The sequence below is a fragment of the Prauserella shujinwangii genome, assembly GCF_003001955.1.
In the GTDB taxonomy this organism is placed as follows: Bacteria; Actinomycetota; Actinomycetes; order Mycobacteriales; family Pseudonocardiaceae; genus Qaidamihabitans; species Qaidamihabitans shujinwangii.
On sequence record NZ_PVNH01000010.1, the window covers coordinates 110,867 to 166,027 of the forward strand.

The following is a 55,161-nucleotide window of genomic DNA, read 5'->3' on the forward strand; positions in this document are numbered from 1 at the left end:
CCAGCTGACTTCAAAGTGCGTAGGGACGAGCCGGACTAAATCGGCCGGACACACGATTCTTACTGATCGTAACTGACGGGCGGCCGCCCACTGGCGGTCGTGACAGCGGGAGGACGGCATGGTCCGGCACGACACGTTCACGATCGCGCGGCACTTCGAGGTGCCGCGGGAGGAGGTCCACGCGGCGTTCGCCGACACCGGGGTCAGGCGGCGATGGTTCCGGCTTCCCGGAAACGGAACCTCGTACGAGCACGACTTCCAGGTGGGCGGTGGTGAGACGGCACGCAGCACCTTCACCGGGCTGAACACGGCGCCCGAACAGTTGGAGTACCGGTCCTGGTACATCGACATCGCCGGTGTCCACCGGATCGTCTACGGCTACGAGGCCGTCGTGGACGGCGACCTGCGATGGACCTCGCTGGTCACCGTCCGGCTCGACGCCGAGGGGGACGGAACCCGCCTCGGCTGGACCGAACAGGTGACCTTCGTCAGGTACAGCGGGGACGGCAGTACGGACCTGGCGCACCTGCGCGGCGCGAGCGTACTGCGGCTGAACGCCCTCGACGCGGCCCTGCGGCCCGGACATCGGCATCAGCGTGCGCGGTGAAGGTGTGTTCCGGGGGCAACGCCTCCGCCACGGAGATCGCCGAATTGCCTGCCCCCCACTCAGCTCGCCGGGCAGGACCCCGCGACCGGGTCCGCGTCGCGGTCGGCGTCCTCCTCCCAGTCCTCGTCCCCGCCCGTCCGGTACTCCTCGGCGAACACCCGCTCGCCCAGCGCCGCCCGCGCCGTCGCCGCGATGCGGTCCACGTCGCCGCGCTCCGCCGGGGGCAGGGGAGCGCCCACCCGCTCGCGGATCCGCCCGGCCGTACCGAGCAGCCGGGCCGCCGCACGGTGCTCGCCCGCCAGCGCCGCCACGCCCGCCATGCCCTCCAGCCCCAGCGCGACGGCACGCGGATCACCACCGGCCCGCGCCACCCGCAGCCCTTCCCGGTGCAGGCGGCAGGCCCGCTCGGGGTCGCCCCGCAGCTCCGCCACGAACCCCAGCTCGGCGAGGATCAGCGCGACCCCGGACGCTCCCTCTTGCAGCCGATGCCATTCGAGCAGCACGGTCAGCTCCCGCTCGGCCGTGTCGAGGTCGCCCGCGCGCCGCGCGCCCAGCGCGAGCCCGGTGCGCGCGTACATCTCACCCGGGGCGAACCCCTGCCCGGCGGCCAGCCGCAGCGCCCGCTCGTGCAGCTCCCGCGCGCGGTCCGCATCGCCGGTCAGCAGCGCGACCCGGCCCAGCCACGACAGCTGGTACGACACCTCCGGCCACAGGCCGAGCTCCCGCGCCAGGCGCAACCCCTCCTCGTGCTCCCGCCTGGCGGCCCGGTAGTCGCCGCCGATCTGCGCGAGCACACCCAGCGCGAACGACGCCTGCAACTGCCCCCACCGGTCGCCGAGCTCCCGGAACCGGCGCGCGCTCTCCTCGGCGCGGTCCCGCGCACCGGCGAGATCGCCCCGCGCCATCGCCTGGCTGGCCCCGTCGGCGAGCGCCGCCGCGACACCCCACCCGTCGTCCAGCGCCCGGAACGACTCCAGGGCGAGGGCGGTCAGCTCCTCGGCTCTGGCCAGGTCGCCGACCGTGCCCAGCACGTAGCCCAGGAACCACAGCGCCCGCGCCCGAGGTCCCGCGTCGGGGATCTCCCGCGCCGTGGCCACCGCCGCCAGGTCCGCGCGCCCGCCCGCGAGCACGTCGAGCCCCGCGAGCCAGGCCAGGGCCGCACCCCGCGCCGACGTCCCTTCCGCCCCGGGGACGGCGAGCGACGCCCGCAGCGACCGCCTGGCCTCGCCCAGCCGCCCGCGCAGGAACCAGTACCACGTGAGGGCGCACGCCAGCCGCAACGCCTCCTCGGCGAGCCCCTGCCGGACGGTCGTGTCCAGCGCTGACCGCATGTTCGCGGCCTCGGCGTCCAGTCGCTCCAACCAGTCCCGCTGGGCCGGGCCGCGCAGCCGCGGCTCGAGGTCGCGGGCGAGCGCGGCGTACCAGGCGGCGTGCCGCGCCCGCACGGCACCGGCCTCACCGGCCTCGGCGAGCCGCTCCAGGCAGTAGGCGGCCACCGACTCCAGCAGGCGGTACCTCCGGCCGCCCCGGCCGTCGTCGTCGCCGACCACGAGCGACCGGTCCACCAGCCTGGCCAGCAGCTCGACGACCTCGCCGGAGCCGACCGGTCCGCCCGCGCACACCGCCTCCGCCGCATCCAGCGCGCAACTCTCGGCGTGCACGGCGAGCCGCCGCAGCACCACGCGTTCGGGCTCGTCGAGCAGCTCCCAGCTCCAGTCGATCACCGCCCGCAGCGTCCGCTGGCGGGGCGGAGCGTCCCGGTAACCCGCCGCCAGCACGGCGAACCGGTCATCGAGCCGGGCCAGCAGCTCGTGTGCGCCGAGTGCTCGCAGCCGTGTCGCGGCCAGCTCCAGGGCGAGCGGAAGGCCGTCGAGACGGCGGCAGATCGCGGCGACCGCGTGAACGTTCTCCTCGCCCAGCCGGAACCCGGGTGCGGCCGCGGCCGCTCTCGCCGCGAACAGGCGCACGGCGCTGAACTCGCGCACCGACCGCAGCACCTCCGCGGCAGGGCGGGCCGGGCCGGCGTGCCCCGCCCCGGGAATGCCCAGCGGCGGCACCGTCCACAGCACCTCGCCGGACAGCCCGAGCGGTTGCCGGCTTGTCACGAGCACCCGCAATTCCGGAGCCGCCCTCAGCAACCGGGCCACCAGTGCGGCGACCGGCTCCACCAGCTGCTCGCAGTTGTCCAGCACGAGCAGCCCGTCGCGGTCCCGCACGGCGTCGGCGAGCCGGTCGGGCAGCGGAGCCCGCGCGCCCGCCGCGGTGGAGTCCCGCACGCCGAGCACGGCGGCGACGGCCTCCGCGACGCGAGCGGCGACCTCCCGGTCCGGCGCCCGCCGGTCGAGTCCGGCCAGCTCGGCCAGCCACACGCCGTCCGGGACGTGGTCCGCAAGCCGCCTCGCCGTCTCCAGCGCCAGCCGGGTCTTGCCGACCCCGCCCGGGCCGGTGAGCGTCACCAGCCGCGTGGAGCCGAGGAGGGAACGGATCTCGCGCACCGCCTCCTCCCGGCCCACCAGCTCGGTCAGCGGAACGGGCAGGGTCGCCCGCACCCGCCGTGGCGACGGCGGCGCCAGCCCGGGCTCCTGACGCAGGATCGCCTGGTGCAGCTCGGTCACCTCGGAACCGGGTTCGAGGCCGAGCTCGTCGGCCAGCCGCTGCCGCAGCTCCCGGTACGCGGCCAGGGCCTCGGACTGCCGCCCGGCACGGTAGAGCGCCCGCATGTGCAGCGCCCGCAGCCGTTCGCGCAGCGGATACCGCGTGACGAGATCGGCCAGGTCGGCGAGCACGCGGTCGACCTCGCCGAGCGCGAGCCTGACCTCCGCCAGTTCCTCCAGCGCGGCCAGCCGTTCCTCGTCGAGCCGGTGCGCGAGCGGCGCCGCGAACGGCTCACCCGCGAAGTCGGCCAGCGCGGGACCCCGCCACAGTGCGGCGGCCTCGGCCAGCAACGCGGCTTTCGCACCGGGCTCGGCCGTTCCCGCCGCCCGGCCGGTGAGCTCGCGGAACCGCCACGCGTCCACCGCCTCGTCCGGCACCTCCAGCGCATACCCGGCGGAGCGGTGGACGACGAGTGCCCGCCCGCCCGGCTCGGCGCGCTCCAGCACCCGCCGCAACTGCGAGACCTTGGTCTGCAGGGTGTTGGCCGGGTTGCCGGGCAGCCGCTCGCCCCACAGATCGGCGGCCAGGCGCTCCACGGGCACCGGGCGGCCCTGGTGCAGCATCAGGTCGGCCAGCAGAGCGCGCACCTTGGCCTCCGGCACCCTGACCTCGGTGCCCTCCGCCGTCCACACCGCGAGCGGCCCCAGTACCCCGAATCGCACGAGCCGACGTTACCGGCGGCCACCGACGAAACCGTGCGCGAACCCGCAGCGATCCGTGCGAGCGCACCGCCACGGTGAACCCCATGACCGAACAGCACAAACCAGCGGTGAGCGTGCTCGGCCTCGGCGCGATGGGCACCGCCCTCGCCGAGGCCCTGCTCGCGGCGGGACATCCGACCACGGTCTGGAACCGCACCCCGGCCAGGACCGATCCACTGGTGGCCAAGGGCGCCGCCAGGGCCGCCGACGTGGGGGAGGCGGTGTCGGCGAGCAGGCTCGTCCTCGTGTGCCTGCTCGACCACCCCTCCGTCCACAGCGCACTCGACCCCGCCGCCGACCGGCTGCGTGGCCGGGCTCTGGTGAACCTGACCAGCGGCACACCGGCGCAGGCGGAGGAGCTGGCGACGTGGGCGTCGTGCCACGGCGCCGACTTCCTCGACGGCGGGATCATGGCCGTCCCGCCGATGATCGGCAAGCCCGGCGCGTTCGTCCTCTACAGCGGTTCGCGGGACGCGTTCGACGCCTACCGCGGCACTCTCGACGTCCTGGCGGACAGCCGTTACCTCGGCACGGAGCCCGGCCGCGCGGCGTTGTACGACACCGCGCTGCTCAGCGGCATGTACGGCATGTTCATGGGCATCCTGCACGCGCTCGCCCTCGTCACGGCGGACGGCACGGCGGCGGGGGAGTTCGCGCCGATGCTGCGGGAATGGCTCGACGCCATGTCGGGCTTCGCCACCAGCGCCGCCGAGCAGATCGACCGCGCCGACTACGCGCTCGGCGTCGTCTCCAGCCTCGCCATGCAGGCCACCGGCTTCGACGAGTTCCTCGACGTCGCCCGCGAGCGCGGCGTCAGCCCGGAACTGCTCGCCCCGCTCGGGCCGCTGCTGCGGCGGCGCGTCGCCGACGGGCACGGGCACGAGGACATCACCGGAGTCATCGAACTACTCAGGACAGGGAGCGCCGGATGAACGACAGCACGAGGGAGCCCGTCACCGTGATCGGCCTCGGCCCCATGGGCCAGGCGATGGTGCGCGTCCTGCTGGGCCGCGGCCACCGGGTGACCGTGTGGAACCGGACGGCGGCGCGAGCCGACGCGGTGGTGGCGGAGGGCGCCGTCCGCGCGGGCACCCCGGCCGAGGCCCTCGCCGCGAGCGAACTGGTGCTGCTCAGCCTCACCGACTACCAGGCCATGTACGACATCCTCGGCGCAGCCGAGGGCGCGCTCGGCGGCAGGGTGGTGGTGAACCTCAGCTCGGACACCCCGCAACGCACCAGGGATGCCGCGGGCTGGCTCGCCGAGCGCGGCGCACGGCTGCTGGTGGGCGGCATCATGGTGCCGGCCGAACTGGTGGGCAGCGACCAGGCGTACGTCTTCTACAGCGGGCCGAAAGCGGTGTTCGACGCGCACGAGGAGACTTTGCGGCCGATCGGGAGGCCCGATCACCGGGGCGAGGACCCCGCACTGGCCCAGCTGTACTACCAGGCGCAGCTGGACATCTTCCTCACCTCGCTGTCGGCGTACCTGCACGCGACCGCGCTGCTGCGCGCGGCGGGCGTCGAGGCCACCACGTTCCTGCCGTACGCGACGGAGACGTTCGACACGATGTCCTACTACCTCGGCGACGCCGCGCGGGAGATCGAGGCCGGCACGTACCCCGGCGACCTGGCGTCGGTGACGATGATGGGCGCGACCGCCGACCACATCGTCGGGGCGAGCGCCGCGGCCGGGATCGACCTCGACCTGCCGAGGGCGGTGCGGAGCCACTACGCCCGCGCGATCGCCGCCGGGCACGGCAAGGACAGCTGGACCAGCCTGTTCGAAGTGATCAGCAGGCGCGACGACGGCTGACCGGGCGGGTGGGCTGACCCCCAGTCGTCAGCCCACCCGCTCCTCGAGCCGGACCGTCACGTCATCGCCGGGGCCCTTGCCGATCGCGGCACGGAGCTTGGCGGTCACCGGAAGCTTGTGGGTTCCGTCGCCCAGCGCCATGAAGGAACTGCGGAACGGGTGCCCCTCGATGGTGCCGCGCACCTTGACCAGCCCTCGCGTGCCGAAGAACTCGGCCGAGCCGGGCATGACCACGTACGTCCAGCCGCCCTTGGCGGGGCTGCGCTGCAGGGGCGCGGTGAACTCCTTGTCCAGGCGCGTGCCGTTGTCCTCGGTCATGCCGGTGTCTCCTCGATCATCTGGAAGGTGTTTCCGTCCGGGTCCCGGAACGTGAACATCGGCGGCACGCCCTCCCAGACGAGCAGCGGGTCCACCGCGACGCCTCTCGCCGCGAGCTCAGTGTGCGCCGCGGCGGCGTCGCTCGTGGTCAACCGGATACCGGTGTCGGCGGCCGGCGTGCCCTGCTTCGCCGCGACCAGCGCGACCGACGTGACCGCCCCCGCGGGAGCGACCTCGATCCACCGGGCGCCGAGCTGGGGGAGCGGGGCGTCCAGCCGCTTCTCGAAGCCGAGGACGCCGACGAAGAACCCGATCGCGCGGTCCTGGTCGGTGACGGGAACGCTGACGGTGCGCACGCCGAGCACCGCGGTCTCGAGGGGACCCTTCATCCAAACCTCCGTGGGTTGCTTTAAGCAAGCACAGTACTCCTAAGCAACCAGCGTCACCAGCCTCAGTGGAGCTTTTCCCGGCAGCGCGCCATCGGCACCGGCCGGGGTTTCCGTTTTGTCCAAGCGGCCGGTGGCCGGGGCTGCCAAGGTGTGGGGATGATCAGGAGAATCTTTCCCTACGCCGACGGAGGGGACCTCGCCGCTTCCCGGGCCTTCTACGTCGAGGTGTTCGGGCTCGACGTCGCGATGGAGGATCCGGTCCTGTGCGTGCAGTCTCCGGCCAACCCCGCGGCGCAGGTGATCGTCCCTCCAGCCGGGATGGACGAGACCCCGCCACGTCTCGGGATCGACGTGGGTGAACCGGCAGCCGTCGACGCGGCGCACGCCGAGGCCGTGCGCCGTGGGCTCCGTATCGTCTACCCGCTCACCGACGAGCCGTGGGGCGTGCGCCGGTTCTTCGTGGAGGATCCGGGCGGCACGGTGGTCAACGTGCTCGCGCACCTGCCCTGATCCGGAGGCAGCGGCAGGCGACCACCTGCCCACCGCCGGAGTCCTACGTGCGGTCCGCGTCGGCGAGGGCGTCGATGAGCGCGCCCACCGTGTGGTCGGCCTCCAGCGGGTGCCGCAGCCTGCCCTGCGCGTTGACCGTGTAGGAGTTGCGCCTGCCGACCTTCGCGCGGGTGAGGTAGCCGCCCTCGACGAGGTCGGCGACGATGCCCTGCACGGCCCGTTCCGTGATACCGACCTTCAGGGCCAGCTCACGCATCGTCAGCCGCGAGTCCGAGGCCAGGCAGAGCAGGACGTGACCGTGGTTGGTCAGGAACGTCCAGCCGGGCGACGTGGCCCTGGCCTTCGTCCTCGTGCTGGTCTCCGTGGCTTCGGACATGGTCACGGCCGACATGGTATCCCGCCGGGGACACTCCGATCAGCCGTTCGCCGGCGAACCGGCGCCGCGGGCGCGCGGTCAGCCGCTGCTCACCGCGCACTGACCACGATCGACCCGTTCGGGCGGCCCCGCGGACGGCGTCGGGTCGAAGTCGAAGATCGCCGTGGGGATGTACAGCGTCGCGCAGGCGTTCGGGATGTCCACGACGCCGGAGAACCTGCCCTCGATCGGCGCGGCGCCGAGGATCAGGTAGGCCTGTTCCGGCGTGTAACCGAACTTGGTCAGGTACTCGATCGCGTGCAGGCACGCCTGCCGGTAGGCCAGGGTGGCGTCCAGGTAGCGCTGCTCACCGGAATCGGTCACCGACAGCCCCGCGAACGTCAGGTACTCGGAGTAGCGCGGCTCGACCCGGCCGGGGATGAACGCGGGCGACTCGAGACCGTACGTCCGCATCCCGCCCTTGATGACGTCGACGTGCAGGTCGATGAAGCCGCCCATCTCGATGGCGCCGCAGAAGGTGATCTCGCCGTCACCCTGGCTGAAGTGCAGGTCGCCCAGCGACAGCTTCGCGCCGGGGACGAACACGGGGTAGAAGACCCGGGTGCCCCGGGACAGGTTCTTGATGTCCTGGTTGCCGCCGTTCTCGCGGGGCGGGGCAGTGCGGGCCGCCTCGCCCGCGACCCGGTCGAACTCGTCACCGGACAGCGACCCGAGCAGCGCGTTCTCCGGCAGCGGCGGCAGGGCGAGCGGCGGCACCCGGTCCGGGTCCGTCGCGATCAGGTCTCCCTCCCGCTGGTTCCAGCGCGACAGGAGTTCGGGGGAGGGCGCCGTGCCCATGAGCCCGGGATGCGCGATGCCGGTGAAGGAGACGCCCGGCAGATGCCGGGAGGTCGCGGTCTGTCCGTGGAAGTCCCACACGGCCTTGTAGGCGTTCGGGAACCTGTCGGTCAGGAAGCCACCACCGTTGTCGCGCGCGAAGACACCGGTGTAGCCCCAGCCCTGGCCCGCGACCGGACCGTGCTCCTGGGGGACCGGCCCGAGGTCGAGGATGTCGACCATCAGCAGGTCTCCCGGTTCGGCGCCCTCCACGGCGATCGGGCCGGACAGCTGGTGGACCATCGACAGGTCGGCGTCCCGGACGTCGTCGGCGGAGTCGTCATTGTGAATGGTGCCGTCGAACCATTCCCGGCACTCGACGCGGAACTCCTCGCCGGGCCGCACCGTCACCGCCGGGGGAACGTCCGGATGCCACCGGTTGTGCCCGGGCACATCCTGGTCGGCGAACCGGCGGGCCTGATCGACCGCGAACCTGACCTGTGGCATGTGCTGCTCCCTTCTCGATGCGTCAGGGGCGGGGGAGACGGGCGTGCCGGGGATCGCGGCTGACCCGCACCCCGCCGCTCGCCCCACGTGGTGGAGGCGCCGACACCACCTCCGGGCTCTCCGCGCTACGCTGGGCGTACTCGCGTGCGCGCGACCACGACGACGGCGTGGTGTGCCGTACCGCGGGGGCCGTGTACCGGCGCGCGGCGGGCTCGCCGCAGTCCGGGCACGGCCGCGTCGCCGCCGCCTCGCCCATGGGGTGTTGCCGCTCGAAGTCGCCGCACCGCGCGCAGCGGTACACATACGTCGCCATCGCCCGCCGTCCCTCGGGGTCGGAAACCGGTTCTGGGGGGCCTTCCCGGCGGATCCGGCGGGCAAACCGCGTCGTCGCGACGAAACGGGGCGCTCGCGGGAGGCTGGCCGCCGGCGTGGGACGTCGAAAACCGGGTGGGGAGCGGACGGTGGCGCGCGTAGTGTCGGCGACCGTGATCGGCGAGGTGAACAGGGGAGACGACCCGGCGGACGGCTGGTTCCCCGAGAGCGTGGCGGCGGACTACGACACCCCGGGCGGCGCGAACGCGCCCGAGGTGGTGACGCCCGCGGTGGACGTCCTCGAGGACCTGGCCGCAGGCCCGGTGCTGGAGTTCGCGGTCGGTACCGGGCGGATCGCCGCGCCGCTGGCCGCCCGCGGCGTGCCGGTCAGCGGGATCGAGCTCAGCCGGGCGATGGCGGCGCGTGTCGCGACCAAGCCGGGCGGTGACGCGGTGGGGGTGACGATCGGCGACATGACGACGACACGCGTCGCCGGCCGGTTCTCGCTGGTCTACCTGGTGTTCAACACGATCAGCAACGTGACCACTCAGGACGGGCAGGTCGACGTCTTCCGCAACGCGGCCGCACACCTAAGCCAGGGTGGGTTGTTCCTCGTCGAGGTGGGCCTGCCGGACCTGCGTCGCCTGCCACCCGGGCAGGACGCCGTCCCGTTCGCGGTGGCGCCCGGCGCCGACGGCGGCGGCTATGTCGGGTTCGACCAGTACGACGTCGTCACGCAGGAGTTCACGTCGAACCACGTCACCGTCACTCCGGGCGGCGCGGGGCGGTTCCGCCGCATTCCGTTCCGGTTCGCCTGGCCTGCCGAGCTGGACCTCATGGCGCGCATCGCCGGGATGCGCCTGAAGCACCGGTGGGCGGATTGGGACCGTTCGGAGCTCACGGCGGAGAGCACCAAGCACGTGTCGGTCTGGGAGGCGGGCCCGCAACACCAGGAGTTCGGCTGAGCCTCCGGATGTGCGCCCGGTATCGGAGGCGCGGGGAGGACGCACTGGGGAGCGCTTCCCCGCTACTTAACATAATGTAGCTTATCGGCACTCTGGAAGGCTCCGGAGAGGTGCTGGTCGCACCGGTTCGGATGCGGCCGGCACCTCCCACGCGAGTACTCCCGCTCAGCCCTCGACGTAGGCGGCGAGGTGTTCGCCGGTGAGCGTGGACCGGTCGGCGACGAGGTCCGCGGGCGTGCCCTCGAAGACGATCCGGCCGCCGTCGTGGCCCGCGCCGGGACCGACATCGATGATCCAGTCGGCGTGCGCCATGACCGCCTGGTGGTGCTCGATGACGATGACCGACTTGCCCGAGTCGACCAGGTGGTCGAGCAGGCCGAGCAACTGCTCGACGTCGGCGAGGTGGAGCCCGGTGGTCGGCTCGTCGAGAACGTAGACGCCGCCCTCCTCGGCCATGTGGATGGCCAGCTTGAGCCGCTGCCGCTCGCCACCGGACAGCGTGGTCAGCGGCTGGCCGAGCCTGAGGTAGCCCAGTCCCACGTCGGCCAGCCGCCGCAGGATCTTGTGGGCCGCCGGTGTGCGTGCCGCGCCCTCCGCGAAGAACTCCTCGGCCTCGGCCACCGACATGGCGAGCACCTCGCTGATGTCGCGCCCGCCCAACTTGTACTCGAGCACGGACGCCTGGAACCGCCTGCCCTCGCATTCCTCACAGGTGGTGGCGACCCCGGCCATCATCGCCAGGTCCGTGTAGACGACCCCGGCGCCGTTGCAGTTGGGGCACGCGCCCTCGGAGTTGGCACTGAACAGCGCCGGCTTCACGTTGTTGGCCTTGGCGAACGCCTTGCGGATCGGGTCGAGCAGCCCGGTGTAGGTCGCCGGGTTGCTCCGCCGCGAGCCGCGGATCGGGGTCTGGTCGACCGCCACCACGCCTTCGCGCCCGGCCACCGAGCCGTGCAGCAGCGAGCTCTTGCCCGAACCCGCCACACCGGTGACGACCACGAGCACGCCGAGCGGGATGTCGACGTCGACGTGGCGCAGGTTGTGGGCGCTGGCGCCCCGCACCTCCAGCGCCCCCGACGGGGTCCGCACCGAGGGCTTCAGCCGGGCCCGGTCGTCCAGGTGCCGCCCGGTCAGCGTGCCGCTCGCCCGCAGCCCCTCGACGGTGCCCTCGAACACCACCTCGCCACCCTCGGTGCCCGCGAGCGGGCCCAGATCGACGACGTGGTCGGCGATCGCGATCGTCTCCGGCTCGTGTTCCACGACGAGCACCGTGTTGCCCTTGTCCCGCAGCCGCAGCAGCAGGTTGTTCATCCGCTGGATGTCGTGAGGGTGCATGCCCGTGGTGGGCTCGTCGAAGACATAGGTGACGTCGGTGAGCGACGAGCCGAGGTGCCGGATCATCTTGGTGCGCTGGGCCTCGCCGCCGGACAGAGTCCCCGACGACCGGTCCAGCGAGAGGTAGCCCAGGCCGATCTCCACAAAGGAGTCGAGCGTGTGCTGCAGCTTCCCGAGCAGCGGCGCCACGCTGGGCTCGTCGAGTCCGCGGACCCAGTCGGCCAGGTCGCTGATCTGCATCGCGCACGCGTCGGCGATGTTGACACCCTTGATCTTCGACGACCTGGCCTCCTCGGACAGCCGGGTGCCGTCGCAGTCGGGGCACGTGGTGAACGTGACCGCCCTTTCCACGAACGCCCGGATGTGCGACTGCAGCGAGTCGACGTCCTTGGACAGCATCGACTTCTGGATCCTCGGGATCAGGCCCTCGTAGGTCAGGTTGATGCCGTCGACCTTGATCTTGGTCGGTTCCTTGTAGAGCAGGTCGTGCAGCTGCCGCTTGGTGAACTTGCGGATCGGCTTGTCCGGGTCGAAGAAGCCGCAGCCGCGGAAGATGCGACCGTACCAGCCGTCCATGGTGTAGCCGGGGATCGTGATCGCGCCCTCGTTGAGCGACTTGGACTCGTCGTAGACCTGGGTGAGGTCGATGTCGTTGACCGAGCCCCTGCCCTCGCACCGGGGGCACATGCCGCCGGTGATGCTGAAGCTGCGGCGTTCCTTCACCTTCTGCCCGCCGCGTTCCACGGTGACCGCGCCCGCTCCGCTGATCGAGGCGACGTTGAAGGAGAACGCCTGCGGGGAACCGATGTGGGGCTTGCCGAGCCGGCTGAACAGGATGCGCAGCATGGCGTTCGCGTCGGTGGCGGTGCCGACCGTGGAACGCGGATCCGCCCCCATCCGCTCCTGGTCGACGATGATCGCGGTCGTCAGTCCTTCGAGGACGTCGACGTCGGGCCGAGCCATCGTCGGCATGAAGCCCTGCACGAAGGCGCTGTAGGTCTCGTTGATCAGCCGCTGCGACTCGGCCGCGATCGTGCCGAACACCAGGGAGCTCTTGCCCGATCCGGAGACGCCGGTGAACACGGTGAGCCGGCGCTTCGGCAGCTCGACGCTGACATCGGAGAGGTTGTTCTCGCGTGCGCCGTGCACGCGGATCACATCGTGGCTGTCGGCAACGTGCGACGCGGGCGTCCGCGTGTCCGTCGTCGTGGCCGTGCTCATCGTGTCTCCCTCTGTTGGGTGGGTCGCCCGGCTCCCGTGGCAGGGGCACGGGAGCCGGAGTGCCTGCACTCAGTTCAGCTGGTTGATCCGGATCAGGTTGCCCGACGGATCGCGGAAGGCGCAGTCGCGTACCCCGTACGGCTGGTCGGTCGGTTCCTGCACGACCTCGGCGCCGCTGGCCTGGAGCCGGTCGAAGACGCCGTCGAGGTCCTTGGTCGCGAGGGTGAGGGCGCCGAAGGTGCCCTTGGCCATCATCTCGGCGATGACCTTGCGTTCGTCGTCGGTGATCCCGGGATCGGCGGCGGGCGGGTGCAGGACGACGGACGTGGGCTGCCCGGGCGGGCCGACCGTGATCCAGCGCATCCCGTTGTACCCGACGTCGTTGCGGACCTCGAAGCCGAGCGTGTCGCGGTAGAAGGCCAGTGCCGCGTCCGGGTCGGTGTGCGGCAGGAACGCGTAGTGAATGTTGATGTCCATGCCGGTCACACTATGTGCGCGCCGATGACCGCGCTTCTCGATTCCTGATCGGTCGGGTCACCTGTTTCGTCACGCACGGCGGCACGCCCGCCATCTGCGTCGCGCCCTCGCGCCGGTAGGTGCTGGGCGGCACCCCGACCAGCTCGGTGAAGCGGGTGCTGAAGGTGCCCAGCGACGAACAGCCGACCGCGAAGCACACCTCGGTCACGCTGAGGTCGCCACGGCGCAGCAGCGCCATCGCGCGTTCCACGCGGCGCGTCATCAGGTAGCTGTACGGCGACTCGCCGTAGGCACGCCGGAACTCGCGGCTGAGGTGGCCCGCCGACATGTGCACGCTGCGAGCGAGCGCCTCGACGTCCAGCGGCTGCGCGTACTCCCGGTCGATCCGGTCGCGGACGCGACGGAGCCGCGCGAGGTCGTGCAGACGCTGTTCGTGCGCGCCGGCGGATTTGCTGGTCACGTGCCCGAAGCTACCCCACTCCCCTCGCCCGGTGCGCGACAACTGGCTCATTCGGCGCGGTGAACACGGGTGCTGTGCCAGCCACCGCTCCACGGAACGCCCGGCGACCTCCGAATTCGTCACCGTGACGTTTCGGGTGGGGGTGGGTTGGATTGCCGGTCAGCGGAGTTGTTCGAGGTCCTGGGCGGTACGCGCGAGCTCGCGCGCCAGGCGGCGCAGCTCCTCGGCGTCGGCGCCGTCCTCCGCCGCCGTCCCCACGTCCTCCGCGGCGCACCGGAGCTGGAACAGCCGGTCCTGCAGCGTGGCCAGCTCCGCCCCGGAGAGCACGACGGCGTCCTCGGGCAGACCGCCGCGCTGCACGGCGATCCGCCGCTCGTAGGCCCGCTGCCGGCACGACTGCCCGCAGTAGCGGCGTCGGCGCCCGACGGTCCCGTTCTGCTCGACCCGCTTGCCGCACCAGCCGCAGTAGTGGACCACACGCCTGCGGAGCGCGACCCCGTGTCCCGCCGGGTCGCCTGCCCCGCGCTCCTCCCCTGCGTCGTTCACGATCGAGACCCTAACCGGTCGCCCCGGGCCGCCCCGCGCGCCGCGCCGACCCGGCCCCCGGCCCGGCGAACGGTCACCCGGCGGCAACCGCCAGCACATGCCGCGGCCACGCCGGGCAGGCAGACTGGACACGTGCCGACCTCACACCCCTATCTCGCCACCCCGCTCCCCAGGGCCTTCGCCCACCGGGGCTGGCACCTGGGCGACCTCGACGGCATGGAGAACTCCCTGCCCGCGTTCCAGCGCGCCGTGGCCGAGGGGTTCGACTACGTCGAGACGGACGTGCACGCCACATCGGACGGCGTGGTCGTCGTGCACCACGACGCGCTGCTGGACCGCACGACCGACGGCACCGGTCCCATCGCGCGGCAGCGGTGGGAGACCGTGCGCAGGGCCAAGGTCGGCGGCAGGGCCGGGATCTCCCGGCTCGAGGATGTCCTGGAGGAGCTGCCCGGAGCCCGGTTCAACGTGGACGTCAAGGCGGACTCCGCCGTGGAGCCCTTCGTCCGCGTCGTCGAGCGCCTCGGCGCGTTCGACCGGGTGGCGGCCGCGGCGTTCTCCGACGCGCGGCTCGCGCGGCTGCGGAAGCTGGCCGGACCCAAGCTGATGACCTCGCTCGGGCCGCGTTCGGCGGCCGTGCTGTGGGCCAACGGCTGGCTGCCGTTCCTGCGGCTCGGGTTCCTCAGCCGGGGCGCCATGGCACAGGTCCCGGTCCGGCAGGGGCCGATGACCGTGGTCGACCGGGCGTTCCTCCGCTCTGCCCGCCGCGCGGGCGTCGAGGTGCACACGTGGACGATCGACGACAAGGCCCAGATGTGCGCACTGCTCGACCTCGGGGTCGACGGCATCGTCACCGACCGCCCCGACCTGCTCCGCGAGGTGCTCACCGAACGCGGCTGCTGGCCGACGGCGCGGTGAGTGCCGACCGAGCCGGTCACCGCTCGTGAGTGGGAAACGTCGTTAGAACCACGTTTCCCGCTCACGAGCGGGGCGGCCGGGTGGGCACGGTTCGGCCACGATCGCCCTGCCCGCCCACGCCGCGCGCGCACGCGAGCAGTAGTCTCCGCTCAGCTCGACGATCTTCTGGCAGGGAGCCCGGCATGACCACTGTTCCCGAAGGCCCGGCTCCGGTCGCCGACGTCCGCGACCGCAAGCGGGAGCAACGCGGCTGGTACTTCTACGACTGGGCGAACTCGGCGTTCTACACGTCGGTGATCACCGTGTTCGGCGCCCTGTACACCGGCTCGGTCGCCGCGCAGGACGCCCGCGCCGACATCGCCCGCAACGGCCCCACCCCGTGCGTGGACGCCCAGGGCGCCGAGAACACGCTGCAGAACTGCGACATCACGCTGTTCGGCCTGGCGTTCCCGGCGGGTTCGCTGTGGGGCTACCTGCTGTCGGCCGCGACGGTCATCCAGGTGCTGATCCTGCCGATCACGGGCGCCATCGCCGACCGCAGCCAGTACAAGAAGCGCATCCTCGGGGCGTTCGCGTTCGTCGGCGCCACCGCGTCGGCGCTGCTGTTCTTCCTCGCCGACGGGCGCTGGGAGCTCGGCGTCGTGCTCTACGTCATCGCCAACGTCGGCTACGGGGCTTCGATCGTCGTCTACTACTCGTTCCTGCCCGACATCGCGACCCCCGACGAGCGGGACAGGGTGTCGGCGCGCGGCTGGGCGTTCGGCTACCTCGGGGGCGGGCTCGCCCTGGCGTTGCAGCTCGCGTTCTACCTCAGCCGTGACGCGTTCGGGGTGAGCGAGTCGCTCGCCGTGCGGATCTGTTTCCTCAGCGCGGGCCTGTGGTGGGGACTGTTCACGCTCATCCCGCTGCGCAGGCTGCACGAGCACCAGCCGCCGCACGGCCGGGAGCGCGGCGCGTCGATCGTGCGGGCCGGTTTCTCCGAGCTGTGGCAGACGCTGCGCGCGGCGCGGGCGTTCCCGTTGACGCTGGCGTTCCTCGGCGCCTACCTCGTGTTCACCGACGGCATCTCGACGGTGGTGGCGGTGTCCGCGCAGTACGGCAAGGACGAGCTGAAGTTCGCCAACGAGGTGCTGATCACCACGATCCTCGTCATCCAGTTCGTCGCCTACCTCGGCGGGATGCTGCACGGGTTCGTCGCCCAGCGGATCGGGGCGAAGAAGACCATCCTCGGCAGCCTGCTCGTGTGGATCGTGGTGATCTGCGCCGCGTACTTCATCCAGCCGGGCAAGGAGCTGCAGTTCTACGCCGTCGCCGGCGGCATCGGCCTGGTGCTCGGCGGCACCAACGCGCTGTCGCGGTCGCTGTACAGCCAGATGATCCCCGCGGGCAAGGAGGCACAGTACTACTCCCTGTACGAGATCGGTGAACGGGGGACGTCGTGGCTGGGCCCGTTGCTGTTCGCGGGCGTCGGCCACGCCACCGGGTCGTTCCGGTACGCGATCGTCGCGCTGGCCGTGTTCTTCGTGGCGGGTTTCGTGCTGGTGGCGCTGGTGCCTGTGAGAAGGGCCATCGCGGCGGCGGGTAACCGCGAGCCCGCGGTCCTGTAGCGGCGGCGGCCGCTAGGGTGCTCGCTCGTGACCGCACTGGATGACGAGCTGGACCCCACCGATGCGCTGTCGGCGGTGCCCGCGGCGGGCGACCGTCGCGGGATGCCCGTGGCCGGGAGGCTGAAGTTCTGCTACGGGCCGATGGACTGTGGCAAGTCGACGCTGGCGCTGCAGATCGACCACAACCACGCCAGGCAGGGCAGGTGTGGCGTGCTGCTGGTGCGGCACGACCGGTCTGGTTCGGCGCGGATCACCAGCCGCATCGGCATCACCAGGGACGCGTTCGAGGTCGAGGCGGGCACCGACGTGCGGCACCTGGTGCGGCAGCTGTGGGCGCGGGGCCGCCATGTGGACTACCTCATCGTCGACGAGGCGCAGTTCCTCTCCCCCGCCCAGGTCGAGCAGCTGGCCGAGCTGGCCGACGACGCAGGGATCGACGTGTACTGCTTCGGCATCGCCACCGACTTCCGCAGCGAGCTCTTCCCGGGGGCGCGGCGGCTGTTCGAGCTGGCCGACGAGCTGCAGCCGGTGCAGGTGGAGGTGCTGTGCTGGTGTGGCCTGCCCGGGCGGTTCAACGCGCGGGTGCGGGACGGCGAGGTGCTGCGGACGGGTGAGACGGTGTTCGTGGCGGACACCGGGCAAGCCACTGGAGTGAATTCCGCTCCGACACACGAACCGATCGATTCGGCTACCGTCCGTTACCAGGTACTTTGTCGGCGCCACTTTCGTCTCGGCGATGTCGGGCCCTCGATGGCCCGGCAGGGCCAGTTGCGACTGACCTGAGTGGCGACGCTTCATAGCCCAAGTGGGGGATTATTCCCAGATAACAGGGCATGGCGCGTCACGACGAGACTGAAAACGTCTCCCATCAGAGAAAGCTGTTCCGACGGGTGACGCAGCCCATCGTGAGTAAGGACATGCTGTACCGGGAATTCCTGACCCGGTCAGTGTCGTTGCACAGGGTGAGCATCGCCCTGGCTCCCGCCTGGGAGCCGACTGAAAGGACCCATCATGGCCGACCGTGTTCTTCGTGGAAGCCGGTTGGGAGCGGTCAGTTACGAAACCGACCGCAATCACGACCTCGCCCCCCGGCGGACCGTACGCTACTCGTGCCCGAAGAACCACGAGTTCGAGGTGCCGTTCTCGGACGACGCCGAGATCCCGACCGTGTGGGAGTGCCGGCTGCACGGCACCGAGTCGGAGATCGTCGAGGGTGGCCAGGCCGAGCCCAAGGAGGTCAAGCCTCCTCGGACGCACTGGGACATGCTTCTCGAGCGGCGTTCGATTCCGGAGCTCGAGGAACTGCTGAACGAGCGGCTCGCCGAGCTCAAGGGCCGGCGCAGCCGCAGCGCGTAGCCAGGCCACCGCTCCCACCACAGGGCAGCGCCCCCGCGTCCTCTCGCCGCGGGGGCGCTGCTGTGTGCGTCCGGGCTTCCGGCTGGGCCGGTCAGGACTCCGCTGTCCGCAGCAGTGCCCGCACCGCGGGGCGGAACTCGAAGATGTACGGGAGCGCCTTGAGCTCCTCCGGCGTCACCGTGACACCACGGGCCGCGGCGAGCTCCGCCAGCCGGCTCCACGGACGGGATTCTCCGGCGTCCTCCTCGTCTCCCTCGTCCGGCAGCAGGCCTCCGACGAGAAGTTCCCGGAGCTCCTCTTCCGTGAAGCCCCGGAAGTCCGACGGGGAACCGCCGCGCTCGCCGATGGTCACACCACGCTGGTTGCCGAGGACGACGCGCTTGCCGGATTCGAGGTCGACGTACTCGTTCAGGGCGAAACTGACCTGACGGGTCGACTGGTCCCACGGAACGCGGAGACCGCACACGACCCCGAGGGCGACGACGGCTCCGTCACCGGCGGACGCGTCCGGGCCGAGCGGCAGCTCGCCCCAGCCGTCCCACGGCTGTCGGGGTGCGGGTGACCATCCACCTGCCGCGGCATCCATGGCGGAACCCCCGGTGACCGGCTCGGCTCGCCGGGCCTCAGCGGAGCCTGCGCAGCAGGGCGCGCAGCTGCTCGGCGCGGCGCCGCAGCCCCCAGGCGGCGACGAGGACGAACGCCTCGCGGACGATCGAGGAGCTCATCTTCGACTCACCGATCTCCCGGTCGGTGAAGGTGATGGGTACCTCCACGATCGTGAAGCCCTCGCGGTCGGTGCGCAGGGTCAGGTCGATCTGGAAGCAGTAGCCATGGGAGGCGACCTCGCCGAGCGCGAGCTTGCCGAGCACCTCGCGGCGGTAGGCGCGGAAGCCCGCGGTCATGTCGTTGACGGGCACGCCGAGCGCCAGGCGCGAGTAGATGTTGGCACCCCGGGACAGCAGCTCCCTGCGGAGCGGCCAGTTGACCACGCTGCCGCCGGGCACGTAGCGGGAGCCGATGACCAGGTCGGCGTCGCCGAGCGCGGCCAGGATGCGCGGCAGGTCCTCCGGCGCGTGCGAGCCGTCGGCGTCCATCTCGACGAGCGTGCGATAGTCGCGGTCCAGTCCCCAGTGGAACCCGGCGATGTAGGCGGCGCCGAGACCGGCCTTCTCCGTGCGGTGCAGGACGTGCACGCGGTCGTCGGCGGCCGCGAGCTCGTCGGCGAGCTCACCGGTGCCGTCCGGGCTCCCGTCGTCGACGACCAGCACGTCCACCTGCGGCAGCGTCGCGTGCAGGCGCTGGACGAGGGGCGTGAGGTTTTCCCGCTCGTTGTAGGTCGGGATGATCACCAGCACCGGGTCGGTCTCGTCCCTGCGCTGTGTCCCCTCCGCCATGCTGCTCCCCTTCTTCTCGCGTGTCACCGAGCGCGCCGGCCGCGCAGCCGGAGCACGGACCCGGCGGCGGCCGCGGCGAGTGCGGCTCCGGCCAGCACGTACTCGGTCCACGGGCCGAGTCGATCCGCCAGCGTAGTCTCCTGCCGCAGCGGGACGTCGGCCACCAGTGACGCCGCGGTGAACAGGCCGGTCTCCTGTTCGATACTGCCATCGGGCCGCACGATCGCGCTCACCCCACTGGTGGCCGCCACGACCACCGCCCTGCCGTGTTCGACCGCACGCAGGCGGGACATGGCGAGCTGCTGGTAGCTCATCTCCCCCGGCCCGTACCAGGCGTTGTTGGTCGGCACGACGAGCAGCCGTGCCCCGGCCCGCGTGGCGCCGCGCGCGACGTAGTCGTAGGCGGCCTCGTAGCAGATGGCCGCGCCGATGCGAGTGCCCGCGATGTCGAACACGCCGGGCTCGGTGCCCCAGCGCATGTCGCCCGTGCTGTCGACGAACGGGGTGAACCAGCGGGCGATCGTGCGCATCGGCACGTACTCGGCGAACGGGACGAGTTCCTGCTTGGCGTACCGCTCCCCCTGCCCCTGACCGGGCCACCAGGCGGCGACGGCGTTCTCCACCGCACCGTCCGGGTACTCGTAGCGGACGCCGAGCAGCGCGGGCGCGTCGAACCGGTCGACCATCGCGTCGAGGGCCGCGTCGTCGCCGACGGCGGCCGTGGCCGTCTCCGGCCACACGACCAGATCGGGCCGGGGCACCTCGCCCGCCTCGACGCGGGCGGCCAGCCGGTCGCTCTCGGCGAGGTGGTTGGCGCGGATGACGTCCCGCGCGCCGAGCAGCCCGAGGCCCAGATCGGGGGCGTTGCCCTGGACCACGGCCACGGTGCGGGTTCCGGTCTGCGCCCCGGTGCCGACGGTCGGCCACACGGCCAGCGCGGCGCACACGGGCAGCAGCGTGGTCAGCGCTGGGGCGAGCCAGGACCGGGCGGGGCGGGGTCCGTCGCGGCGGACGCGGACGAGCAGCCAGGCCAGGCCGAAGCCGGTGAGCACCACGGCGAAACCGACCAGCGGAGCGCCGCCGACCGAGGCGAGGGCGAGGAAGGCGCCCTCGGGCTGGCTGAACGCGGCCCGGCCCCACGGGAAGCCGTTGGCGGGCCAGCGGGACCGGGCGAACTCCTGCAGGAGGAACAGGAGTGCCATCCACACCGGTGGGGCGGGCAGCCTGCTGACCAGCGGCATCAGGGCGCAGGCCGCGCCGATGTACGCGGCGAGCACGGCGGAGAGCCCCAGCCACGGGCTCGGCCCGAAGTCCTCGCCGAGGAAGTCCTGGATCCACCGCAGGTGCAGGAGGTTGAACGTGAGGCCGAACGCGAAGCCGTACCCGGCGCTGCCCCACGCGCGGCGCCCGTGCAGTGCCAGTCCCAGGCCGGTGAACGCCAGCGGGGCGAGCCACCACAGCTCGCGCGGGGCGAAGCTGAGGTAGAAGACGACGCCGGAGGCGACGGCGAGCGCGAGCCTGCCCAGTACGTGCCGGGTACGACGCGTCCGTGACCCGGCAGGCGCCGGCGCGGTGCGAGCCTCCTCGGGGGCCGTGGCGATCACCCGTCCAGCCTAGGCGGGCTCGGTGAACGGACTGTCATGAGTGACCCGTTGCTGGCGAGAAATGTCCGTAACGGGTCACTCATGACAGTGCGTCGTGGACGGTCTCGCCCGCGCGGACGGTGCGCAGGCAGCGTGGCAGCGGGGCTCCGGGGTCGAGCGGCGGCAGCCCGGGCACGCGGGCGCGCGGGTCGGTGGACCAGCGCTGCACGCGGGAGTCCGGCGTCGCGACGACCAGTTCGGCCGCGTCCCACACGGCGTAGTGCGCGGGTGCGCCCGGAACGAGGCTGCCGGTGACGCCGTCGTGGACACCCGCCGCGCGGTGCCCGCCGCGGGTGTGCGCGTTGAAGGCCGCGCGGGCGGAAAGGCCGGCCCCGGGGGTGCGGTGGTGGACGGCGGCCCGCACGCTCGCCCACGGGTCGAGCGGGGTCACCGGGGCGTCGGAGCCAAAGGCGAGCACGACCCCCTCCGCGGCGAGTGCCGAGAAGGGATTGAGCCCGGCGGCCCGTTCGGCGCCCAGCCGCGTGGCGTACATGCCGCCGGAGCCGCCCCAGGCGGCGTCGAACTGCGGTTGCACGGAGGCGGCCACCCCCCACCCCGCCAGCGCGCGGGCCTGCTCGGTGTCGACCATCTCGACGTGTTCCAGCCGGTGCCTCGCCGCGGCGAGTGCCCTGCGGCCCAGCTTCTCCTCCGCCCGGCGCAGCCCTTCGACCACCTCGGCCACGGCGGCGTCCCCGATCACGTGAAAACCGGCCTGCAGGCCGGCCTCGGTGCAGGCCACGACGTGCTCGGCGATCGCGCCCGCGTCGAGGTAGCGGGCGCCCGTGGTGCCGGGCCGGTCGGCGTAGGGCTCGTGCAGCGCCGCGGTGTGCGAGCCGAGGGCGCCGTCCACGAACAGGTCTCCCGCCAGCCCGGACGCGCCGAGCCGGCGCGCGGTGTCGATCGCGCCGTGCTCGCCCCAATAGGCCACGACCTCCGGCATCCCGGGTTCGGCGGCCAGCGCCAGCAGGTCGACCAGGTCCTCCTCGCCGGAGACGTCCGGACCGGCGCACTCGTGCACGGCGACGATCCCGGCAGCGGCCGCGGCCCGCAGGAAGGCGCGCTGGGCCCGCTGCCGCTGGGCGGGGGTGACGGCGGCCCGCGCGGCGGCGCGGACCAGGTGGTGCGCCTGGCGGGTGAGCGGGCCTTCGGCCGACCAGCCGGCGGTGTCGCGGGCGCCGGGGGCGAGCTCCACGAGGGCGGTGGACACCAGCGCGGAGTGGACGTCGACCCGGCTCAGGTAGACGGGGACCTCGCCCGCGGCGGCGTCGAGCTCCGCCCGGCTCGGCAGCCGCCGGTCCCGCCAGCCGGACTCGTCCCATCCGTGCGCGAGCAGCACCTCGCCGGGCACGGTGGAGACCGCCGCCTCGCGCACGGCGGCGAGCAGGCCTGCGGCGTCGCGCACGCCGGTGAGGTCGAGCCCGGACAGGTGCAGTCCCGTCGCCGTGGCGTGCACGTGCGCGTCGACGAAGGCGGGTGCGACGAACGCGCCGTCCAGCTCGACCACCTCGGCGTCGGGGTGCAGCGCCCGGCCCGGGCCGTCCTGGCCCACCCAGACGACGGTGCCGCCGGTCACGGCCATGGCCGTGGCGTCGGGCGAGTCCGGGGTGTGGATCCGGCCGCCGACGAGCAGGGTCGTGTTGTCGTTCACGCCCCGAGTCTGCCTGGCCGCTCCCCGCTGGGCACGAGGCGGTCCCCTTGCCTGTGACCTCGTCACATAACACGACCGTAACGGCAATATTTGCTCTCAGAGGGTCCTGTGACAGGATATTTTCACGCGATCCCGACAGCTAGGAGCAGAAGTGACTGCGACCCAGACACCTGCCTCGCCCACGGCCGACACCCACGAGCAACAGCCGTACACCTACCGCCGGACCGAGCTGGTCGAACCCGACTGGCGCCGGTTCCCGGGCTGGCGGGACGTGACCGAGGCCGAATGGCGCGACGCCCAGTGGCAGCGGGTCCACTGCGTCCGCAACCTCAAGCAGCTGCGGGCGCTCATGGGCGACCTGCTGGAGGAACGGTTCTACGAGGACCTCGCGGCCGACCAGCACGACATGGCCACGATGTCGATGCTGCTGCCCCCGCAGATGCTCAACACGATGGCACCGCACGCGGGTTCCGACCCGCAGAAGGTCACCGAAGCCTTCTACGCCGACCCGATCCGCCGGTACATGCTTCCGGTGCGCAGTGACCGCGACCCGGTGTGGCCCAGCCACCCGCACTCGGAACGCGACTCGCTGCACGAGGCCGAGATGTGGGTGGTCGAGGGCCTGACCCACCGCTACCCCACCAAGGTGCTCGCCGAGCTGCTGTCCACGTGCCCGCAGTACTGCGGCCACTGCACGCGGATGGACCTGGTCGGCAACTCCACCGAACAGATCGACAAGCACAAGCTCGAACTGAAACCGGTCGACCGGCAGGACGCCATGATCGACTACCTGAAGCGCACCCCCGGGGTACGCGACGTCGTGGTCTCCGGCGGTGACGTCGCCAACGTGCCGTGGCACCAGCTGGAGGCGTTCCTCATGCGCCTGCTGGACATCGACACGGTCCGCGACATCCGCCTCGCCACGAAGGCGCTGGCCGGCCTGCCGCAGCACTGGCTGCAGCCGAAGGTCGTGGAAGGCCTCGAGCGGGTCGCCGGGACCGCGCACCGCCGCGGGGTGAACCTCGCCATCCACACGCACGTCAACCACGCGCAGTCGGTGACCCCGCTGGTGGCCGAGGCGTCCCGCACCGCCCTCGACGTCGGGGTGCGCGACGTCCGCAACCAGGGCGTGCTGATGCGCGGGGTGAACGCGACCCAGGAGCAGCTGCTGGACCTGTGCTTCGCGCTGCAGGGCGAGGCGAACATCCTGCCGTACTACTTCTACATGTGCGACATGATCCCGAACGCCGAGCACTGGCGGCTCGCCGTGTGGGAGGCGCAGGAGCTGCAGCACGCGATCATGGGTTACCTGCCCGGCTACGCCACCCCGCGGATCGTGTGCGACGTGCCCTACGTCGGCAAGCGCTGGGTGCACCAGCTCGCCGAGTACGACCGGGAACGCGGCGTCTCGTACTGGACGAAGAACTACCGCACCGGCATCGAGCTGGACGACCCCGAGGCGCTGCGCCGCCGCTACCCCTACTACGACCCGATCTCCACACTTCCCGAGGCGGGCAGGCAGTGGTGGGCGGACCAGCGCTGAGCCAGGGCTGAGCCACATCCGCGCCGGTGCCGTGCCCGGTCCCCGCTCGTGCGTGGGAAACGTGGTGAGAACCACGCTCCCCACGCACGAGCGGGGCGGGCGCTAGAAGTGGTGCACCAGGTCGGTGAACCGCGGCAGGTGCAGCACGCCGTCGTCGGCGGGGTCCAGCTCGTCGTGTTCGAGCACCCAGGTGTTGTCGTTCGGGATGAACACCGCGCCCAGCCCCGCCTGCCGGGCAGGCAGGATGTCGGACTTCGGTGAGTTGCCGATCATCCAGGTGCGCTCGGGCGCCAGCGACTCCGCCTCGGTGAGCTGCCAGTAGGTGTCGGCGTTCTTCTCGGCGACGATGTGCACGCTGCGGAAGTGCCGTTCCAGCCGGGAGACGTCGAGCTTGCGCCGCTGCTCGGCCGGATCCCCCTTGGTGAGCAACAACAGTTCGTGCCGCTGCCCGAGCGCGGTCAGCGTCTCGGCCACACCGGGCACCAGCTCGACCCGGTTCTCCAGCAGGGCGGCGGCCAGCTCGTCGATCCTGCGGTGCTCGGCCTCGGTCGCCTCGCGCTCGCGCAACCGGGTCAGGCACTCGCGCAGGCTGCGGAGGAACACCCTGCTGCCGTAGCCGTGCACGGCGGAGTTCGCCCGCTCGATGTCGTCGAGGATCGCGCGGATCTCGCCGCGGTCGAGGGTGGGATGCGCCAGCCAGTCGAGGAAGTCGTCGATCACGCGCTCGAACAGGACGTTGTTCTCCCACAACGTGTCGTCGGCGTCGAAGATCAGCACCTGGTTGTCGCGGCGGCGCATCGCTGTCCTCCCCTCGGTCCGCGGGACGCCGGAGTGTACCCATGGGACGGTGACCGAGAGCCACCGGTTTTCCCTAGACTGGTCGCGATGCTCAGACTGCGCTGGTGGCTTGGAGCGATCGCGCTCGTCGGGGTCGCCGCGCTCGTCGCCGTGTTCGTCATCGTCGGCGACGACGCCCCCGGTCCCGTCGATCCACCCGGCCCACCCGGAACGGGCCCGCTGACGATCGTGTCGATGGGCGACAGCACACTCTCCGGCGAGGGCGCGGGCGACTACACCCCCGCCACCGACGGCAAGGACGGCAACTGGTGCCATCGCTCCCCCCATGCCGAGGTGCACCAGATCGAGCTGCCCGGCATCACCGAGTCGGTCAACTTCGCCTGCTCCGGCGCGCCGTCCGCGCACGTCGCCCTCGGCGACGTCGAGCAGTGGACCGAGCCGTCGCAGTCGCAGCAGCTGGCGGAGCTGACCGAGACGCACCGGGTGGCCGCGGTCGTGGTCGCGGTGGGCGCCAACGACGATCCCCAGTTCTCCCGGCTGATCTCCGAGTGCTTCACCGCGTGGTTCATGTCCGAGCGCGCGCCTTGCAGCGACCAGATCAAGCGTGACTGGCAGGCCCGGATCGACGCGATGGTGCCCAAGGTCGCCGGCGCGCTGAAGGACATCAGGAAGGTGCTGCGCGACCGGGGCTACTCCGACGAGGACTACGAGCTGGTGCTGCAGTCCTACGCGGCACCGATCGGGCCGGACATGCCCGAGCGGCTGCGCAACCTCGACGGCTGCCCCTTCCGCAAGGAGGACCTGCACTGGATCAGCGACGGCGGCACCGCCACGCTCTCGGCGGGCCTGCGCACCGCGGCCGAACAGGCGGGCGCCCGCTTCCTGGATCTGTCCCGGGCAGGCCGGGGACACCAGGCGTGCAGTGGCGGCGACGATCCCAGCTCCGAGTGGTTCACCCGGTTCACCGTCCAGTGGGACTACCTGAAGTCCGTCGACCGGGCGTCGCACGCACTGGCGGAGTCGTTCCACCCGAACGCCCGCGGCCACGCGCAGTTCGCCCGCTGCGTCAGCGAGTTCCTGGTCACCGACGACGATGCGGCCGCCTGCCTGGAGGGTGAGGACGGCAACCTGCACCCGGCCCGCTCGGTGCTGGCCGGGTGAACGCCGCCGCCCGCTACAGGTCCAGGGCCGCCCGCAGCGCGCTGTCGATCTGCTCCTGCACGTCGGTGCCGATCGCCGCGACGTACTCGCCCAGCCACGGCCGGTACACGCGCGTCAGGTTGAGGGTGGACACCCAGTAGCGGCCGTCCACCGCCACCCCGAGGATGTCCCTCGGGTCGTCCTCGAGCAGTTCGGTGCCCAGCAGCCAGGGTCGCTCGGAGTCGTTGACCCCGTCGGAGGACAGCAGCAGCACCGAGCGGGAGCGCTCCGGCTGGGTCGGCGGGTGGTAGGTCCAGACCTCACCCCTGCGCACGCAGGCGCTCCAGCGCGGTCGCGACCTCCTGCTCGTCGGCTCGCGCCAGTGCGGCCGCGTGCTCGGTGTGCTCCCCGCCCCCCGCACGCGCACCGGAGCCGGCCCAGTAGCCGGTACGCACGGCCTCGCGCCGGGCCGCCTTCGACAGCCACGACGACACCGACACCCCGTGCGCCTTCGCGGCCCGTTCGGCGAACTCCAGCGCTCCCGCGTCCAGCGAGAGCGTCACCTTGCGCGTTGCCATATCTTTCATCGTACCGTTCGCCCGGCCCTAGAGGGTCGGCGAACGGCCCTCGAACGGCGTCGAAAGCACCACCGTGGTCCGGGTGGACACCTTCGCCGACTCCCGGATGCGGCGCAGCAGGTCCTCCAGCGCCAGCGGTGACGCCACCCGCACCAGCAGGATGTACGACTCGTCCCCGGCCACCGAGTAACACGACTCGATCTCGCGGATGTGCTCCAGGCGCTGCGGGTAGTCGTCGGGTGCGGCGGGGTCGTTCGGCGTGAGCGAGATGAGCGCGGTGAGCGGCAGGCCGATCTGCTCGCCGTCGAGCTTGGCCGTGTAACCGCGGATGACGCCCCGCTGCTCCAGCCGCCGTACCCGCTGGTGCACCGCGGACACCGAGAGCCCCACCCGCTCGGCGAGGTCGGTGAAGCTGCGCCTGCCGTCCGCCGCGAGCTCGCGCACGATCGCCTGGTCGAGCGGTTCGAGCGAGCCGTTGCTCATGAGTCGAGCACGACGAGCTCGTGCGGCCGGTTGTTCAGCGGCTCGGCGCCGTCCGTGGTCACGACGACGATGTCCTCGATGCGCGCGCCCCAGCGGCCGGGCTGGTAGATGCCGGGCTCGACGCTGAACGCCATCCCCTGCTCCAGCGGCAGGTCGTTGCCGCCCATCACGTAGGGCTCCTCGTGCACGTCCAGGCCGATGCCGTGCCCGGTGCGGTGGATGAAGTACTCGCCGAGACCGGCCTCCGCGATGATCCCGCGGGCGACGTCGTCGATGTGTCCCGCGCTCACCCCGGGCCGCACGGCCTCGACGGCCGCCCGCTGCGCCCGCTGGAGCACCGCGTAGGTGTCGGCCACGTCGGCGTCCCTGGGCTCGCCGACCGCGTAGGTGCGGGTGGAGTCGGAGTTGTAGCCCTCCGGGATCGGGCCGCCGATGTCGACCACGACGACATCGCCGCGTTCGATCACACGATCCGAGACGTCGTGGTGCGGGCTGGCGCCGTGCGGGCCCGAGCCGACGATCACGAACTCGGCCTCGGTGTGCCCCTCCGCCACGATGGCGGCCGCGATGTCGGCTCCCACCTGCGCCTCGGTGCGGCCCGGGCGCAGCCACTCGCCCATCCGCGCGTGCACGCGGTCGATCGCCTCGCCCGCCTTGCGCAGGGCGGCGATCTCGGCGGCGTCCTTGCGCATCCGCAGTTCCCGCAGCACCGGACCGGCCAGCCGCTGCTCGGCGCCCGGCAGCGCGCGGCGCAGCGCCAGGACGTGCAACGCGACCATGGTGTCGCTGACCGCGACCCGGCCGGGGCTGCCGAGCCGGTCGGCCACGAGCCGGTAGGGGTCGTCGCCGTCCACCCAGGTGACCAGCTCGACGCCGAGGTCGTCGGTGGGCACGGCGGCGTAGCCGGGTGCCTCCAGCCTGGGCAGCACCAGCGCGGGCGGCGAACCGTCCGCGGGCAGGACGAGCGTGGTCAGTCGTTCGAACGAGCCGCCCGCCTGGCCGAGCAGGTACCGCAGGTCCGAACCGGGCGCGATGAGCAACGCGTCCGTCCCGGCGTCCGCGGCGACGCGACGGGCGCGGTCGAGGCGGGCGCGGAGGCTGGCGGGGTCGGGGGCGGGTGCGGAACGGCTCGACATGACCATGAGCCTAGTGCCCTCGCGGTGGGGCGCCGCCGAAGCCCGCCGGTGCCGACCGCGCGGCGGCGTGTCGGCGGTCGGCCGTTCGTGGCACGCTGTGCGGGTGACCGCTCCCCTCGCTCTGCTGGACGCCGCGAGCCTGTACTTCCGGTCGTACTTCGCGCTGCCCGAGTCGATGACCGCGCCCGACGGCACACCGGTGAACGCGGTCCGCGGGTTCGCCGACACGCTGGCCAGGATCCTCACCGACCGCAGGCCCGGCCGCCTGGTGGCGTGCCTGGACGCGGACTGGCGCCCGCAGTTCCGGGTGGACCTGCTGCCCAGCTACAAGGCACACCGCGTGGCCGAGACCGGTGCCGGAGGGCCGGACGTCGAGGAGGTGCCCGACACGCTCACCCCGCAGGTGCCGGTCATCCTCGAACTACTGGAGGCGGTCGGGCTGGCGACGGCGGAGGCCGCCGGGTACGAGGCCGACGACGTGATCGGCACCCTGGCCACGCGGGAGGACGCCGACCCGGTCGAGGTGGTCACCGGAGACCGCGACCTGTTCCAGCTGGTCCGGGCCGAGCCCACCCCGGTGTCGGTGATCTACGTCGGCAAGGGCTGGGCGAAGGCGGAGGTGCTCGGCCCGGCCGAGGTGGCCGCCCGCTACGGCGTGCCGGTGGACAGCGCCGGGCCCGCCTACGCCGACATGGCCGCGCTGCGGGGCGACCCCTCGGACGGGCTGCCCGGCGTCGCCGGGATCGGCGAGAAGACCGCGGCGAAGCTGATCACCCAGTTCGGCTCGCTGGAGGCGCTGCTCAAGGCGGCCCGGGACGAGAGCCCGGAGGTTCCGGTGAAGACCAGGACGCGGCTGGCCGAGGCCGCCGAGTACCTCGCGGCGGCGCCCACCGTGGTGCGGGTGGCGCCGGACGCCCCGGTCGTGCTGTCCGGGGACGACCGGGTGCCCCCGGCGCCCGCCGATCCCGACCGGGTCGCGGCGCTCGCCGAGCGCTGGAACCTCGGCGGCTCCGTGGACCGCCTGCTCAAGGCCCTGTCCGGCTGAGTTCAGCGGTCACGGCGGTCACGGCGGTCACGGCGGTGGCGGCGGGCGAAGGCGGTCCAGCGGATGTCCCTGCCGAACCAGCCCGCCTGCTGGCCCGCCCTGGTGTCCCTGCGCGTGTCCCGCACGTCGGCCCACATCGAGCCGGAGTCGCGGAGCCGGTGTCCCCGGCTCCGCGCGCGCAGGTCGATCAGGAAGGCCGGCAGCAGGACGAACACGACGATGCCGAGCAGCACCCAGAGCACCGGACTCATCGCTCACCCCCTGACGCGGGTCAGGCCGGTTCGGGCTGGCCCACCTCGTACCGTCCCTCGGCGTCGGTGACGGTGATCGTCACCGTGTGCGGCTCGCCTCCGATCAGGGCGTCGCAGTCGAAGGTGTTGCCCGGCTCGACCTCCTGGTCGGCGGGGCAGTCGACCGAGCGGACGTCCCGTACTTCGTACGATTCGGTCAGCAGCCGCTGCACGTCGTTCTCCATGACCGCGGCGTTGAACACCTTCGTGATCGCCGTGGTGGTGGTCGGTGACGGCGCACTGGTGGTGGCGTCGTCGGCCAGTTCGGTGGCCGTCACGGTCTCGGTGACACCCGGCGCGCTCGGGGACGTCTCCGGGGGCGTGACGTCGTCCCTGGCGCAGGCGCCGACCAGGAGCAGCACCAGCGCGGCTCCCGAGACCATCCGTCGCGTATCGCGTACCCGCAAACCGGACACTCCGAACTCGTTGATCGCTGACCGAGTCAGAAGAAGGTACCGCACCACGGTGCGCGTCGTGCACGGAACAGCCGGTCGGCGGTCCGCTCCGCGTCGGCGTTCGCCGCGGCGAGCCTGCCCACGGCCGCCAGGGCGGACGGCCGCCAGCCGCCGAGGTAGAGCATGGCGAGGGTGTCGGCGCCGAGGGTGATCTCCGGGGGCCGGTCGGTGCGGGTGACCTCGTCCGGGGTGATCAGGTAGCGGCCGGAGTTGGCCGGCAGCCGGGGGTCGGACACCTCGATGACGAGCGGATCGGCGTCCCGTTCGCGCGCGGCCAGTGCGGCCGGGACGTCCACCAGCCGCAGCCAGATCTCGTCCCGCACGCCGGTGACGCGGCACGCCCTCGGGTCGGTGAACAGCAGTTCGACCGGCTCGTCCAGCGGCCGGCTCCTGGTCTCGATCACGTCGACGAGGTCGAGGCCCAGCAGGAAGCGCCACAGGCCCGCGAAGGCCTCCGCGGTGGCGGCGTGGAAGTCCACCACGCGGGCGGTCACGGGACTGCCGGGCGTGCGGCTCACCAGGTACCGGGCGTAGCCGTCGGCGCCTCGCGGGCCGTGGTGCACGGCCGCGCGGAGCGGTGTGTCCGCCTGCCGCAGGAACGGTTCCTCGGAAAGCCACAGGTACGAAGGCCGCGCCAGCATGCCGGGGCGCAGGCGTTCCAGCCCGGCGTAGATCCGGGGCAGCCGGTCGAGCGCGGTGTCGGTGTCGAGCAGCTCGATCTCGCCACCCGAGGGCACCTCCGGTCGCAGCCGCGCGATCCTGCGGTCCACGGCGTAGGAGCGGCCCGTGGTCGCCACCCCGTAGCCGAACCGGCCGTAGATGGCGCCCTCGCTCGCGTGCAGTGCGGCGGCGACCGTGCCGCGCTCGGCGAAGTCGGCGAACTGCCGCTGCAGCAGCCCGCTGAGCACGCCCCGCCGCACCCGGTCGGCGCGGACGCCGACGCGGGTGACCGCGGCCAGCGGCACGGTGCCGCCGCCGGGCACGGTGAGGTCGCTGTCGATCGACTGGGCGGTGCCGATCAGCTCCTCGTCGAAGGCGCCGAGGGTGCGGCCCGGCTGGTAGCCGCGGGCCTCCAGCGCCCAGTCCTCGGCACCGGCCTTCGGGGCGTGCATCGCCGCCCGGAACAGGGTGTTGGCGGCGCGGTGCTCCTCGTCGGCCAGGACCCGGATCTCGTGATCACTCATGCTTCGATGCTGGCCGGGCGCGGCGGGTCCGCGCCACTCGATTACCCCTGCGGCTTGGGCTGGCTGACCTGGTAGTGGCCGTCGGCGTTCTGGACGGTGATGGTGACCGTCTGCTGTTCGCCGCCGACGGTGACCTGGCATTCGAACGTCGCGCCCTCGGTGACCTCCTGGTCGGCGGGGCAGGTCACGTTCTCGACGTTCTCGACGCCGTAGCTGTTGGTCAGCAGGTCCTTGACGTCGCTCTGCATCTGCTGGTTGTCGAACACCTTGGTCACCAGCAGGCCAGGCCACAGGAACAGCACCACGGCGGCCGCGGCCACCACGACGACGGCCGCGGACAGACCGATCCACAGGCCCTTGCCCGGCTTGCCCTCCGGCTGCTGCGGCGGTGCCCCGTAGCCGCCCTGCTGCTGGCCGTAGTCGTACTGGCCGTACGGGGGCTGCTGACCGTACGGCTGCTGCGGCTGGCCGTAGGGCGCCTGCGGTTGCCCGTAACCGGGCTGCTGACCGTACTGGGGCGGCTGTCCAGGTTGTCCAGGTTGTCCCGGCTGTCCTGGTTGGCCTGACTGGCCGTAGCCGGGCTGCTGCCCGTACCCCGGCGGCGGGTACCCGGGCTGGCCTTGCTGGCCTTGCTGGCCATAGCCCGGCTGGCCGTACGGGGGCTGCTGGCCGTACCCGCCCGGGTCGGGAAACCCACCGGACGGGGGGCCGGAAGGCGGTTGCTGGCCCCACTGCTGGGGGTCGTTGCCTCCGTACGGCGTGCTCATCGTCTCGCCTCCGCCATCTCCACGTTGTCGCTCCCTACCACGGCGTCCGTGCGCGATCCAACCACAGCGGGCGGTTCGGTGCGCATAAAGGTCGGGCGGCGATCAGGTCTCACCCGCCGCGACGACACCGCGGCGCAGCGCGCGCACGGCCTTCGCGGCCGCGCCACCGACCGGATGGTCCTTCCCCAGCACGTCCCTGATCTGGTCGAGCAGGTCGATCACCTGCCGCGACCAGCGCACGAAGTCGCCCGCGGAAAGCTCCTGCCCGTTCGCCTCGGCCGTGGTCAGCACCTTCTCCAGCGACTCGCCCCTGGCCCACCGGTACACCGGCCACGCGAAGCCCGCGTCCGGTTCCCTGGTGCGGTCGAGGCGGTGCCTGCGCTCGTCGTCGGCGAGGTCGGTCCACAGGCGTACGGTCTCCTGCCACGCTTCCGGAACGCCGCCGGAGGGCAGCCGGGGCTCCGCGGCCGAGTCGCGGCGGGCCTCGTACACGAGCGTGGACACGACGGCGGCCAGTTCGGGCGGGGTCAGGCCGGTCCACACGTCGTGTCGCAGGCATTCGGCCGCGAGCAGGTCCGACTCGCTGTAGAGGCGGGCGAGCCACCTGCCGTGCTCGGTGATGCGGTCGGTGTCGTCCGTGCCGTCGCCGAGGTAGCCGCGTTCGGCCAGCAGCGCGCGGATCCGGTCGAAGGCGCGGGCCAGCGAGTGCGTCGTCGCCGCGACCTTGCGTTCCAGCTGGGCGGTCTCGGCGGCCAGCCGCTGGTAGCGCTCCACCCACCGCAGGTTGGCCTCCCGTTCGGCGAGGCCGTGCGCCGGGTGCTGGCGCAGGGCCCGGCGCAGCGCGGCCAGCTCGCCGTCCTCGTTGGCGCCGGAGCGGCGCCGTTCCCGCTTGGGCCGGGAGATGCCGGTCTCCCGCAGCGACGACGCGATGTCCCGGCGCGTCTTCGGCGAGCGCAGCTCGACGTGCTTGGGCAGGCGCAGCCGCCCCAGCCGCTCCACGGGCGAGGAGAAGTCGGCCACGGAGAGCGGGCCGGACCAGCGGTCCTCGGTGACCACGACCGGGCGGGGCTCGCGCACCGGGTCCAGGCCGGGGTCCACCACGACGGCCAGCCCCGCGCGTCTGCCCTGGGGGACCGAGATCACGTCGCCCTTGCGCAGCCGCTCCAGCGACTCGGCGGTCTCGGCCCTCCGGGCGGCGGAGTTCTGCCTGGCCAGCACCTTCTCCCGCTCGGAGATCTTCTTCCGCAGCTCGACGTACTCGAGCATCTCGTCGAAGTCGCCGGTGACGGCCTCCGCGTAGCCGCGCAGCGCCTCCTTGTTGCGCTCGATACGCCGCGCGACGCCGACGACGGACCGGTCGGCCTGGAACTGGGCGAACGACTGCTCCAGCAGTTCCCTGGCCTCCTCGGCGCCGAACTGGGAGACGAGGTTGATCGCCATGTTGTAGCCGGGCCGGAACGACGAGCGCAGCGGGTAGGTGCGGGTGGAGGCCAGCCCGGCGACCTGCTTGGGGTCCACGCCGGGCTGCCACACCACGACGGCGTGGCCCTCGACGTCGATGCCCCGGCGGCCCGCCCTGCCGGTCAGCTGCGTGTACTCGCCCGGCGTGAGGTCGACGTGCGCCTCCCCGTTGTACTTCACCAGCCGTTCCAGCACGACGGTGCGCGCGGGCATGTTGATGCCGAGGGCGAGGGTCTCGGTGGCGAACACGACCTTGACCAGGCCGCGGACGAACAGCTCCTCGACGGTCTCCTTGAAGGCGGGCAGCAGCCCCGCGTGGTGGGCCGCGATGCCCTGCTCCAGCCCTTCGCGCCACTCCCAGTAGCCGAGCACGCCGAGGTCACCCTCCGGGAGGTCCGCGGTGTGCTCATGGATGATCCGGCGGATCTCCGCGATCTCCTCGGGGGTGTTCAGCCGCAGGCCGGAGCGCACACACTGGCCGACCGCGGCGTCGCAGCCCGCGCGGGAGAAGATGAACACGATGGCGGGCAGCAGCCCGGCGCGGTCGAGCCGCTCCACCACGTCGACCCGCGACGGCGGGCGGAAGCGAGGGCCGCGCGGTGGCTGCCCCCGGCGGCCCCTCGGCCCGCGCAGCCCGGCGGGCGCGTGCATCCGCGCGGTGTCCTCGACCCGGCGCAGCAGCGAGGGGTTGATCTTGGCTTCGTTGCCGTGCTCGCCCGCGAACAGGTCGAGCATCCGGTTGCCCACGAGCATGTGCTGCCACAGCGGCACGGGCCGGTGCTCGTCCACCACCACCGCGGTGTCGCCGCGGACGGCGACGAGCCACTCGCCGAACTCCTCGGCGTTGCTGACGGTCGCGGAAAGGCCGACCACGCGGATGTGCTCGGGCAGGTGGAGGATGACCTCCTCCCACACGGCGCCGCGGAACCGGTCGGCGAGGTAGTGGATCTCGTCCAGCACGACGTAGCCGAGGTCGTTGATCGTGGACGAGCCCGCGTACAGCATGTTCCGCAGGACCTCGGTGGTCATCACCACGACCTGCGCGTTGCCGTTGATCGCGGTGTCGCCGGTGAGCAGCCCGACCGCGTCGTCGCCGTAGCGCTCGACGAGATCGTGGTACTTCTGGTTCGACAGGGCCTTGATCGGCGTGGTGTAGAAGCACTTGCGGCCCTCGGCGAGTGCCAGGTGCACGGCGAACTCGCCGACGACGGTCTTGCCCGCGCCGGTCGGGGCGCACACGAGCACGCCGTGCCCGTCCTCCAGCGCTTCGCATCCGCGCAGCTGGAAGTCGTCGAACTCGAAGGACGCCTCCCCCGCGAACCGTGCCAGCTGCGGGTACCTACCGCGCCGCTGTGCGGCCGCGTAGGCCTCCGCCGGTGATCGAGAGAGCGATGAGGCCACGGCATCAGGGTTCCATACGAGGTCCCCCGCTCGCATGTGTGGGCGGACTAGGCTGACGAGGTGACCCCCGATGAGCTGAAGGCCGCGTGCCTGGCGTTCCCCGGCGCCACCGAGGAGTTCCCGTTCAACGAGGCCACCAGTGTGTTCAAGGTCGCGGGCAAGATGTTCGCCCTCAGCGCACTCGACGCCGACCCGCTCAGCGTCAGCCTCAAATGCGACCCGGAGCTGGCGGCGCAGCTGCGGGCGACGCATCCGGCGATCACCGGTGGCTACCACCTGAACAAGCGGCACTGGAACACGGTCGTGCTCGACGGCACGGTGCCGGACCGGCTGGTGCGGGACATGATCGAGGACTCCTACGACCTCGTGGTCGCCCGGCTGCCGAAGGCGCGACGGGAACGGCTCACCACGGCTCGTGAGTGACAAACGTGGTTCTAACCACGGAGAACACTCACGAGGGGTGACCAGGCAGCCAGGGCGCGCTCAGCCGAGAACGGTGAGCGCCTCCGGCACGCACCGGATGTCCCTCGGCAGGGTGCCGAGCGACTCGCCGTCGGCGTAGACGGGCCAGTCGTTGCCGTCCAGCGCGATCTCCCTGGCCCGCAGGGTGCGGACCGCCGGGTGGTCGAGATGATCGCCGTCACGCAGGGTCGGCAGCATGCGGACCAGCTCCCGCCGGGTGGCGCGGCCGACCACGGTCACGTCGAACAGACCGTCGTCGGGACGCGCGCCGGGGCAGATCGGCACCCCGCCCCCGTACCAGCTGGTGTTGCCGACGGCCACGAGCATCGCGTCCAGTTCCAGCTCGGCGGACTCGGTGCGCACCACGAGCCTGCGGGTGCGCAGGGACGCCAGCTCGGCCAGGATGGCCAGGTCGTAGCGGCGGGGCCCGCGCGGCCAGCGCATCCGGTTGGCGCGCTCGTTGACGGCGGCGTCGAACCCCGCGCACAGCACGGTGGAGAACCACACGTCCCCGGCCCGGCCGAGGTCGATCCGCCGCCGCTCACCCGAATCGAGGGCCGCCACCACGGCGTCGGTGGCGGCGAGCGGGTCCGCGGGCACGCCGAGGGCTCTGGCGAGGTCGTTCCCGGTGCCGGAGGGCACCACGCCCAGCGCGACACCCGTGCCCGCGCAGAACTGGACCGCCTGGTGCGCCGCGCCGTCGCCGCCGAGCACGACGAGCGCGTCGAGTCCCTCGGCACGGGACCGCGTCATCAGCGCGTGCGACTGCTCCACGGTGTTGGCGGCCAGCAGGTCGAGCCGGTCGACGTGCTCCCGCAGCCGGGCGGCGACGGTCCCCGCGATCCGGGCCGCGGCGCCGCCTCCGGAGTCGGGATGGACGGCCAGCGCCGCGTGCGATCCCATCCGGGCCGGGCTCAGGTGACGTCGTCGGTGCCGCCCGCGCCGGAGGCACTGGGCCGGGCGCGCGGCTCGCCGTCGTCCACGGTGCTCGGCGTGTACTCGAACGGCGCGGCCTCGTCGTCGGCGAGCTGGTCCCAGCCCTCGTCGGCACGTTGCCGGTCCCGCTTGCGGTCGTGCAGGCGGGTGAGCTGGATGGCGAACTCGAACAGCAGTGTCAGCGCGCCCGCCAGCGCGATCATCGAGAACGGGTCGGCCGGCGTGACGAACGCGGCGAACACGAACAGCGCGAAAATGATGCCCCGCCGCCACTTCTTCAGCTGGTCGTAGCGCACCACACCCACGCGGTTGAGCATCACGATGAGCAGCGGAAGCTCGAAACTGACCCCGAAGATGATCAGCAGGGACAGCACGAACGAGACGTACTTCTCACCCGTCAGCGCGGTGACGAACGCGTCGCCACCGAAGTTCATCAGGATCTCCAGCGCGTGCGGCACCATCAGGTAGGCCAGCACGGCGCCGAGGGCGAACAGCACGCTCGCGAAGCTGACGAAGGTCATCGCGTACTTGCGTTCCTTCGAGTACAGCCCCGGCGCGATGAACGCCCAGATCTGATACAGCCACAGCGGCGCGAACAGCACGGCACCCGCGGCGAGGCCGACCTTCAGCTGGATCATGAAGGCCTCGAACGGCACCGTCTGCAGCAGCTGGCAGCTGTCACCGGAGGGGAACCGCCGGTCGGGCGGCACCGCACAGTACGGCTCGGTGACGAGGTCGCCGAGCGACGGGATCGGGCCGACCCGGTTGCCGAACCAGAGGAACCCGAGGATCGCACCGCCGATGAGGGCGAGCAGGGCGTACCCCAGGCGGCGACGGAACTCGTAGATGTGCTCGATGAGCGTCATCGTGCCGTCGGGGTTGTACCGACGGCTCCGCTGACGACGCTTACTCCCGCGCCGCCCGCGCTGCTCGGAGGAGTCCGCCACGGAGCGTTTCCGTTCTCGTCAAGGGCCACTCACCACGGACGCCGTGTGGACGCCCGTGGTGACTTCGCGATCGGTCAGCTGGCGTTCTTCTGCGCCTGGTCGGCCGGCGCCGCCTGCTGCTGCTTCTTGAGCTCGTCGAGCTGCCGCTGCAGCTCCGCGACCTGCTGGTCCTTGTCCGGCTGCGACGACTGGGGCAGCTGCCGGGTCTCGGCCTCCTCGGCCGGCTTGTCCGCGTCGTCGGACCCGCGCATGTCCTTGGTCTCGGCCTTGAAGATCTTCATGGACTTGCCGATCGACCGGGCCGCATCCGGCAGCCGCTTGGCACCGAACAGCAGAACCACGACAAGGACCAGGATGATCAAGTGCCACGGCTGCAATGCGTTCACGGTGGCCTCCTTACTCGTTCACGTCGATCGTACTGTGTTGCCCCTCGCGCGCGCGTGAGCGATCGCGCCGTTCGGCGACCGCGACCCGGATCGCGGCCGACCGGGCGCGCAGCAGGCCGACCCGGTCGTGGGTGTTCGCCGTCACCATGCTCGCTGCGCGATGGAACAGGCGCAAGTGGCGAATCGTCCGAAACAGGACAGCACCGAACACGATGATCCCGAGCCCGACGAGCGTGCCGCTCAGCACGTAGTACACGCCCTTACCCTACTGGCCCGAGATGACGGGGAGGTGACGCGCTCGCTCCAGCGCGTCGGCGGCTCGCTGACGTACGGCTTGCGCGAGGTCGTCCGGCGCCTCCACGCGCGCTCCCCCGCCGAGGCCGAGCACGAGGCGCACCATCCAGGACCGGTCACCGTAGCGCATCCGCACGCGCAGGCGGCCGCCGTCCAGCTCGGCGAGCTCCTCGCACGGGTAGTACTCGGCGGCCCAGCGGGCATCGGGGTCCAGCACGAGCACGGCCTCCGGCTGGTCCGGCTGCGGGGAGAACACCCCCTCACTGAGATCGGTCGGCTCGGCGTGCGGCGGGGGCGCCGCCTGCTCGTCGAGCACCTCGACCTGGTCGATGCGGTCGAGCCGGAACTTGCGCACGTCGCCCGCCAGCCGGCACCACGCCTCCAGGTACCCGATGGCCTGCACGATGAGCAGCCGCATCGGGTCGACGGTGCGGTCGGTGATGCGGTCCCGCGAGGCGCTGTAGTAGCGGATCCGCAGCGCGCGGCCGGCCTGCAGAGCGTCCCGCACGGTCTCGCGCGTGCGCGCGGTGCTGGCCGCCTCACGCACGCCGTGGCCCACGACGACGCCGGACGGCTGGGCCGCGCCCGCCGCCTCCTCGATCTTGGCGATCGCGCGGTGCACGGCGGCGGTGTCGACCACACCGGGTGTCTCGGCCAGCGCGCGCAGGGCGATGAGCAGGGTGGTCGCCTCCCCGCCGGTCAGGCGCAGGGGGCGGCGCATCCCGGCGTCGAAGGTGACCGAGACCGTGTCGCCCTCGAAGGACAGGTCGATGAGGTCGCCGGGGCCGTAGCCGGGCAGCCCGCACATCCACAGCAGCTCCAGATCCTTGCGCAGCTGCTTCGGGCTGACGTCGAAGTCCTGGGCGGCCTCCTCGATGTTGATGCCCGGCCGGGCCAGGAAGTAGGGCACCAGCGCCAGGAGGCGCGGCATCCGCTCCGCCGACCTGCTCACGGCCCCTCCAGTGTTTCGCGGGGCACCCGCGCCCGGTCGGCGCCCGCGAGCGCCGCTGCGCAGGCTCCGCCAGTCTCGCTCACGGCCCCTCCCCGTGCAGCACGCGTTCCAGCCGGTCGCGCACCGACTTGGCGAGCACGTCGGGCTCGATCACGAGCACGTCCGGACCGTGCCCGGCGATCCAGTCGGCCGCGCTCTCCGGGAACAGCAGGTCGAGCTCCACCACGTCGCCCTCGTCGGCGCCGACGGTCATCCGGCCGACCGGGCGTGCCCTGCGCCGGATGCCCGCGGCCCGGCCGTCGGCGACCCACAGCCTCGCCAGGGACACCGGGGAGGTGTCCGCGTCGGGATCCTCCGTGCCCGGGGTGCCCGCGACGAACTCGAGCAGGTTGACGTCCTGGGGCCTGCGCACCACTCCGGGCTCGCCGATCCGCCGCACCTCGCCAAGGATGCGCGACAGCCGGAAGCACCGGGGCGCGTCCCGGTCGCGGTCGTGCCCTACGACGTACCAGCGGGCCCGCCAGGACACCACGCCCCACGGTTCCAGCGTGCGGCGGCGCCGCTCCGGTGAGCCAGAGCGACGGTACTCGAACTGCACCACCTGACCGTCCTGGACAGCGGCCAGCAGCGGCGCGAACGACGGCTCGGTGTGCACCCTGGGCTCGACGATGGTGGGCGCGTTGTCGTCCACCTCGACGCCGGCGGCACGCAGCTTCACCAGCGCGCCGTGCGCCTGGCCGGTCAGTTCGGGCGAGTCCCACAGCCGGGCGGCCAGCGCGACGGCCGTGGCCTCGTCCGGGGCGAGCTCGATCTCGCCGAGCTCGTAGTCGCGGCGGGCGATCCGGTAGCCCTCGACCGTGTCGAACGCCGAGTTCCGCCCGGTCTCCAGCGGGATGCCCAGCTCCCGCAGCTCGGTCTTGTCGCGCTCGAACATCCGCGAGAACGCCTCGTCGCTGGTCGCGTCGGCGTACCCGGGCACGATCCCGCGGATTCGCTCGGCAGTAAGGTACTGCCGGGTGGACAGCAGGGCGAGCACCAGGTTGACCAGGCGTTCGGCGCGGGCGGTGGACACCCTGCCAAGCCTAGCTCGCGGCCTTCCGCCATCCGGGGAGGTCCGCCGAAAGCGCGTCGCCCCTGCTCGGTGGCGACTGCCCCGGGACGGCACGAAGCCGCCGCCGGAACCCTCACAACGAGTTGATCAGCCGTTCCACCCGCTCGTCGACCGACCGGAACGGATCCTTGCACAGCACCGTGCGCTGCGCCTGGTCGTTCAGCTTCAGGTGCACCCAGTCGACCGTGAAGTCCCGGCCGGCCTGCTGTGCCGCCGCGATGAAGTCACCGCGCAACTTCGCCCTGGTCGTCTGCGGCGGAGTGTCCTTCGCCAGTTCGATCTCGCCGTCGTCGGTCACCCGCCGCACGAGGCCCTTGCGCTGCAGCAGGTCGAAGATGCCCCGGCCCCGGCGGATGTCGTGATAGGCCAGGTCCAGCTGCGCGACCCGCGGATCGGACAGGTCCAGCCCGTTCTTGCTCCGGTACCGCTCCACCAGCCGGTACTTGATCGCCCAGTCGATCTCCGTGTCGATCTTCGAGAAGTCCTGCTGCTCCACGGCGTCCAGCGCCCGGCCCCACAGGTCCACCACCTGCCGCGCCGTTGGCCCGGAGCCGTTCGCCGCCACGTGCTCCACGGCCCTGGCGTGGTACTCCCGCTGGATCTCCAGCGCCGACGCCTCCCGGCCCCCGGCCAGCCGGACCTGCCTGCGCCCCGTCAGATCGTGGCTGATCTCCCGGATCGCCCGGATCGGGTTGTCCAGGGTGAAGTCGCGGAACTGCACACCCTGCTCGATCATCTCCAGCACCAGGTTGGCCGTGCCCACCTTGAGCAGGGTCGTCGGCTCCGCCATGTTCGAGTCGCCCACGATCACGTGCAGCCGCCGGTACCGCTCCGCGTCGGCGTGCGGCTCGTCCCGGGTGTTGATGATCGGCCGGGACCGCGTCGTCGCGCTCGACACACCCTCCCAGATGTGCTCGGCCCGCTGCGAAAGGCAGTACACCGCGCCCCGCGGCGTCTGCAGCACCTTGCCCGCGCCGCAGATCAGCTGACGGGTGACCAGAAAGGGCAGCAGCACATCCGCGATGCGGGAGAACTCGCCCGCTCTCGTGACCAGGTAGTTCTCGTGGCAACCGTAGGAGTTGCCCGCCGAGTCGGTGTTGTTCTTGAACAGGAAGATGTCCCCGCCGATGCCCTCGTCGGCGAGTCTGCGCTCGGCGTCGACCAGCAGATCCTCCAGTATCCGCTCCCCCGCCTTGTCGTGCGTGACCAGCTGCGTCAGGTCGTCACACTCGGCCGTGGCGTACTCCGGATGCGAGCCCACGTCGAGGTAGAGCCGGGAGCCGTTCGACAGGAACACGTTCGAGGACCGGCCCCACGACACCACTCGCCGGAAGAGGTACCGCGCCACTTCGTCGGGCGACAACCTGCGTTGACCGTGAAAGGTGCAGGTGACCCCGAACTCGGTTTCGATCCCAAAGATCCGCCGCTGCATCCTTCAAGGGTAGGCGCTTTCGACGGCACTACGGAGATCCGATCGCGCGTCGAGACGGTGTCGGTACTTTGAAACGCGTGATCCGGCACCTCAAGGCGCCCCTGCGCCAGGTCGGTGCGCGCGACCGCAGACTGGTCGCGCGCAGCGCCGCACTCCCCTGGACCCCGGCCGACGGCCTGCTCATGGCACTCACCAGGTCGGCCAACAAAGGGCGTCTCTGGTGGGCCGTGGCGGCCGTGCTGGCCACCCGCAAGGGCCCGGTCCGCCGCGGCGCGCTGCGCGGGATCGCCGCCGTCGCGGCCGCCAGCGCCTCCGCCAACCTGCTCGGCAAGCCACTGCTGCCCCGCAGGCGCCCCGCGGCCGACTGGGTGCCCGAGCACCGCAGGCTCGTCCGCCGCCCCACGTCCTCGTCCTTCCCGTCCGGCCACGCCGCCTCGGCCACCGCGTTCGTCACCGCCGTCACCATGGAGTCCCCCCGCACCGGGGCCGCGCTCCTGCCGCTCGCCGCCGCCGTCGCCTACTCCCGCGTGCACACCGGCGTGCACTGGCCGAGCGACGTCGGTGCCGGGATGCTCATCGGCGCCGCCTCCGCGCTCGCCACCCGGCACTGGTGGCCCCTGCACCCGGCACCGCCCAGCCGCAGCGCCCACCGGGCCGAGGCACCGACCATGCGGGACGGCGAGGACATGCTCGCGGTGGTCAACCCCGGCTCCGGAGACGCCGACTTCGATCCCACCGACGAGGTCCGGTTCGCCTGGCCGAAGGCCACCATCGTCTATCCCGACCCCGGCACCGACCTCCGCGACCAGCTGGCGGCGGAGATCCGGCGGCACGAGCGGGTGCGGGCGCTCGCCGTCGCGGGCGGTGACGGCACCGTGGCCGCCGTCGCGTCCGTCGCCGCCGACCACGGCCTGCCCCTCGCGCTCATCCCCGCGGGCACGTTCAACCACTTCGCCCGCGACATCGGGGTCCGGTCCATGCCCGACGCCGACGCCGCCACCGAGGCGGGCGCGGCCGTGGGCGTCGACCTCGGCGAGGTCACCATCAGCGGCAAGGACGGCACCGTCCGCCGCTGGTTCGTCAACACGGCCAGCCTCGGCGGCTACCCCGAGATGGTGCGCCTGCGCGAGCGCATCGAGCGACGCCACCCCCGGTGGCCGGCCGCCGCGATCGCGATGGTCCGGACCCTGCGCCGCGCCCAGCCATTCGCCGTACGGCTCGACGGCCGCACCGCACTCGTCTGGATGATCTTCGTGGGCAACGGCACGTACGCCCCGAAAGGCTTCGGCCCCTACTACCGCCCCGCGCTCGACACCGGCCTGCTCGACGTCCGCTACCTGCGGGCCGACCTGCCCTACTCCCGCGCCCGGTTCGTCCTCGCCGCCGTCACCAACACGCTCTCCGCCAGCCACGTCTACCGGCAGTACGACCTGCCCTCGCTCGACGTGGAACTCCTCGGCGCACAGCGCCGCATCGCCACCGACGGCGAGGTCGGCCCGCTCGGCCGCGTGTTCCGGTTCCGCTCCCGACCGAGTGCCCTGACGATCTACCGCCTGTGACCAGAGAGCGTCCGATCGCGGGCAGCGTGGGGGGCTGCCACTCTCGGATCCGAGACAGGGAGGAGGAACACCCCACATGGCGGAACGGATCCTGGTCACCGGCGGAACCGGCGTGCTCGGGCGCGCCGTCGTCCGCGAACTCGTCGCCGCCGGACGGTCGGTGCGGGTGCTCAGCCGTCGCCCTCCCCCCGGCGACGCGCGCTACGTCAGCGGGGACCTGACCACCGGTGCCGGGCTGGACGACGCCGTCGCGGACACCGACGTGGTCGTCCACCTCGCCACGGCGACCTCAGGGCGGGCCAGGGAGGTCGCACTCGCCCGCCTGCTCATCGCCGCCATGGAGCGGGCGGGCGTACCGCACGTCGGGTACGTCTCGATCGTCGGCGTCGACCAGGTCCCGCTCGGCTACTACCAGGGAAAACTGGCCGTCGAGCGGCTGCTGGAACGTTCGGCGCCGGCACACACGATCCTGCGCGCCACCCAGTTCCACGACCTCGTCCGGACCCTGCTCGCGGCCGCCGCGACGCTCCCCGTACCGCTGGTGCCCGACGTGCCGATCCAGCCCGTCGACGTACGCGACGTGGCCGGCCGGATCGCCGAACTCGCGCTCGGTGACCCGGCCGGGCGGGTGCCCGACTTCGGCGGCCCCCAGGTGCGCGGCGCGCGCGACCTCGCCCGCGCCTACCTGGCGGCCACCGGGCGAAGGAAGCCGGTGCTGCCGTTGCGGCTGCCCGGCAAGGTCATCGCCGCGTACCGGGCCGGTGACCACCTGGCACCGCGGCATCCCGGCGGCTCGATCACCTTCGAGCGATACCTCGCCGAGCACCCCGCCCCGCGCCGCCTGTCCTACCGGACCGCACAGCCCTGAGGACCGGGCAGGCGCTCCGGGATCATCCGCCGTTCTGCGACTGCCCCGGATCGGAGCCGTCGCCGGTCTCCTGCTCGTCCTTGCCGCTCTCGCCGCCCTCGTCCGCCGTGCTGGGCAGCAGGGCATCGAGCGCCGCACCGGTGATCCGGCGGAACTTGCGGCCGGGCCGCTCGCGGTCGAGCACCGCGACCTCGAGCTTGCCCACCTCGCCGTCGCCGCCGTTCGACCCTGTCGTCGACGACGGCGACGGGGCGCGCAGCGCGTTGGACGCCGTCCGCAGGGCCGCCGACAGCTCCATGCCGTCGGTGAACGACTCCTTCAGCTTGCCGGTGATGGCCTCGGCCTGGCCGCCCATCACGACGAACTTCGGCTCGTCCATCACGATGGAACCGTCGTAGGTGAGCCGGTACAGCTCGTCCTCGTCGGAGTCGGCGCCCACCTGGGCGACGCAGATCTCCACCTCGAACGGCTTGAGCTGCTCGGTGAAGATCGTGCTCAGCGTCTGCGCGTACACGTTCGCCAGCGCCCGCGCGCTGACGTCACGCCGGTCGTACTGGTACCCCAACAGGTCGACGTGCCGGATCCCGCCGCGGCGCAGGCTCTCGAACTCGCTGTACCGGCCGACGGCGGCGAACCCGATCCGGTCGTAGATCTCCGAAACCTTGTGCAGCGTCGGCGACGGGTTCTCCGCCACGAACAGCACGCCACCCCGGTACTTCAGCACGACGACACTGCGTCCCCTCGCGATGCCCTTACGGGCGAGCTCGGAACGCTCGCGCATCAACTGCTCGGGTGAGGCGTACAGCGGCATCGTCACTGCGTTGGCTCCGCTCTGCTCGTCGGGACGTGTCTCGTGGGAATCGCTCTGCCGAAAAAAGGCCGGGCCGTCAGCCCAGCCTCCCCGGCCGCTCGGCGCGGCGCTCGACCACCGCCTGCGCCAGTGCCGAGGTCTCCTCCTCGGGCATCTTCACGGCACCGTGCTCGGCCGTGATCGTCACCACCGTGGGGAAGATCCGCCGCACCAGGTCGGGACCACCGGTGGCCGTGTCGTCGTCGGCGGCGTCGTACAGCGCCTCGATCGCCGTCCGCACCGCGGTCTCGGCGTCGGCGTCCGGGTCGTACAGCTTCTTCAGCGCGGACTTGGCGAACACCGAGCCCGAGCCGATGGCGTGGTAGCCCGCGTTCTCCTCGTACCGGCCGCCGGTGACGTCGAACGACACGATCCGCCCCGCCCGCTTCGGGTCGGTGGCGTGGATGTCGTAACCGGCGAACAGCGGCAGCACCGCGAGCCCCGCCATCGCGACGTCGAGGTTGGCCTTCACCATCGTCGCCAGCTTGTTGGTCTTGCCGTCGAGCGAGAGCGAGACGCCCTCGATCTTCTCGTAGTGCGCCAGCTCCACGGTGTAGAGCCGGACCAGCTCGAGCGCGATCCCGGCGGTGCCCGCGATACCGACCGACGAGTACTCGTCGGTGACGAACACCTTGTCCATGTCTCGCGTGGCGATCAGGTTCCCGGCGGTGGCGCGGCGGTCACCGGCGATCAGGACGCCGCCGCTGAACGTCGACGCGACCACCGTGGTCCCGTGCGGCGCCTCGAACCCGCTACCGGGCGTCATCGAACCCTGCGGGCGTTTGCTGGGCAGCAGGTCCGGCGCCTGCGCGCGCAGGAAGTCGGTGAACGAGGACGTGGTCGACGACAGGTACGCGGCGGGCAGTGCGAAGCCCGAGTTGCGCGGAGTGTTGTCCATGCGTGCTCGTGGTTCCCATCAACGAAGGTGTGCGGGACAGTGATCGGTCAGCAGGTTAACCGGCCGGGGGCAGCGCCCTCACTCGCCGCCCTTCTGCACGTAGGCCCGCACGAAGTCCTCCGCGTTCTCCTCGAGCACGTCGTCGATCTCGTCGAGGATCGTGTCCACGTCCTCGCCCATCTTCTCCCGGCGCTCCTGACCGGCGGCACCGCCGGCCTCGACCTCCTCGTCGGAGTCTCCGCCGCCGTGCTTCTCGATCTTCTCCTGAGCCATCTCGCCTCCCGATGTGGCCGTTGCTTCCAAGGGTACCTAGAGCCACCGACGTTCGGGGGCTCCGTCGGGCCGCGAGTTACTCCGCGGTAAGGGCCTCCACCAGCTGCTCGGCCGTCTCCGCGTCGTCGAGCAGCTGCCCGACGTGCGCCTTCGTCCCGCGCAGCGGCTCCAGCGTCGGGATCCGCACCAGGGACTCCTTGCCCACGTCGAAGATGACCGAGTCCCACGAGGCGGCCGCGATCGAGTTGGCGTACTTCTCCAGCGTCCGGCCGCGGAAGTACGCGCGCGTGTCCGAGGGCGGCGTGGTGATCGCCTCCCGCACCTCGTCCTCGCTGACCAGCCGCTTCATCGAGCCGCGCGTCACCAGCCGGTTGTACAGGCCCTTGTCCAGCCGCACGTCCGAGTACTGCAGGTCCACCAGGTGCAGCCGCGGCGCGGCCCAGCCCAGCTGATCGCGCTCGCGGTAGGCCTCCAGCAGGCGCAGCTTCGCCGGCCAGTCCAGCCGGTCCGCGCACTCGGCGGGGTCGCGGGCGAGCGCGTCGAGCACCTCGCCCCAGACCCGCAGAACCTCCTTCGACTGCTCGTCGCCGCCCTCCCGCTCGAGGTGGGCCGCCGCCATCTCGTGGTAGGCGAACTGCAGGTCCAGCCCGGTGTACTTGCGCCCGTTGGCCAGCTCCACCTTGGTCTTGAGCGTCGGGTCATGGCTGATCTGGTGCACCGCGCGCACCGGCTCGTCCAGCTTGAGGTCGTCGAACCGGATGCCCGCCTCGATCATGTCCAGCACCAGCGCCGTGGTGCCGAGCTTGAGGAACGTCGAGTACTCGGCCAGGTTGGCGTCACCGATGATGACGTGCAGCCTGCGGTACTTGTCCGCGTCGGCGTGCGGCTCGTCGCGGGTGTTGATGATGCCGCGCTTGAGCGTGGTCTCCAGGCCGACCTCGACCTCGATGTAGTCGGCGCGCTGGGACAGCTGGAAGCCCGGCTCCTCACCCTGCGCGCCGATGCCCACCCGGCCGGAGCCCGTGATCACCTGCCGGGACACGAAGAACGGCGTGAGTCCCGAGATCACCGCCGTGAACGGCGTCGACCGCGCCATCAGGTAGTTCTCGTGGGTGCCGTAGCTGGCGCCCTTGCCGTCGACGTTGTTCTTGTACAGCTGCAGGGCCGGCTGTCCGGGCACGGTCGCGGCCTTGATCGCGGCCTCCTCCATCACCCGCTCGCCCGCCTTGTCCCAGATCACGGCGTCCCTCGGGTTGGTCACCTCGGGTGCCGAGTACTCGGGGTGGGCGTGGTCGACGTACAGGCGCGCGCCGTTGGTGAGGATCACGTTGGCCGCGCCGAGGTCCTCCACGTCCGGGTCGTGCCCCTGCTGGCCGGGACCCGCCAGATCGAAGCCTCGCGCGTCCCGCAACGGCGACTCGACCTCGTAGTCCCAGCGGGCACGCCGGGCGCGGGGGATGTCCGCGGCCGCCGCGTACGCCAGCACCACCTGGGTGGAGGTCAGCACCGGGTTCGCCGTCGGGTCGCCCGGCACCGCGATGCCGTACTCCACCTCGGTTCCCATGATCCGCCGCATGACTCCAGCCTACGGGTCGGCGTGGGAGGATTTCCTCGTGGGCGGTGACGAGCTTGTTGCGATCTACGACCCGCACGGCGCCGTCGTCGGGGCCGCCCCGAGGGCCGAGGTGCGGGCCCGGGGCCACTGGCACGCCGCCGCCGTGGTGCTGGTGCGCTCGCCCGACGGCGGCCACGCCTACGTGCACCAGCGTTCCCCGCACAAGGACGTCTTCCCCTCCGCGTACGACTGCTGGGCGGGCGGTGTCGTCGCCGCCGGTGAGACGCCGGCCGAATGCGCCGAACGGGAGCTCGCCGAGGAGCTCGCCATCACCGGTGTGCCCCTGGAGCCGCTGTTCGGGCTGGTGTACGACCGGCCGCCGATCCGCTGCCACAACTTCGCCTTCGAGGTTCGCTGGGACGGGCCGGTGACCCACCAGCCGGAGGAGATCGTCGGCGGCCGCTGGATGCCGTTGCCAGAGCTGCGGGCGTGGGCCGACGACCCGGACAGCCCGCTGGTGCCGGACGGCAGGCTCGGCATCCAGGAGTGGTTCCGCCGCTACGAGCCGCTCTGACCGCCCTCCGGCCCGCTCGCCGCCGACGCGGTGACGGCACTGGCCAGGCGGGCGGCCACGATCGGCGCCAGTCGCCGCACGGCCTCGGCGGCGCGAACCCGCTCCCCCGCCTCCACCTCGACCGCCGACAGCACCGGGCCGCGGGCGAGCAGGATCGTGCACGCGGTGTCGGCACACCACGCCGCGTGGCCGTCCACCGGTGGATCGACCGCGACCTCCAGCGGCTCACCCGCGCAGCGGACCCGGCCGTCCAGCACGTCCGCCGCGGCGTGGTCCGGGTAGCCGGTGACGCGCTGCAGCAGCGTCGAGCCGGTGGGGTACCGCCAGGCGGCGTCCCTGCGCTGCCGCGACACCAGGCCGACCGGGATCGCGGCCAGGCAGCCCTCGGCCGCGACCACCGGTTCCGCGGGCGCCACGCCCTCCGCGGCAACGTCCTCGGCGGCGAGGACGGTGGCGTCGACGACCTCGGCCAGCGCCGCGCTGTCCCCGGTCTCCGGGTCCGGCCGGGGCGTGGGTTCCGGCGCCGGTGACCGCGGCCCCGGTGAGCCGGGTCGCTGAGCCTGGCCGGTCGAGCCGGCGGGCTCGTCGTAGTACGTGTCGAGGTCGTTGGGCCGGTCGGCGCAACCGGCCAGCGCTGTGGCCGCCAGCACCGCCATGGCGATCACGAGCCGCCGTTGACGCACCGTCTCATCCCCTCAGCCGGATTCGGGAGCGCCCCGACAGTAGTGCAGTCCGCTACCGCCACGGCAGCGAGGACCGGTGCCGCCAGTAGGCCGCCGGATCCTCCGCGAGCGCGCCGAGTGCCGCCAGCTCGGCCTGGTCGAGCGCGAGCCCGGCGGCGGCCAGGTTGGCGTCGAGCTGCGCGGTGCTCGCCGGGCCGGTGAGGACCACGTCGGCCCAGGGCCGCGCGTATGCCGCGGCGAGCGCGACCGCGTCGGCGCTGACGTCGTGTGCGCGGGCGATCTCGACCACCGGCTCCGGCGGTCGCACCGCGAGGCGTCCGTTGGCCAGCGTCTCCTTCAGCTGCACGAGGGCGCCCCGCTCGTGCGCCTCGGCCAGCGCGGGACCCACCGAGGGTTCGAGCACGTTCCACGTCGACTGCACCGCGGTGAACACCGGCCGCCCCGCCACGGTGAGGTCCAGCGCCTTCCGGACCGTGTCCGCCTGCCCGGGCCCGGACGTGGAGAAGCCCACCCGGACGTGCTCGGCCGCCAGCGCCGCGAGGGCTTCGAGCAGCGGCTCGTCGCCGAACAGCGGGCTGTCGGCGGTCAGCGAGTGCACCTGGTACAGGACCACGCGCCCGCCCAGCAGCCGCCGGGTCTCCGCCCACTGGCCCTCGAACCTGGCCAGGGAGTGTTCCTTGACCTCGTGCACGGCGGCGTCGAGCCGCCAGTCACCGACGTAGGTGTAACCCCACTTGCTGGACACGACGACATCCGGATGTTCCCGCTCGGCGAGCCAGTCGGCGAGGAACTCCTCCGCTCGGCCGTACGAGCGGGCGACGTCCACCCGGCGCACCCCGGCCGCGTAGGCGTGGTCCAGGACCTCGTGGGCGGCCGCGCGCATCGTGGCGACGTCCCGCTCCGCGGGCAGCTCCGGAACGCGGCCGACGTTGAGGTACGCGGGCCTGCCCAGCGCGGCGAGGCCCACCGCCGTCCGTGCGATGTGGTTCATGACCGAGACGGTACTGTCCGGCGACCCGTGAGATGTTTCTGGACAATGCGCCGCTGTATAGGTCATTATACACCTGGTTGTCGCCGGCGCAGGAGCTCGAGGAACTGTTCGGCCGAGAGCACCTCCCGGTGCAGCTTCTCCAGCCGCGCCGCCGGGGCCCGCACGTACCCCCTGCCGAAGACCGGGGCGATCTGCCGCAGGCTCGCGCCGGCCTCCCTTGCCGCCAGCAGCGCCCAGTCGGAGGCGTTCGCACACGCCGTCGAGGCCGCCCGCAACTCGCCCAGCAGCCGGATCAGGTCGTCGGCAGGCAGCTCCCCCTCGGCGACGGCCGCCGCGGCCCGCTCCAGCCAGTCCAGGACGTCGGCCGCGGTGATCGGCGCGTGCAACGGGCTCGGTGTGGTGTCGTCGTCCATGCCGCCGAGTATAGGACGTTATACACCTGGCTCGCCCGCCGGCGCGGGCAGGATCCGCCGCACCAGATCCTCCACGAGGTCCCCGCCGTCCCCGTCCGGGAACACGCCGGGCAGCGTCAGCCGCTCCAGGATCAGCCAGTTCAGCGCCAGGTAGAGCGCCACCACGGTGGTCCCGTCCCCCGGCAACCCGGCCCGGCCGTGGAACTCGACGTTGGCGTCGACGTCGGCGCGGACGCGCTCGGTCAGCAGCCGCCGCAACGCGGGCCTGCGCGTGGCCTCCAGTCGCAGCTCCAGCAGCGCGAGGAAACCCGGGCGGAACGCGCCGACCCGGCCCACCACCTCCCGCATGAGCTCGACGACACGGTCCCGGTCCTTCGGGCCCGCCAGCGCCGCGGCGAAGACGGCCTGCTCCGGCTCCAGCCGTTCGTAGACCCGGTGCGCCACCTGGACCAGCAGATCGTCCCGATGGGAGAAGTAGTTGGACGCGGTGCCGTTCGGCACGCTGGCCTCCGCGTCGACCGCGCGGAACGTCAGGCCGCGCGCCCCCTCCCTGGCCAGGACCTCGATGGCCGCGTCCAGCAGAGCCGCACGCCGGGCGGGGTTGTGCCGCATCGGCGACCTCCCGAATGCTCGTTGACACCACTTCAAGTGTAGTACTACGTTAAAACCACTATATATGAAGTGCTCTGGAGGGCTGCGTGCGCCAACTCGTCTACTACGTCGGCATGTCCATCGACGGCTTCATCGCCGCACCCGATGGCGGCTACGACTTCTTCCCGGTCACCCAGGACGTCGTGAGCTTCCTCGTGGACGAGTTTCCCGACGCGCTGCCGACGCACGTGCGCGAACAGCTGGGCGTGACGGCCCCGAACCGTCACTTCGACATCGCCGTGCAGGGCCGGGCCACCTACGAGCCCGCGCTCGCGATCGGCGTGACCAGCCCGTTCGCGCACCTGCGGCAGTACGTCGTCGCCACGACGATGGACGGGAGCCCCGACCCGGCCGTCGAGATCATCACCGAGGACGCCATCGGGCACGTCCGCGCGCTCAAACGCGAGGAGGGCAGGGACATCTACCTGGTCGGCGGAGCGCGTCTCGCGGGCACGCTGCTGCCCGAGATCGACCGGCTGATGCTCAAGGTCTATCCGGTGGTCGCCGGTGCGGGAGTCCCGCTGTTCGACGCGGCGTTCTCCCCCACCGCGTTCACGCTCACCGGGACCCGCGCGCTGGAGAGCGGGACCCTCGTCCTCACCTACAACCGGAGCTGACCGGAGCTGACCGGAGCCGAACGAGGACGACGGGGGCCGGTCCCGGGCTGGCGTGCCCGGGACCGGCCCCCGTCCCGCGCTGCGGGCTACAGGTACTGACCGGTGTTGGTCGCGGTGTCGATCACCCGGCCGGAGTCCTGGTTCTTGCCGGTGACGAGCGTGCGGATGTAGACGATCCGCTCGCCCTTCTTGCCGGAGATCCGGGCCCAGTCGTCCGGGTTGGTGGTGTTGGGCAGGTCCTCGTTCTCCGCGAACTCGTCGACGATCGCGTCCAGCAGGTGCTGCACCCGCAGGCCGGGCTGCTGGGTCTCCAGCACCGACTTGATGGCCGACTTCTTCGCCCGGTCCACGATGTTCTGGATCATCGCGCCCGAGTTGAAGTCGCGGAAGTACAGGACCTCCTTGTCCCCGTTGGCGTAGGTGACCTCGAGGAACCGGTTCTCGTCGGTCTCCTCGTACATCCGCTCCACGGTGTGCTGGATCATCGCGTCTATCGTCGCCTGCGCGTCGCCGCCGAACTCGGCGAGGTCGTCGGCGTGGATCGGCAGGTTCGGCGTCAGGTACTTCGAGAAGATGTCCTTCGCGCCCTCGGCGTCCGGCCGCTCGATCTTGATCTTCACATCGAGCCGGCCCGGCCGCAGGATCGCGGGGTCGATCATGTCCTCGCGGTTGGACGCGCCGATCACGATGACGTTCTCGAGCCCCTCGACACCGTCGATCTCCGACAGCAGCTGCGGCACGATGGTGGTCTCCACGTCGGAGGACACCCCGCTGCCCCGGGTGCGGAAGATGGACTCCATCTCGTCGAAGAACACGATCACCGGCGTGCCGTCGGAGGCCTTCTCCCGCGCCCGCTGGAAGATCATCCGGATGTGCCGCTCGGTCTCGCCGACGAACTTGTTGAGCAGCTCGGGGCCCTTGATGTTGAGGAAGAACGACTTCGCCTCGGAGGCGTCGCCGTCATCCCGTGCCTTGGCCACCTTCTTCGCCAGCGAGTTGGCCACCGCCTTGGCGATCAGCGTCTTGCCGCAGCCGGGCGGCCCGTAGAGCAGCACGCCCTTGGGCGGCCGCAGCTCGTACTCCAGGTAGAGGTCGGAGTGCAGGAACGGCAGCTCCACCGCGTCGCGGATCTGCTCGATCTGCCGGTAGAGACCGCCGATGTCCTCGTAGCGGACGTCCGGCACCTCCTCCAGCACCAGGTCCTCGACCTCGGCCTTCGGCACCCGCTCGTAGGCGTAGCCCGCCTTGGAGTCGACCAGCACCGAGTCACCCGGCTTCAGGGTCTGCTCGGCCAGTGGGTCGGAGAGCCACACGACGCGTTCCTCGTCGGCGTGCCCGACGATGAGCGCCCGCGAGCTGCCGCCCTCGGTCTCCGGCAGCAGGACCTCCCGCAGCGTGCAGACCTCGCCCGTGCGCTCGAAGTCGCCACCCTCCACCACCGTGAGCGCCTCGTTGAGCCGCAGCGACTGCCCGCGCCGCAGCGAGCCGATGTCGACCGCGGGCGACACGGACACCCGCATCTTGCGGCCCGCCGTGTACACGTCCACGGTGTTGTCCTCGTACGCGGCCACGAACACGCCGTAGCCACTCGGAGGCTGCGCGAGACGGTCGACCTCCTCACGCAGAGCCAGGAGCTGCTGCCGCGCCTCGCGCAACGTCTCGACCAGCTTGTTGTTGCGCTCGGTCAGCTGGCTCACGCGCTCGGTCGCCTCGGCGAGCCGCTGCTCGAGGACCCGGTTCTGGCGGGGCGAGTCGGTGAGCTTGCGGCGGAGCAGCGCCACTTCCTCCTCGAGGAACCGGATCTGCCGGGCCTGCTCGCTCGACGGGGTTCCCGTGTTCCCAGCTCCACTCGTTTCTGAAGAGTCGGCCTCTTCGTGCCGACCTCCGGGAAGGTCGTGTTGCATTTCGGCACCTCCTCGGAATGCATTTCCTCCCACGGTACCGGCGATCACCGACATGAAAAGCCCTTCCGCATCACAGGATCGGCGCGTCGCGCCCCGTGCCACGGCGCAAGAGCGGCTCGTGTGGCGTGGTTCCGGCCCCGGTAGTCACCGTCCGTCTCTACCCCAGGAGCGGAATCGGAAACGCGGAACCGGACAAAGCGACCCGGTGAATCCAGTCGGGTCGCGGGGCACCCCCGCGCGGTGGAAACCACACCCTTTCCCGCCGCGGATGCGGCGCATTCCCGCAGCATGTGACCGCAGACGGCGCCGTGGCCGCGGCCGCGGGCCTCCCCCGCCCGGGGCACCCCGCGGGGCCGTCCGGACCAGCGGCGCCGCCGCCGCGGGCGCGACCCGGCAGGCCGCGCCCGTCCCCCGCTTGGAGCACAGCGTCCGTACGCTGCGCGAACATCGCGGGAGAAGACAACGATTCGGCCACCGGCGGGCGGCGGGTCAGCCCCGGCTCGGCCTGCGCCTCGGCTTCGGCGGCACCACACCCTCGGCGAGCCTGCGGGCGGTCAGCAGGAACGCCGTGTGCGCGACCATCCGGTGGTCGGGCCGCACCGCCAGCCCCACCACGTGCCACGGCCGCATCAGCGTCTCCCACGACTGCGGTTCGGTCCAGCACTGCTGTTCGCGCAGGGCCTCGGTCACCCGGGACAGCTGGGTCACCGTCGCCACGTACACCACCAGCACCCCGCCCGGCACCAGCTGTTCCGCCACGCCGGGCAGCACCTCCCAGGGCGAGAGCATGTCCAGCACCACGCGGTCCACCTCGCCCCGGTGCTCGGCGACGTCGCCGACGTGGAAGCTCCAGTTCCCGGGCGCCTCGCCGAAGAACCGCTCCACGTTGCGCCGCGCGTGCTCGGCGTGGTCCTCCCTGACCTCGTACGACGTGACACTGCCCTCCGGGCCGACGGCCCGCAGCAGCGAGCACGTCAGCGCCCCGGAGCCCGCTCCCGCCTCCAGCACCCGCGCGCCGGGGCAGATGTCCCCCCACATGACGATCTGGGCCGCGTCCTTCGGGTAGATCACCTGGGCGCCGCGCGGCATGGCGAGCACGTAGTCGGCCAGCAGCGGGCGCAACGCGAGGTACGCCGTTCCACCCGTCGAGGTGATCACCGAGCCCTCGGGCGCGCCGATCACGTCGTCGTGCTCGATCGCGCCGCGATGGGTGTGGTACTGCCCGCCCTCGGCCAGCATGATCGTGTAGTGCCGCCCCTTCGGGTCGGTCAGCTGCACGCGGTCACCCGGCCGGAACGGCCCCCCTGCTGCCACTGCGCCTCCAGAACCTGCCACGGCCCGCGTCCGCGGGCGCCGAAACCAGCGGCCGATCGTCCCAGACCCCGCCTGCCGTCCCGCAGCCGGTCCCCGCGGTGCTCAGGCGGCGGGACGCGGCGGCCGGCCAGCCAGCGCCGCGCGCACGTCGTCCCGGTAGAGCACGCCCGCGGGCCTGCCCTCGTCGTCGACCACCAGGAACTGCCAGGCGGGCGTGTCCCCCACCCGTTCGGCGACGTCCTCCCCCGGCTCCGACACCAGGAGGACGGTCTCCGCGCGGATCGGCTCGGCGGCCACCTCGGCCGGCGCGTGCGGCGCCGTCGCGGCCAGCCGCTCGGCCGCGCTGCCGTCGAGAAGCCCCGCCGCCACCCCGTCGGCACGGACGAGCACGACTCCCCTGCCCGCCGAGGCCGCGAGCGCGTCCGACACGGGACTCTCGGCGGGCAGCTGCAGCACCGGGCGCATCAGGTCGCTCACCGCCAGGCCGTCGGGCCAGCTGCGCCTGCCCTCGGCGGCCAGCTCCGCGCTGGCGCCGATCGCGACGAACCAGGCCGTCACCACGCACACGCCGAGCCGCAGCCAGCGGTCCTCGCTGCCCTCGGCCAGCCCCCACAGTGCCCACACGAGCAGCGCGAC

General features: G+C 72.1%; 58 protein-coding genes and 1 pseudogene (1 of these 59 running past the window's edge). 17 read left to right on the top strand and 42 right to left on the bottom strand.

Annotation, left to right across the window (positions count from 1 at the left end; genetic code table 11):
- Positions 1-118 precede the first annotated feature (118 nt).
- Complete coding sequence (locus B0I33_RS23140; protein WP_106180964.1) at positions 119-607, top strand: SRPBCC domain-containing protein; 489 nt, start codon at positions 119-121, stop codon at positions 605-607.
- A 59-nt stretch (positions 608-666) separates the two neighbouring features.
- Here the strand turns inward: B0I33_RS23140 and B0I33_RS23145 are convergent, their stop codons facing one another.
- A complete protein-coding gene (locus tag B0I33_RS23145) occupies positions 667-3,924 on the bottom strand; it encodes an AfsR/SARP family transcriptional regulator (RefSeq protein WP_106180965.1) in 3,258 nt (1,085 codons plus the stop codon).
- Positions 3,925-4,007: 83 nt separating this feature from the next.
- Between B0I33_RS23145 and B0I33_RS30820 the strand changes: the two genes are divergently transcribed.
- Positions 4,008-4,895: an NAD(P)-dependent oxidoreductase gene (locus B0I33_RS30820; protein ID WP_106180966.1), complete on the top strand. Its 888-nt coding sequence runs from the start codon at positions 4,008-4,010 to the stop codon at positions 4,893-4,895.
- Positions 4,874-5,776, top strand: a pseudogene (locus B0I33_RS23155) (NAD(P)-dependent oxidoreductase); the annotation flags it as partial. The gene B0I33_RS30820 and the pseudogene B0I33_RS23155, both read left to right, overlap by 22 nt.
- 27 nt (positions 5,777-5,803) lie before the next feature.
- Here B0I33_RS23155 and B0I33_RS23160 read toward each other — a convergent pair.
- Together B0I33_RS23160 and B0I33_RS23165 are read right to left on the bottom strand one after the other, a co-directional pair.
- The gene (locus tag B0I33_RS23160; protein WP_106180968.1) at positions 5,804-6,094 is read right to left on the bottom strand and encodes a DUF1905 domain-containing protein; all 291 of its coding nucleotides are present in this window, start codon (positions 6,092-6,094) and stop codon (positions 5,804-5,806) included.
- Positions 6,091-6,483: a VOC family protein gene (locus B0I33_RS23165; RefSeq protein WP_106180969.1), complete on the bottom strand. Its 393-nt coding sequence runs from the start codon at positions 6,481-6,483 to the stop codon at positions 6,091-6,093. Before B0I33_RS23165 ends, B0I33_RS23160 begins: the two co-directional genes overlap by 4 nt.
- A 156-nt stretch (positions 6,484-6,639) precedes the next feature.
- On the opposite strand from B0I33_RS23165, the gene B0I33_RS23170 reads away from it, so the two are divergent.
- Positions 6,640-6,993: a VOC family protein gene (locus B0I33_RS23170; protein ID WP_106180970.1), complete on the top strand. Its 354-nt coding sequence runs from the start codon at positions 6,640-6,642 to the stop codon at positions 6,991-6,993.
- Positions 6,994-7,036: 43 nt separating this feature from the next.
- Here B0I33_RS23170 and B0I33_RS23175 read toward each other — a convergent pair whose 3' ends face one another.
- From B0I33_RS23175 to B0I33_RS23185, 3 genes are all read right to left on the bottom strand, one after another.
- Entirely contained in the window at positions 7,037-7,369 is a 333-nt protein-coding gene (locus B0I33_RS23175) for a helix-turn-helix transcriptional regulator (RefSeq protein ID WP_106181155.1), read from the bottom strand.
- Between the two features lie 78 nt (positions 7,370-7,447).
- Positions 7,448-8,692, bottom strand: coding sequence for a formamidase (fmdA, locus tag B0I33_RS23180; protein ID WP_106180971.1), 1,245 nt, complete (start codon positions 8,690-8,692; stop codon positions 7,448-7,450).
- A 22-nt stretch (positions 8,693-8,714) separates the two neighbouring features.
- Positions 8,715-9,005 carry an FmdB family zinc ribbon protein gene (locus tag B0I33_RS23185; RefSeq protein WP_106180972.1) on the bottom strand — a complete coding sequence of 97 codons (291 nt, stop codon included), beginning with the start codon at positions 9,003-9,005 and terminating at the stop codon, positions 8,715-8,717.
- Between the two features lie 184 nt (positions 9,006-9,189).
- Here B0I33_RS23185 and B0I33_RS23190 point away from each other — a divergent pair, with 184 nt between their 5' ends.
- Positions 9,190-9,969 (top strand): methyltransferase domain-containing protein, encoded by a 780-nt coding sequence (locus B0I33_RS23190; protein ID WP_181193433.1) that lies wholly within the window; start codon positions 9,190-9,192, stop codon positions 9,967-9,969.
- A gap of 165 nt (positions 9,970-10,134) precedes the next feature.
- Here the strand turns inward: B0I33_RS23190 and B0I33_RS23195 are convergent, their stop codons facing one another.
- The 4 genes from B0I33_RS23195 to B0I33_RS23210 all read right to left on the bottom strand — a co-directional run bounded on the left by B0I33_RS23195 (position 10,135) and on the right by B0I33_RS23210 (position 13,939).
- Entirely contained in the window at positions 10,135-12,525 is a 2,391-nt protein-coding gene (locus B0I33_RS23195) for an ATP-binding cassette domain-containing protein (protein ID WP_106180973.1), read from the bottom strand.
- A 69-nt stretch (positions 12,526-12,594) separates the two neighbouring features.
- Positions 12,595-13,002, bottom strand: a complete 408-nt coding sequence (locus tag B0I33_RS23200; RefSeq protein ID WP_106181157.1) for a VOC family protein — start codon at positions 13,000-13,002, stop codon at positions 12,595-12,597.
- Between the two features lie 10 nt (positions 13,003-13,012).
- The gene (locus B0I33_RS23205; RefSeq protein ID WP_245900963.1) at positions 13,013-13,462 is read right to left on the bottom strand and encodes a helix-turn-helix transcriptional regulator; all 450 of its coding nucleotides are present in this window, start codon (positions 13,460-13,462) and stop codon (positions 13,013-13,015) included.
- Between the two features lie 159 nt (positions 13,463-13,621).
- Complete coding sequence (locus B0I33_RS23210) at positions 13,622-13,939, bottom strand: hypothetical protein (protein ID WP_245900992.1); 318 nt, start codon at positions 13,937-13,939, stop codon at positions 13,622-13,624.
- A gap of 201 nt (positions 13,940-14,140) precedes the next feature.
- Here B0I33_RS23210 and B0I33_RS23215 point away from each other — a divergent pair, with 201 nt between their 5' ends.
- From B0I33_RS23215 to B0I33_RS23230, 4 genes are all read left to right on the top strand, one after another.
- The gene (locus tag B0I33_RS23215; protein ID WP_106180976.1) at positions 14,141-14,926 is read left to right on the top strand and encodes a glycerophosphodiester phosphodiesterase family protein; all 786 of its coding nucleotides are present in this window, start codon (positions 14,141-14,143) and stop codon (positions 14,924-14,926) included.
- A gap of 182 nt (positions 14,927-15,108) precedes the next feature.
- The gene (locus B0I33_RS23220; protein WP_106180977.1) at positions 15,109-16,533 is read left to right on the top strand and encodes an MFS transporter; all 1,425 of its coding nucleotides are present in this window, start codon (positions 15,109-15,111) and stop codon (positions 16,531-16,533) included.
- A 27-nt stretch (positions 16,534-16,560) separates the two neighbouring features.
- Complete coding sequence (locus B0I33_RS23225; protein ID WP_106180978.1) at positions 16,561-17,316, top strand: thymidine kinase; 756 nt, start codon at positions 16,561-16,563, stop codon at positions 17,314-17,316.
- Between the two features lie 228 nt (positions 17,317-17,544).
- Complete coding sequence (locus B0I33_RS23230; RefSeq protein WP_106180979.1) at positions 17,545-17,889, top strand: RNA polymerase-binding protein RbpA; 345 nt, start codon at positions 17,545-17,547, stop codon at positions 17,887-17,889.
- 91 nt (positions 17,890-17,980) lie between these two features.
- On the opposite strand, the gene B0I33_RS23235 is transcribed toward B0I33_RS23230, so the two are convergent.
- From B0I33_RS23235 to B0I33_RS23250, 4 genes are all read right to left on the bottom strand, one after another.
- The gene (locus tag B0I33_RS23235; protein ID WP_106180980.1) at positions 17,981-18,475 is read right to left on the bottom strand and encodes a hypothetical protein; all 495 of its coding nucleotides are present in this window, start codon (positions 18,473-18,475) and stop codon (positions 17,981-17,983) included.
- Between the two features lie 37 nt (positions 18,476-18,512).
- A complete protein-coding gene (locus tag B0I33_RS23240) occupies positions 18,513-19,283 on the bottom strand; it encodes a polyprenol monophosphomannose synthase (protein ID WP_106180981.1) in 771 nt (256 codons plus the stop codon).
- Between the two features lie 23 nt (positions 19,284-19,306).
- Positions 19,307-20,887 (bottom strand): apolipoprotein N-acyltransferase, encoded by a 1,581-nt coding sequence (gene lnt, locus B0I33_RS23245; RefSeq protein ID WP_106180982.1) that lies wholly within the window; start codon positions 20,885-20,887, stop codon positions 19,307-19,309.
- Positions 20,888-20,966: 79 nt separating this feature from the next.
- Positions 20,967-22,574, bottom strand: a complete 1,608-nt coding sequence (locus tag B0I33_RS23250; RefSeq protein WP_245900965.1) for an amidohydrolase — start codon at positions 22,572-22,574, stop codon at positions 20,967-20,969.
- Between the two features lie 151 nt (positions 22,575-22,725).
- Here B0I33_RS23250 and B0I33_RS23255 point away from each other — a divergent pair, with 151 nt between their 5' ends.
- Positions 22,726-24,117: a KamA family radical SAM protein gene (locus tag B0I33_RS23255; RefSeq protein ID WP_106180983.1), complete on the top strand. Its 1,392-nt coding sequence runs from the start codon at positions 22,726-22,728 to the stop codon at positions 24,115-24,117.
- Between the two features lie 102 nt (positions 24,118-24,219).
- Here B0I33_RS23255 and B0I33_RS23260 read toward each other — a convergent pair whose 3' ends face one another.
- A complete protein-coding gene (locus tag B0I33_RS23260) occupies positions 24,220-24,915 on the bottom strand; it encodes an HAD family hydrolase (protein WP_106180984.1) in 696 nt (231 codons plus the stop codon).
- Between the two features lie 87 nt (positions 24,916-25,002).
- On the opposite strand from B0I33_RS23260, the gene B0I33_RS23265 reads away from it, so the two are divergent.
- Positions 25,003-26,076 carry a GDSL-type esterase/lipase family protein gene (locus B0I33_RS23265; protein ID WP_106180985.1) on the top strand — a complete coding sequence of 358 codons (1,074 nt, stop codon included), beginning with the start codon at positions 25,003-25,005 and terminating at the stop codon, positions 26,074-26,076.
- A gap of 13 nt (positions 26,077-26,089) precedes the next feature.
- Here the strand turns inward: B0I33_RS23265 and B0I33_RS23270 are convergent, their stop codons facing one another.
- Genes B0I33_RS23270 through B0I33_RS23285 form a run of 4 tightly spaced genes read right to left on the bottom strand, consistent with a single transcriptional unit; the run spans position 26,090 to position 28,252 of the window.
- The gene (locus B0I33_RS23270) at positions 26,090-26,389 is read right to left on the bottom strand and encodes a hypothetical protein (protein WP_106180986.1); all 300 of its coding nucleotides are present in this window, start codon (positions 26,387-26,389) and stop codon (positions 26,090-26,092) included.
- Entirely contained in the window at positions 26,376-26,633 is a 258-nt protein-coding gene (locus B0I33_RS23275; RefSeq protein WP_106180987.1) for a hypothetical protein, read from the bottom strand. Before B0I33_RS23275 ends, B0I33_RS23270 begins: the two co-directional genes overlap by 14 nt.
- Positions 26,634-26,660: 27 nt before the next feature.
- A complete protein-coding gene (locus tag B0I33_RS23280; protein WP_106180988.1) occupies positions 26,661-27,116 on the bottom strand; it encodes an Lrp/AsnC family transcriptional regulator in 456 nt (151 codons plus the stop codon).
- Positions 27,113-28,252, bottom strand: a complete 1,140-nt coding sequence (locus B0I33_RS23285) for a M24 family metallopeptidase (RefSeq protein ID WP_106181159.1) — start codon at positions 28,250-28,252, stop codon at positions 27,113-27,115. Before B0I33_RS23285 ends, B0I33_RS23280 begins: the two co-directional genes overlap by 4 nt.
- A 103-nt stretch (positions 28,253-28,355) precedes the next feature.
- On the opposite strand from B0I33_RS23285, the gene B0I33_RS23290 reads away from it, so the two are divergent.
- Positions 28,356-29,297 carry a 5'-3' exonuclease gene (locus B0I33_RS23290; protein WP_106181160.1) on the top strand — a complete coding sequence of 314 codons (942 nt, stop codon included), beginning with the start codon at positions 28,356-28,358 and terminating at the stop codon, positions 29,295-29,297.
- 2 nt (positions 29,298-29,299) lie between these two features.
- Here the strand turns inward: B0I33_RS23290 and B0I33_RS23295 are convergent, their stop codons facing one another.
- The 5 genes from B0I33_RS23295 to B0I33_RS23315 all read right to left on the bottom strand — a co-directional run bounded on the left by B0I33_RS23295 (position 29,300) and on the right by B0I33_RS23315 (position 34,855).
- The gene (locus tag B0I33_RS23295) at positions 29,300-29,548 is read right to left on the bottom strand and encodes a hypothetical protein (RefSeq protein WP_106180989.1); all 249 of its coding nucleotides are present in this window, start codon (positions 29,546-29,548) and stop codon (positions 29,300-29,302) included.
- A gap of 20 nt (positions 29,549-29,568) precedes the next feature.
- A complete protein-coding gene (locus B0I33_RS23300) occupies positions 29,569-29,970 on the bottom strand; it encodes a DUF4333 domain-containing protein (protein WP_106180990.1) in 402 nt (133 codons plus the stop codon).
- Between the two features lie 59 nt (positions 29,971-30,029).
- Positions 30,030-31,226, bottom strand: coding sequence for a GNAT family N-acetyltransferase (locus tag B0I33_RS23305; protein ID WP_106180991.1), 1,197 nt, complete (start codon positions 31,224-31,226; stop codon positions 30,030-30,032).
- Between the two features lie 41 nt (positions 31,227-31,267).
- Positions 31,268-31,993: a DUF4333 domain-containing protein gene (locus tag B0I33_RS23310; RefSeq protein WP_106180992.1), complete on the bottom strand. Its 726-nt coding sequence runs from the start codon at positions 31,991-31,993 to the stop codon at positions 31,268-31,270.
- A 102-nt stretch (positions 31,994-32,095) separates the two neighbouring features.
- Positions 32,096-34,855, bottom strand: coding sequence for a DEAD/DEAH box helicase (locus tag B0I33_RS23315; RefSeq protein WP_106180993.1), 2,760 nt, complete (start codon positions 34,853-34,855; stop codon positions 32,096-32,098).
- Between the two features lie 60 nt (positions 34,856-34,915).
- Here B0I33_RS23315 and B0I33_RS23320 point away from each other — a divergent pair, with 60 nt between their 5' ends.
- A complete protein-coding gene (locus B0I33_RS23320) occupies positions 34,916-35,278 on the top strand; it encodes an MmcQ/YjbR family DNA-binding protein (RefSeq protein ID WP_106180994.1) in 363 nt (120 codons plus the stop codon).
- A gap of 60 nt (positions 35,279-35,338) precedes the next feature.
- Here the strand turns inward: B0I33_RS23320 and B0I33_RS23325 are convergent, their stop codons facing one another.
- The 7 genes from B0I33_RS23325 to pafA all read right to left on the bottom strand — a co-directional run bounded on the left by B0I33_RS23325 (position 35,339) and on the right by pafA (position 41,375).
- A complete protein-coding gene (locus B0I33_RS23325) occupies positions 35,339-36,220 on the bottom strand; it encodes a diacylglycerol/lipid kinase family protein (RefSeq protein ID WP_106180995.1) in 882 nt (293 codons plus the stop codon).
- An 11-nt stretch (positions 36,221-36,231) separates the two neighbouring features.
- Entirely contained in the window at positions 36,232-37,200 is a 969-nt protein-coding gene (tatC, locus tag B0I33_RS23330) for a twin-arginine translocase subunit TatC (protein ID WP_106180996.1), read from the bottom strand.
- Between the two features lie 74 nt (positions 37,201-37,274).
- Positions 37,275-37,586: a Sec-independent protein translocase subunit TatA gene (gene tatA / locus B0I33_RS23335; RefSeq protein WP_106180997.1), complete on the bottom strand. Its 312-nt coding sequence runs from the start codon at positions 37,584-37,586 to the stop codon at positions 37,275-37,277.
- 10 nt (positions 37,587-37,596) lie between these two features.
- On the bottom strand, positions 37,597-37,842 hold the full coding sequence (locus B0I33_RS23340; protein WP_106180998.1) for a bacteriophage holin: 246 nt from the start codon (positions 37,840-37,842) through the stop codon (positions 37,597-37,599).
- A gap of 9 nt (positions 37,843-37,851) precedes the next feature.
- Positions 37,852-38,832: a helix-turn-helix transcriptional regulator gene (locus B0I33_RS23345; protein ID WP_106180999.1), complete on the bottom strand. Its 981-nt coding sequence runs from the start codon at positions 38,830-38,832 to the stop codon at positions 37,852-37,854.
- A 79-nt stretch (positions 38,833-38,911) separates the two neighbouring features.
- Complete coding sequence (locus tag B0I33_RS23350; protein ID WP_106181000.1) at positions 38,912-39,904, bottom strand: helix-turn-helix transcriptional regulator; 993 nt, start codon at positions 39,902-39,904, stop codon at positions 38,912-38,914.
- A gap of 112 nt (positions 39,905-40,016) precedes the next feature.
- Complete coding sequence (pafA, locus tag B0I33_RS23355; RefSeq protein WP_106181001.1) at positions 40,017-41,375, bottom strand: Pup--protein ligase; 1,359 nt, start codon at positions 41,373-41,375, stop codon at positions 40,017-40,019.
- Positions 41,376-41,557: 182 nt separating this feature from the next.
- Between pafA and B0I33_RS23360 the strand changes: the two genes are divergently transcribed.
- Entirely contained in the window at positions 41,558-42,934 is a 1,377-nt protein-coding gene (locus B0I33_RS23360; RefSeq protein WP_425440516.1) for a bifunctional phosphatase PAP2/diacylglycerol kinase family protein, read from the top strand.
- Between the two features lie 76 nt (positions 42,935-43,010).
- Entirely contained in the window at positions 43,011-43,802 is a 792-nt protein-coding gene (locus tag B0I33_RS23365) for an SDR family oxidoreductase (protein ID WP_106181003.1), read from the top strand.
- Between the two features lie 22 nt (positions 43,803-43,824).
- Here B0I33_RS23365 and prcA read toward each other — a convergent pair whose 3' ends face one another.
- The 4 genes from prcA to dop all read right to left on the bottom strand — a co-directional run bounded on the left by prcA (position 43,825) and on the right by dop (position 47,399).
- Positions 43,825-44,619, bottom strand: a complete 795-nt coding sequence (prcA, locus tag B0I33_RS23370) for a proteasome subunit alpha (protein ID WP_106181004.1) — start codon at positions 44,617-44,619, stop codon at positions 43,825-43,827.
- A 70-nt stretch (positions 44,620-44,689) separates the two neighbouring features.
- On the bottom strand, positions 44,690-45,550 hold the full coding sequence (gene prcB / locus B0I33_RS23375) for a proteasome subunit beta (protein ID WP_106181005.1): 861 nt from the start codon (positions 45,548-45,550) through the stop codon (positions 44,690-44,692).
- A gap of 78 nt (positions 45,551-45,628) precedes the next feature.
- Complete coding sequence (locus tag B0I33_RS23380; RefSeq protein WP_106181006.1) at positions 45,629-45,823, bottom strand: ubiquitin-like protein Pup; 195 nt, start codon at positions 45,821-45,823, stop codon at positions 45,629-45,631.
- Positions 45,824-45,899: 76 nt separating this feature from the next.
- Positions 45,900-47,399, bottom strand: coding sequence for a depupylase/deamidase Dop (dop, locus tag B0I33_RS23385; protein WP_106181007.1), 1,500 nt, complete (start codon positions 47,397-47,399; stop codon positions 45,900-45,902).
- Here dop and B0I33_RS23390 point away from each other — a divergent pair.
- Positions 47,398-47,952 carry an NUDIX domain-containing protein gene (locus B0I33_RS23390; protein WP_106181008.1) on the top strand — a complete coding sequence of 185 codons (555 nt, stop codon included), beginning with the start codon at positions 47,398-47,400 and terminating at the stop codon, positions 47,950-47,952. The genes dop and B0I33_RS23390 overlap by 2 nt on opposite strands.
- Here the strand turns inward: B0I33_RS23390 and B0I33_RS23395 are convergent.
- From B0I33_RS23395 to B0I33_RS23410, 4 genes are all read right to left on the bottom strand, one after another.
- Positions 47,937-48,635, bottom strand: coding sequence for a hypothetical protein (locus tag B0I33_RS23395; RefSeq protein WP_146147550.1), 699 nt, complete (start codon positions 48,633-48,635; stop codon positions 47,937-47,939). The genes B0I33_RS23390 and B0I33_RS23395 overlap by 16 nt on opposite strands.
- A 52-nt stretch (positions 48,636-48,687) precedes the next feature.
- Complete coding sequence (locus tag B0I33_RS23400) at positions 48,688-49,626, bottom strand: aldo/keto reductase (RefSeq protein ID WP_106181010.1); 939 nt, start codon at positions 49,624-49,626, stop codon at positions 48,688-48,690.
- A 65-nt stretch (positions 49,627-49,691) separates the two neighbouring features.
- Entirely contained in the window at positions 49,692-50,039 is a 348-nt protein-coding gene (locus tag B0I33_RS23405; protein WP_106181011.1) for a hypothetical protein, read from the bottom strand.
- An 18-nt stretch (positions 50,040-50,057) separates the two neighbouring features.
- Positions 50,058-50,651, bottom strand: a complete 594-nt coding sequence (locus tag B0I33_RS23410; protein WP_106181012.1) for a TetR/AcrR family transcriptional regulator — start codon at positions 50,649-50,651, stop codon at positions 50,058-50,060.
- An 86-nt stretch (positions 50,652-50,737) separates the two neighbouring features.
- Between B0I33_RS23410 and B0I33_RS23415 the strand changes: the two genes are divergently transcribed.
- Positions 50,738-51,307 carry a dihydrofolate reductase family protein gene (locus B0I33_RS23415; protein WP_106181013.1) on the top strand — a complete coding sequence of 190 codons (570 nt, stop codon included), beginning with the start codon at positions 50,738-50,740 and terminating at the stop codon, positions 51,305-51,307.
- Between the two features lie 86 nt (positions 51,308-51,393).
- Here the strand turns inward: B0I33_RS23415 and arc are convergent, their stop codons facing one another.
- The 3 genes from arc to B0I33_RS23430 all read right to left on the bottom strand — a co-directional run.
- Positions 51,394-53,211 (bottom strand): proteasome ATPase, encoded by a 1,818-nt coding sequence (gene arc / locus B0I33_RS23420; protein WP_106181014.1) that lies wholly within the window; start codon positions 53,209-53,211, stop codon positions 51,394-51,396.
- A 489-nt stretch (positions 53,212-53,700) separates the two neighbouring features.
- Positions 53,701-54,525 (bottom strand): tRNA (adenine-N1)-methyltransferase, encoded by an 825-nt coding sequence (locus B0I33_RS23425; RefSeq protein WP_106181015.1) that lies wholly within the window; start codon positions 54,523-54,525, stop codon positions 53,701-53,703.
- 102 nt (positions 54,526-54,627) lie between these two features.
- On the bottom strand, positions 54,628-55,161 hold the end of the coding sequence (locus B0I33_RS23430; protein ID WP_106181016.1) for a site-2 protease family protein. 630 nt of this gene lie beyond the right edge of the window; only the last 534 of its 1,164 coding nucleotides appear in the window; its start codon lies beyond the right edge, outside the window; its stop codon occupies positions 54,628-54,630.

Excerpts from the sequence above, each read along its gene's own strand:
- B0I33_RS23170 (WP_106180970.1), top strand. The coding sequence starts at position 6,640 with ATGATCAGGAGAATCTTTCCCTACGCCGACGGAGGGGACCTCGCCGCT.
- B0I33_RS23300 (WP_106180990.1), bottom strand. The coding sequence starts at position 29,970 with ATGGTCTCGGGAGCCGCGCTGGTGCTGCTCCTGGTCGGCGCCTGCGCC.
- B0I33_RS23285 (WP_106181159.1), bottom strand. The coding sequence starts at position 28,252 with ATGTCGAGCCGTTCCGCACCCGCCCCCGACCCCGCCAGCCTCCGCGCC.
- B0I33_RS23195 (WP_106180973.1), bottom strand. The coding sequence starts at position 12,525 with ATGAGCACGGCCACGACGACGGACACGCGGACGCCCGCGTCGCACGTT.
- B0I33_RS23220 (WP_106180977.1), top strand. The coding sequence starts at position 15,109 with ATGACCACTGTTCCCGAAGGCCCGGCTCCGGTCGCCGACGTCCGCGAC.
- dop (WP_106181007.1), bottom strand. The coding sequence starts at position 47,399 with ATGCGGCGGATCATGGGAACCGAGGTGGAGTACGGCATCGCGGTGCCG.
- B0I33_RS23140 (WP_106180964.1), top strand. The coding sequence starts at position 119 with ATGGTCCGGCACGACACGTTCACGATCGCGCGGCACTTCGAGGTGCCG.
- prcB (WP_106181005.1), bottom strand. The coding sequence starts at position 45,550 with ATGGACAACACTCCGCGCAACTCGGGCTTCGCACTGCCCGCCGCGTAC.
- B0I33_RS23365 (WP_106181003.1), top strand. The coding sequence starts at position 43,011 with ATGGCGGAACGGATCCTGGTCACCGGCGGAACCGGCGTGCTCGGGCGC.
- B0I33_RS23410 (WP_106181012.1), bottom strand. The coding sequence starts at position 50,651 with ATGCGGCACAACCCCGCCCGGCGTGCGGCTCTGCTGGACGCGGCCATC.
- B0I33_RS23230 (WP_106180979.1), top strand. The coding sequence starts at position 17,545 with ATGGCCGACCGTGTTCTTCGTGGAAGCCGGTTGGGAGCGGTCAGTTAC.
- B0I33_RS23380 (WP_106181006.1), bottom strand. The coding sequence starts at position 45,823 with ATGGCTCAGGAGAAGATCGAGAAGCACGGCGGCGGAGACTCCGACGAG.
- B0I33_RS23405 (WP_106181011.1), bottom strand. The coding sequence starts at position 50,039 with ATGGACGACGACACCACACCGAGCCCGTTGCACGCGCCGATCACCGCG.
- B0I33_RS23400 (WP_106181010.1), bottom strand. The coding sequence starts at position 49,626 with ATGAACCACATCGCACGGACGGCGGTGGGCCTCGCCGCGCTGGGCAGG.
- fmdA (WP_106180971.1), bottom strand. The coding sequence starts at position 8,692 with ATGCCACAGGTCAGGTTCGCGGTCGATCAGGCCCGCCGGTTCGCCGAC.
- B0I33_RS23310 (WP_106180992.1), bottom strand. The coding sequence starts at position 31,993 with ATGAGCACGCCGTACGGAGGCAACGACCCCCAGCAGTGGGGCCAGCAA.
- B0I33_RS23295 (WP_106180989.1), bottom strand. The coding sequence starts at position 29,548 with ATGAGTCCGGTGCTCTGGGTGCTGCTCGGCATCGTCGTGTTCGTCCTG.
- B0I33_RS23240 (WP_106180981.1), bottom strand. The coding sequence starts at position 19,283 with ATGGCGGAGGGGACACAGCGCAGGGACGAGACCGACCCGGTGCTGGTG.
- B0I33_RS30820 (WP_106180966.1), top strand. The coding sequence starts at position 4,008 with ATGACCGAACAGCACAAACCAGCGGTGAGCGTGCTCGGCCTCGGCGCG.
- B0I33_RS23275 (WP_106180987.1), bottom strand. The coding sequence starts at position 26,633 with ATGGCAACGCGCAAGGTGACGCTCTCGCTGGACGCGGGAGCGCTGGAG.
- B0I33_RS23325 (WP_106180995.1), bottom strand. The coding sequence starts at position 36,220 with ATGGGATCGCACGCGGCGCTGGCCGTCCATCCCGACTCCGGAGGCGGC.
- B0I33_RS23175 (WP_106181155.1), bottom strand. The coding sequence starts at position 7,369 with ATGTCCGAAGCCACGGAGACCAGCACGAGGACGAAGGCCAGGGCCACG.
- B0I33_RS23265 (WP_106180985.1), top strand. The coding sequence starts at position 25,003 with ATGCTCAGACTGCGCTGGTGGCTTGGAGCGATCGCGCTCGTCGGGGTC.
- B0I33_RS23235 (WP_106180980.1), bottom strand. The coding sequence starts at position 18,475 with ATGGATGCCGCGGCAGGTGGATGGTCACCCGCACCCCGACAGCCGTGG.
- B0I33_RS23200 (WP_106181157.1), bottom strand. The coding sequence starts at position 13,002 with ATGGACATCAACATTCACTACGCGTTCCTGCCGCACACCGACCCGGAC.
- B0I33_RS23305 (WP_106180991.1), bottom strand. The coding sequence starts at position 31,226 with ATGAGTGATCACGAGATCCGGGTCCTGGCCGACGAGGAGCACCGCGCC.
- B0I33_RS23390 (WP_106181008.1), top strand. The coding sequence starts at position 47,398 with ATGACTCCAGCCTACGGGTCGGCGTGGGAGGATTTCCTCGTGGGCGGT.
- B0I33_RS23360 (WP_425440516.1), top strand. The coding sequence starts at position 41,558 with ATGGCACTCACCAGGTCGGCCAACAAAGGGCGTCTCTGGTGGGCCGTG.
- B0I33_RS23160 (WP_106180968.1), bottom strand. The coding sequence starts at position 6,094 with ATGACCGAGGACAACGGCACGCGCCTGGACAAGGAGTTCACCGCGCCC.
- B0I33_RS23280 (WP_106180988.1), bottom strand. The coding sequence starts at position 27,116 with ATGAGCAACGGCTCGCTCGAACCGCTCGACCAGGCGATCGTGCGCGAG.
- arc (WP_106181014.1), bottom strand. The coding sequence starts at position 53,211 with ATGCAACACGACCTTCCCGGAGGTCGGCACGAAGAGGCCGACTCTTCA.
- pafA (WP_106181001.1), bottom strand. The coding sequence starts at position 41,375 with ATGCAGCGGCGGATCTTTGGGATCGAAACCGAGTTCGGGGTCACCTGC.
- B0I33_RS23260 (WP_106180984.1), bottom strand. The coding sequence starts at position 24,915 with ATGCGCCGCCGCGACAACCAGGTGCTGATCTTCGACGCCGACGACACG.
- B0I33_RS23165 (WP_106180969.1), bottom strand. The coding sequence starts at position 6,483 with ATGAAGGGTCCCCTCGAGACCGCGGTGCTCGGCGTGCGCACCGTCAGC.
- B0I33_RS23185 (WP_106180972.1), bottom strand. The coding sequence starts at position 9,005 with ATGGCGACGTATGTGTACCGCTGCGCGCGGTGCGGCGACTTCGAGCGG.